53 protein-coding genes, 2 tRNA genes, 1 rRNA gene and 1 other RNA gene are annotated in these 50,997 nt (G+C 68.0%); 38 read left to right on the plus strand and 19 right to left on the minus strand.

Annotated features, from left to right (window positions below):
- The first annotated feature begins 62 nt into the window (after positions 1–62).
- From rrf to B0F77_RS32760, 3 genes are all read left to right on the plus strand, one after another.
- Positions 63–179 (plus strand): 5S ribosomal RNA (gene rrf / locus B0F77_RS32750).
- Between the two features lie 117 nt (positions 180–296).
- Complete coding sequence (locus B0F77_RS32755) at positions 297–1,112, plus strand: GNAT family N-acetyltransferase (RefSeq protein WP_211294167.1); 816 nt, start codon at positions 297–299, stop codon at positions 1,110–1,112.
- Entirely contained in the window at positions 1,100–1,921 is an 822-nt protein-coding gene (locus B0F77_RS32760; protein ID WP_086666897.1) for a GNAT family N-acetyltransferase, read from the plus strand. Before B0F77_RS32755 ends, B0F77_RS32760 begins: the two co-directional genes overlap by 13 nt.
- Here B0F77_RS32760 and B0F77_RS32765 read toward each other — a convergent pair.
- Positions 1,904–2,353, minus strand: coding sequence for an Lrp/AsnC family transcriptional regulator (locus B0F77_RS32765; protein ID WP_086666898.1), 450 nt, complete (start codon positions 2,351–2,353; stop codon positions 1,904–1,906). The genes B0F77_RS32760 and B0F77_RS32765 overlap by 18 nt on opposite strands.
- An 80-nt stretch (positions 2,354–2,433) precedes the next feature.
- On the opposite strand from B0F77_RS32765, the gene B0F77_RS32770 reads away from it, so the two are divergent.
- From B0F77_RS32770 to B0F77_RS32795, 6 genes are all read left to right on the plus strand, one after another.
- Positions 2,434–2,865, plus strand: coding sequence for a rhodanese-like domain-containing protein (locus tag B0F77_RS32770; protein WP_086666899.1), 432 nt, complete (start codon positions 2,434–2,436; stop codon positions 2,863–2,865).
- A 25-nt stretch (positions 2,866–2,890) separates the two neighbouring features.
- Positions 2,891–3,646 (plus strand): type 1 glutamine amidotransferase, encoded by a 756-nt coding sequence (locus tag B0F77_RS32775; RefSeq protein ID WP_086666900.1) that lies wholly within the window; start codon positions 2,891–2,893, stop codon positions 3,644–3,646.
- 86 nt (positions 3,647–3,732) lie between these two features.
- Positions 3,733–4,866 carry an inorganic phosphate transporter gene (locus B0F77_RS32780; protein ID WP_086666901.1) on the plus strand — a complete coding sequence of 378 codons (1,134 nt, stop codon included), beginning with the start codon at positions 3,733–3,735 and terminating at the stop codon, positions 4,864–4,866.
- The gene (locus B0F77_RS32785) at positions 4,863–5,048 is read left to right on the plus strand and encodes a hypothetical protein (protein ID WP_086666902.1); all 186 of its coding nucleotides are present in this window, start codon (positions 4,863–4,865) and stop codon (positions 5,046–5,048) included. Before B0F77_RS32780 ends, B0F77_RS32785 begins: the two co-directional genes overlap by 4 nt.
- Before the next feature lie 26 nt (positions 5,049–5,074).
- Complete coding sequence (locus B0F77_RS32790) at positions 5,075–7,975, plus strand: bifunctional [glutamine synthetase] adenylyltransferase/[glutamine synthetase]-adenylyl-L-tyrosine phosphorylase (protein WP_086666903.1); 2,901 nt, start codon at positions 5,075–5,077, stop codon at positions 7,973–7,975.
- Complete coding sequence (locus B0F77_RS32795; protein ID WP_169731015.1) at positions 7,972–8,904, plus strand: NADP-dependent oxidoreductase; 933 nt, start codon at positions 7,972–7,974, stop codon at positions 8,902–8,904. Before B0F77_RS32790 ends, B0F77_RS32795 begins: the two co-directional genes overlap by 4 nt.
- A 64-nt stretch (positions 8,905–8,968) precedes the next feature.
- Here the strand turns inward: B0F77_RS32795 and B0F77_RS32800 are convergent, their stop codons facing one another.
- A complete protein-coding gene (locus B0F77_RS32800; protein ID WP_086666904.1) occupies positions 8,969–9,202 on the minus strand; it encodes a hypothetical protein in 234 nt (77 codons plus the stop codon).
- Positions 9,203–9,388: 186 nt separating this feature from the next.
- Between B0F77_RS32800 and B0F77_RS32805 the strand changes: the two genes are divergently transcribed.
- Genes B0F77_RS32805 through B0F77_RS32810 form a run of 3 tightly spaced genes read left to right on the plus strand, consistent with a single transcriptional unit; the run spans position 9,389 to position 10,618 of the window.
- On the plus strand, positions 9,389–9,880 hold the full coding sequence (locus tag B0F77_RS32805) for a hypothetical protein (protein WP_143467007.1): 492 nt from the start codon (positions 9,389–9,391) through the stop codon (positions 9,878–9,880).
- A 56-nt stretch (positions 9,881–9,936) separates the two neighbouring features.
- Complete coding sequence (locus B0F77_RS48760; protein WP_169731016.1) at positions 9,937–10,098, plus strand: hypothetical protein; 162 nt, start codon at positions 9,937–9,939, stop codon at positions 10,096–10,098.
- A gap of 19 nt (positions 10,099–10,117) precedes the next feature.
- Positions 10,118–10,618, plus strand: coding sequence for a riboflavin biosynthesis intermediates N-glycosidase (locus tag B0F77_RS32810; protein ID WP_342746863.1), 501 nt, complete (start codon positions 10,118–10,120; stop codon positions 10,616–10,618).
- Here the strand turns inward: B0F77_RS32810 and B0F77_RS32815 are convergent.
- Positions 10,599–11,129 carry an NUDIX hydrolase gene (locus B0F77_RS32815; protein WP_086666907.1) on the minus strand — a complete coding sequence of 177 codons (531 nt, stop codon included), beginning with the start codon at positions 11,127–11,129 and terminating at the stop codon, positions 10,599–10,601. The genes B0F77_RS32810 and B0F77_RS32815 overlap by 20 nt on opposite strands.
- The gene (locus B0F77_RS32820) at positions 11,126–11,887 is read right to left on the minus strand and encodes an NUDIX hydrolase (protein WP_245848946.1); all 762 of its coding nucleotides are present in this window, start codon (positions 11,885–11,887) and stop codon (positions 11,126–11,128) included. The genes B0F77_RS32815 and B0F77_RS32820 overlap by 4 nt, the downstream gene beginning before the upstream one ends.
- Before the next feature lie 185 nt (positions 11,888–12,072).
- Between B0F77_RS32820 and B0F77_RS32825 the strand changes: the two genes are divergently transcribed.
- The 3 genes from B0F77_RS32825 to B0F77_RS32835 all read left to right on the plus strand — a co-directional run bounded on the left by B0F77_RS32825 (position 12,073) and on the right by B0F77_RS32835 (position 15,364).
- Positions 12,073–12,954, plus strand: a complete 882-nt coding sequence (locus B0F77_RS32825; protein WP_086666909.1) for a 5'-methylthioadenosine/S-adenosylhomocysteine nucleosidase — start codon at positions 12,073–12,075, stop codon at positions 12,952–12,954.
- Positions 12,951–14,906 carry a hypothetical protein gene (locus B0F77_RS32830; protein WP_086666910.1) on the plus strand — a complete coding sequence of 652 codons (1,956 nt, stop codon included), beginning with the start codon at positions 12,951–12,953 and terminating at the stop codon, positions 14,904–14,906. The genes B0F77_RS32825 and B0F77_RS32830 overlap by 4 nt, the downstream gene beginning before the upstream one ends.
- 188 nt (positions 14,907–15,094) lie before the next feature.
- A complete protein-coding gene (locus B0F77_RS32835) occupies positions 15,095–15,364 on the plus strand; it encodes a hypothetical protein (protein ID WP_143467008.1) in 270 nt (89 codons plus the stop codon).
- Positions 15,365–15,417: 53 nt separating this feature from the next.
- Here B0F77_RS32835 and glnA read toward each other — a convergent pair whose 3' ends face one another.
- Positions 15,418–16,842 carry a type I glutamate--ammonia ligase gene (gene glnA / locus B0F77_RS32840; protein WP_086666912.1) on the minus strand — a complete coding sequence of 475 codons (1,425 nt, stop codon included), beginning with the start codon at positions 16,840–16,842 and terminating at the stop codon, positions 15,418–15,420.
- A 169-nt stretch (positions 16,843–17,011) separates the two neighbouring features.
- Here glnA and B0F77_RS32845 point away from each other — a divergent pair, with 169 nt between their 5' ends.
- Positions 17,012–17,485, plus strand: a complete 474-nt coding sequence (locus B0F77_RS32845; protein WP_086666913.1) for an RDD family protein — start codon at positions 17,012–17,014, stop codon at positions 17,483–17,485.
- A 71-nt stretch (positions 17,486–17,556) separates the two neighbouring features.
- On the opposite strand, the gene B0F77_RS32850 is transcribed toward B0F77_RS32845, so the two are convergent.
- Positions 17,557–18,288: a DUF4191 domain-containing protein gene (locus B0F77_RS32850; protein WP_086666914.1), complete on the minus strand. Its 732-nt coding sequence runs from the start codon at positions 18,286–18,288 to the stop codon at positions 17,557–17,559.
- Positions 18,289–18,350: 62 nt separating this feature from the next.
- On the opposite strand from B0F77_RS32850, the gene B0F77_RS32855 reads away from it, so the two are divergent.
- From B0F77_RS32855 to B0F77_RS32870, 4 genes are all read left to right on the plus strand, one after another.
- Positions 18,351–20,420 (plus strand): ATP-dependent DNA helicase UvrD2, encoded by a 2,070-nt coding sequence (locus B0F77_RS32855; RefSeq protein WP_086666915.1) that lies wholly within the window; start codon positions 18,351–18,353, stop codon positions 20,418–20,420.
- A 142-nt stretch (positions 20,421–20,562) separates the two neighbouring features.
- Positions 20,563–20,820, plus strand: a complete 258-nt coding sequence (locus B0F77_RS32860; RefSeq protein ID WP_086666916.1) for a hypothetical protein — start codon at positions 20,563–20,565, stop codon at positions 20,818–20,820.
- 99 nt (positions 20,821–20,919) lie between these two features.
- Positions 20,920–21,243 carry a WhiB family transcriptional regulator gene (locus B0F77_RS32865; protein ID WP_086666917.1) on the plus strand — a complete coding sequence of 108 codons (324 nt, stop codon included), beginning with the start codon at positions 20,920–20,922 and terminating at the stop codon, positions 21,241–21,243.
- Positions 21,244–21,527: 284 nt separating this feature from the next.
- The gene (locus tag B0F77_RS32870; RefSeq protein WP_086666918.1) at positions 21,528–22,400 is read left to right on the plus strand and encodes a class I SAM-dependent methyltransferase; all 873 of its coding nucleotides are present in this window, start codon (positions 21,528–21,530) and stop codon (positions 22,398–22,400) included.
- Between the two features lie 667 nt (positions 22,401–23,067).
- Here B0F77_RS32870 and B0F77_RS32880 read toward each other — a convergent pair.
- The 4 genes from B0F77_RS32880 to B0F77_RS48770 all read right to left on the minus strand — a co-directional run bounded on the left by B0F77_RS32880 (position 23,068) and on the right by B0F77_RS48770 (position 26,004).
- Positions 23,068–23,610, minus strand: a complete 543-nt coding sequence (locus tag B0F77_RS32880; RefSeq protein WP_086666920.1) for a hypothetical protein — start codon at positions 23,608–23,610, stop codon at positions 23,068–23,070.
- Between the two features lie 86 nt (positions 23,611–23,696).
- A complete protein-coding gene (locus tag B0F77_RS32885) occupies positions 23,697–25,007 on the minus strand; it encodes an ABC1 kinase family protein (RefSeq protein ID WP_086666921.1) in 1,311 nt (436 codons plus the stop codon).
- Positions 25,004–25,804 (minus strand): hypothetical protein, encoded by an 801-nt coding sequence (locus tag B0F77_RS32890; protein WP_245848948.1) that lies wholly within the window; start codon positions 25,802–25,804, stop codon positions 25,004–25,006. The genes B0F77_RS32885 and B0F77_RS32890 overlap by 4 nt, the downstream gene beginning before the upstream one ends.
- A gap of 44 nt (positions 25,805–25,848) precedes the next feature.
- The gene (locus B0F77_RS48770; protein ID WP_166056119.1) at positions 25,849–26,004 is read right to left on the minus strand and encodes a DUF5679 domain-containing protein; all 156 of its coding nucleotides are present in this window, start codon (positions 26,002–26,004) and stop codon (positions 25,849–25,851) included.
- 195 nt (positions 26,005–26,199) lie between these two features.
- Here B0F77_RS48770 and B0F77_RS32900 point away from each other — a divergent pair, with 195 nt between their 5' ends.
- Complete coding sequence (locus B0F77_RS32900; protein WP_086666923.1) at positions 26,200–26,727, plus strand: M48 metallopeptidase family protein; 528 nt, start codon at positions 26,200–26,202, stop codon at positions 26,725–26,727.
- A 205-nt stretch (positions 26,728–26,932) separates the two neighbouring features.
- Here B0F77_RS32900 and B0F77_RS32905 read toward each other — a convergent pair whose 3' ends face one another.
- Positions 26,933–28,249, minus strand: coding sequence for a zinc-dependent metalloprotease (locus tag B0F77_RS32905; RefSeq protein ID WP_086666924.1), 1,317 nt, complete (start codon positions 28,247–28,249; stop codon positions 26,933–26,935).
- Between the two features lie 44 nt (positions 28,250–28,293).
- Between B0F77_RS32905 and B0F77_RS32910 the strand changes: the two genes are divergently transcribed.
- The gene (locus B0F77_RS32910; protein WP_245848949.1) at positions 28,294–29,373 is read left to right on the plus strand and encodes a YlbL family protein; all 1,080 of its coding nucleotides are present in this window, start codon (positions 28,294–28,296) and stop codon (positions 29,371–29,373) included.
- Positions 29,374–29,457: 84 nt separating this feature from the next.
- Here B0F77_RS32910 and B0F77_RS32915 read toward each other — a convergent pair whose 3' ends face one another.
- Complete coding sequence (locus tag B0F77_RS32915) at positions 29,458–29,997, minus strand: PPA1309 family protein (RefSeq protein WP_086666926.1); 540 nt, start codon at positions 29,995–29,997, stop codon at positions 29,458–29,460.
- Positions 29,998–30,091: 94 nt separating this feature from the next.
- On the opposite strand from B0F77_RS32915, the gene B0F77_RS32920 reads away from it, so the two are divergent.
- From B0F77_RS32920 to B0F77_RS32930, 3 genes are all read left to right on the plus strand, one after another.
- A complete protein-coding gene (locus tag B0F77_RS32920) occupies positions 30,092–33,091 on the plus strand; it encodes a UPF0182 family protein (RefSeq protein ID WP_086666927.1) in 3,000 nt (999 codons plus the stop codon).
- 53 nt (positions 33,092–33,144) lie between these two features.
- Positions 33,145–33,218: transfer RNA gene (locus B0F77_RS32925), tRNA-Met, on the plus strand.
- A gap of 244 nt (positions 33,219–33,462) precedes the next feature.
- Positions 33,463–33,536, plus strand: a tRNA-Met gene (locus B0F77_RS32930).
- Positions 33,537–33,600: 64 nt separating this feature from the next.
- Here the strand turns inward: B0F77_RS32930 and B0F77_RS32935 are convergent.
- Entirely contained in the window at positions 33,601–33,804 is a 204-nt protein-coding gene (locus B0F77_RS32935) for a hypothetical protein (protein ID WP_045311201.1), read from the minus strand.
- A 386-nt stretch (positions 33,805–34,190) separates the two neighbouring features.
- Between B0F77_RS32935 and B0F77_RS32940 the strand changes: the two genes are divergently transcribed.
- The 6 genes from B0F77_RS32940 (at position 34,191) to B0F77_RS32965 (ending at position 38,994) form a co-directional block, all read left to right on the plus strand.
- On the plus strand, positions 34,191–34,691 hold the full coding sequence (locus tag B0F77_RS32940) for a PadR family transcriptional regulator (protein ID WP_086666928.1): 501 nt from the start codon (positions 34,191–34,193) through the stop codon (positions 34,689–34,691).
- A 59-nt stretch (positions 34,692–34,750) separates the two neighbouring features.
- A complete protein-coding gene (gene prfB, locus B0F77_RS32945; protein WP_086666929.1) occupies positions 34,751–35,851 on the plus strand; it encodes a peptide chain release factor 2 in 1,101 nt (366 codons plus the stop codon).
- Positions 35,852–36,028: 177 nt separating this feature from the next.
- On the plus strand, positions 36,029–36,718 hold the full coding sequence (ftsE, locus tag B0F77_RS32950; RefSeq protein WP_086666930.1) for a cell division ATP-binding protein FtsE: 690 nt from the start codon (positions 36,029–36,031) through the stop codon (positions 36,716–36,718).
- Between the two features lie 39 nt (positions 36,719–36,757).
- A complete protein-coding gene (ftsX, locus tag B0F77_RS32955; protein WP_086666931.1) occupies positions 36,758–37,660 on the plus strand; it encodes a permease-like cell division protein FtsX in 903 nt (300 codons plus the stop codon).
- A gap of 30 nt (positions 37,661–37,690) precedes the next feature.
- Positions 37,691–38,167, plus strand: coding sequence for an SsrA-binding protein SmpB (gene smpB, locus B0F77_RS32960; RefSeq protein ID WP_086666932.1), 477 nt, complete (start codon positions 37,691–37,693; stop codon positions 38,165–38,167).
- Entirely contained in the window at positions 38,167–38,994 is an 828-nt protein-coding gene (locus tag B0F77_RS32965; RefSeq protein ID WP_086666933.1) for an amidohydrolase family protein, read from the plus strand. Before smpB ends, B0F77_RS32965 begins: the two co-directional genes overlap by 1 nt.
- On the opposite strand, the gene B0F77_RS32970 is transcribed toward B0F77_RS32965, so the two are convergent.
- Positions 38,979–39,620 (minus strand): response regulator transcription factor, encoded by a 642-nt coding sequence (locus B0F77_RS32970; protein ID WP_169731017.1) that lies wholly within the window; start codon positions 39,618–39,620, stop codon positions 38,979–38,981. The two genes, B0F77_RS32965 and B0F77_RS32970, sit on opposite strands and share 16 nt — an antisense overlap.
- Positions 39,608–40,849 (minus strand): sensor histidine kinase, encoded by a 1,242-nt coding sequence (locus B0F77_RS32975; RefSeq protein ID WP_425435755.1) that lies wholly within the window; start codon positions 40,847–40,849, stop codon positions 39,608–39,610. Before B0F77_RS32975 ends, B0F77_RS32970 begins: the two co-directional genes overlap by 13 nt.
- A 121-nt stretch (positions 40,850–40,970) precedes the next feature.
- Between B0F77_RS32975 and ssrA the strand changes: the two genes are divergently transcribed.
- The 3 genes from ssrA to B0F77_RS32990 all read left to right on the plus strand — a co-directional run bounded on the left by ssrA (position 40,971) and on the right by B0F77_RS32990 (position 43,377).
- Positions 40,971–41,349, plus strand: a transfer-messenger RNA (tmRNA) gene (gene ssrA / locus B0F77_RS32980).
- Positions 41,350–41,739: 390 nt separating this feature from the next.
- A complete protein-coding gene (locus B0F77_RS32985; RefSeq protein WP_086666934.1) occupies positions 41,740–42,696 on the plus strand; it encodes a GlxA family transcriptional regulator in 957 nt (318 codons plus the stop codon).
- A gap of 42 nt (positions 42,697–42,738) precedes the next feature.
- Positions 42,739–43,377, plus strand: coding sequence for an HD domain-containing protein (locus B0F77_RS32990; RefSeq protein ID WP_086666935.1), 639 nt, complete (start codon positions 42,739–42,741; stop codon positions 43,375–43,377).
- Here the strand turns inward: B0F77_RS32990 and B0F77_RS32995 are convergent.
- Complete coding sequence (locus tag B0F77_RS32995) at positions 43,352–44,275, minus strand: saccharopine dehydrogenase NADP-binding domain-containing protein (protein ID WP_086666945.1); 924 nt, start codon at positions 44,273–44,275, stop codon at positions 43,352–43,354. The two genes, B0F77_RS32990 and B0F77_RS32995, sit on opposite strands and share 26 nt — an antisense overlap.
- A 53-nt stretch (positions 44,276–44,328) precedes the next feature.
- Between B0F77_RS32995 and B0F77_RS33000 the strand changes: the two genes are divergently transcribed.
- Genes B0F77_RS33000 through menC form a run of 4 tightly spaced genes read left to right on the plus strand, consistent with a single transcriptional unit; the run spans position 44,329 to position 48,511 of the window.
- On the plus strand, positions 44,329–45,273 hold the full coding sequence (locus tag B0F77_RS33000) for a GlxA family transcriptional regulator (protein ID WP_086666936.1): 945 nt from the start codon (positions 44,329–44,331) through the stop codon (positions 45,271–45,273).
- 28 nt (positions 45,274–45,301) lie between these two features.
- Positions 45,302–46,711, plus strand: coding sequence for an amino acid permease (locus B0F77_RS33005; RefSeq protein WP_086666937.1), 1,410 nt, complete (start codon positions 45,302–45,304; stop codon positions 46,709–46,711).
- The gene (locus B0F77_RS33010; protein ID WP_086666946.1) at positions 46,689–47,408 is read left to right on the plus strand and encodes a hypothetical protein; all 720 of its coding nucleotides are present in this window, start codon (positions 46,689–46,691) and stop codon (positions 47,406–47,408) included. The genes B0F77_RS33005 and B0F77_RS33010 overlap by 23 nt, the downstream gene beginning before the upstream one ends.
- Positions 47,405–48,511 (plus strand): o-succinylbenzoate synthase, encoded by a 1,107-nt coding sequence (menC, locus tag B0F77_RS33015; RefSeq protein ID WP_086666938.1) that lies wholly within the window; start codon positions 47,405–47,407, stop codon positions 48,509–48,511. The genes B0F77_RS33010 and menC overlap by 4 nt, the downstream gene beginning before the upstream one ends.
- Here menC and B0F77_RS33020 read toward each other — a convergent pair.
- The 3 genes from B0F77_RS33020 to B0F77_RS33030 form a co-directional block, all read right to left on the minus strand.
- Positions 48,496–49,098: an HD domain-containing protein gene (locus B0F77_RS33020; RefSeq protein ID WP_086666939.1), complete on the minus strand. Its 603-nt coding sequence runs from the start codon at positions 49,096–49,098 to the stop codon at positions 48,496–48,498. The genes menC and B0F77_RS33020 overlap by 16 nt on opposite strands.
- Positions 49,095–50,177 carry a macrolide family glycosyltransferase gene (locus tag B0F77_RS33025; RefSeq protein ID WP_086666940.1) on the minus strand — a complete coding sequence of 361 codons (1,083 nt, stop codon included), beginning with the start codon at positions 50,175–50,177 and terminating at the stop codon, positions 49,095–49,097. Before B0F77_RS33025 ends, B0F77_RS33020 begins: the two co-directional genes overlap by 4 nt.
- A 58-nt stretch (positions 50,178–50,235) precedes the next feature.
- Positions 50,236–50,997, minus strand: a 762-nt coding sequence (locus tag B0F77_RS33030) for an ATP-dependent helicase C-terminal domain-containing protein (protein ID WP_281252570.1), incomplete at its 5' end; no start/stop codon positions are given.

A 50,997-nucleotide genomic window follows, 5' to 3' on the forward strand; every position in this document is an offset into this window, starting at 1 on the left:
ACTGTGCGGTTCTGGAAGAACCGAGCGGCATACCGATCGCCGCAGGTACAACTCCACAGAGTTTCGGTGGTTATAGCGTTGGGGAAACACCCGGTCCCATTCCGAACCCGGTAGTTAAGCCCTTCTGCGCCGATGGTACTGCACTGGTTACGGTGTGGGAGAGTAGGTCGCCGCCGGACAATCTTTCAGAAGACCCCTGAGGGTCGAGCACTTCGGTGCTCCCCTCAGGGGTCTTCTGCATGTCCGGCCAGATTTTCGCTTGCCCGCCCTGATCTGATGAACCCATGGACGCGGTCGTGCACGCAACTCTGGAGTCGTTCGACGCCGCCACCCACGATCGGCTCGCAGCCGATCCGGTGCGGAACACCATTGCCCTGACCTCACTCGACCGCCTCCGCCGGCTGCCGGGCGACGAGCAAAAGCCGATCCTGATCACCTTCCACGACAACGGCGAGGTGATCGGCTCCCTGATCCGCACCCCGCCCTGGCCGTTCCAGGCAGCCGATCTTCCACTCGAAGCGGTGAATCTCGCGGCGGAGATCGTCAAGGACATCGATCCGGATGCCCCAGGGGTCACGGGCCCGCGGGCGAAGTCGGAGGCGTTCGCCACAGCGACGGGCACGAACTTCACCGAGTCGCTGGCCACCAGGCTGTACCGCCTCGGCACCCTGGTTCCGCCTGCCGTCGAGGGGTCCGGCCGCCTGGCCACCGAGGACGACGTCGAACTCCTCGGCGCGTGGCGCAAGGCGTTCGTCCGGGAAGCGGTGCCGGAAGCGCCGGACCTGGGCTCGACCGACGCCATGCGCGACTCCCTGCGCCTCGGCAACGGCCACGTGCTCTGGGAGATCGACGGCACACCGGTCGCCTGGGCCGTGGGCAGCCTCCCGCAGGTCGGCATGACCCGCGTCGGTCCGGTCTACACCCCGCCCGAGCACCGCAAGCACGGCTACGGCGCCGCGGTCAGCGCGATGGTCAGCCAGTGGGCGTTGGACCAGGGTGCCACCGAGGTCCTGCTCTTCGCGGACCTGACCAACCCCGTCTCGAACTCGATCTACCAACGCATCGGCTACCAGCCACTCGACGACTGGGCGGAGTTCTGGTGGAAGCACTGACCCACGACAACCTCGAAGACTTCCTCGCGGTCGCCGGCGCCTACCTCGACGCCGACCCGGTGCACCACAGCGTGCATCTGACCACAGTGGACTCCGCCCGACGCGGGCTGCGGCAGCCGGCGGCGCTGATCTCCCTGCACGACAACGGAAGCCTGGTCGGCGCGGTCACCCGCATGCAGGACCGCCCGCTCCACGTCGCTGCCATGCCACCCGCCGCGGCACCGTTCGTGGCCGAGGTCCTGCGGGGGCAACCGATCGACGCCGTCACGGGCCCGGTGGACCGCGTGGAGACGTTCCGAACCGTGTGGCGCGAAGGCGGCCACGAGACCTACCGGCTCCGGCTCTATCACCTGGACGACCTCGTCGTCCCCGACGTACCGGGGGAGTCGCGGCTCGCCACCGCCGAGGACGACGACCTGATCTCCGAGTGGTGGACCCGGTTCGTCGCGGAGCTCGACGGACTCGAGCGCGACGAAGCGGAGAACGTGATGCGCGGCAGCCGGGCCATGCCGGCCGGTCACGTCATCTGGCTGGTCGACGGTGAACCGGTCTCGTGGGCGGGCAGCACCGAACCGGTCGCGGGGGTGTCGCGGGTCGGCCCGGTCTACACCCCGCCCGAACACCGCCGGAAGGGGTACGGAGCCGCGGCCACGGCGGCGGTCAGTCAGTGGGCGTACGGAGCGGGGACCGATCACGTCGTGCTGACGGCGGACCTGGCGAACCCGACGGCGAACTCCGTCTACCAGGGCATCGGGTTCCGGCACGTCTCGGACTGGTCCGAGTACAAGTGGTCAGCTGAAGAGCTCTGAGGACACCGGGCGGTTCCGGACGTGTGAGGAGAACACGAGCGAGGTGGTGGTGTCGCCGTAGCGCTGCATCACCTCGACGAGTTCCTCGAGCTCGACCATCGACCGGCAGACGACGCGCAGCAGCCAGCAGTCATCCCCGGTCACGTGGTCCGCATCGAGGATCTGCGGCAGCACCAGGACGTGCGACCGGAACCGAGGCGTGTCCAGCGACCGCACCCGCACGCGCACGATCGACTCGATCGGCAGGCCGAGCCGGGCGGGCGACACCACCGCGACGAAGCCGGTGATCACACCCAACGACTCCAGGCGCCGGACCCGTTCGGTCACCGCGGGCGCGGACAGCGACACCTCGCGGCCGAGCGCCGTGAACGACATGCGCCCGTCGGCCTGCAGCAGCGAGAGGATCTTCCAGTCCACGGCGTCGAGTTCCACCTGGAAATCATAAGCAGAACGCGTTGAACGCCTGGACTTCCGCATGTCCGAAGTGGATCGGTCCAAGCAGGATCAAAGGCATGACGAACGCACTGCGCTTCCCCGCCGCCGACCCGCACACCGCGGCCACCTTCTTCGCCGCCGAGCTCGCGTTCGAGGCGGATCCCGACGACGTGCACCGCGACCTCCAGGACGGCAACGTGCGGGGGTACGTCCTCGTGGAAACGCGTGCACCGGAGGCGTTCGCCCAGGCGCGGATTCCCGGTGCGATCAACCTGCCCTACCGCGACCTGCCCGAACAGCTCGACCTCGACCCTGACCTGGTCTACATCTGTTACTGCGAGAGCTTCCAGTGCAACGCCGCCACCAAGGGTGCGCTCGCACTCGCACAGCGGGGGTTCCGGGTGAAGCGGCTCTCCGGAGGCATCACGGCGTGGCGGGAGGCGGGCTACCCGGTCGAGTCGGATCAGCTGGTCGGAGCGGGTGTTTCTAAGGTCGCGTGTCATTGCTGAGTGAAGCCGACATAGGCTCACATGCGTGACCGCACCGCGTTTGCTCGTCCTGCAGCCCTCGCAGTCCGACCCGTTGGCCAAGCTCGGCGAGTGGCTGGAGGCTGACGGCATCGAGCTGCACCTCGTGTCGTTGAAGGACGAGCCGGCGCCGGAGAACCTGGACGGCTATCAGGGCGTGGTCTGCCTCGGCGGTGAGATGGGCGCGCTGGACGACCTCGACCACCCGTGGCTCGCCGACGCCCGTCGCCTGCTCTCGAGCGCAGTGGCGAAGAGGCTTCCCACGCTCGCGATCTGCCTCGGCGCGCAGTTGCTCGCGGCCGCGACCGGCGGCCAGGTGCGCAAGGGTCCACAAGGGCCGGAGGTCGGGGTGTTGCTGGTGGCGAAGCGGGACGCGGCCGGCACCGACCCGCTGTTCGCGGACCTGCCGTTCACGCCTGACGTGCTGCAGTTCCACAGTGACGAAGTGCACCTGCTGCCGCCCGGCGCGGAACACCTCGCGGCCTCTCCCAAATACCCGAATCAAGCCTTTCGGGTGGGAACGAGTGCTTACGGTCTCCAGTTCCACATCGAGACGACCCCGGAAATCGTCTTGAACTGGGCGGCGAAGGATCCTGAATCGGCTGCGTGCGCGCGGCCGCACCACTTCGACCAGGACTTCCTCGCGGAGGCCCATCGCGACTTCGAAGAGGTGTGGCAGCCGTTCGTCACCAGATTCGCCAAGCTGGTGCGGGGAGAACTGTCGCCCGCAGGAAGTTTGGGCACACAACTTCCGTTGGTGTGACGTTACTTTCGTAGGTTTTAAGACATCCTCCGTTGACGGTACCGTAATCTCCTGGACAGCTTGTTCGATCCAGCCGGAGGATCAGTGTGGATCCCGCACTTGTAGTGATCATCGTCGTTGTCACTGCTCTCATCTTCGACTTCACCAACGGGTTCCACGACACGGCCAACGCCATGGCCACCTCCATCGCCACCGGTGCCTTGAAGCCCCGTACGGCGGTCGCGTTGTCGGCGGTTCTCAACCTCGTTGGGGCGTTCCTCTCGGTCGAGGTGGCGAAGACCATCTCCGGCGGCATCGTCGACGACGCTCAGATCACGCCCGCGGTCATCTTCGGCGGGCTGGTCGGCGCGATCATGTGGAACCTGGTCACCTGGTACGCCGGGCTGCCGTCGAGCTCCTCGCACGCGTTGTTCGGTGGCCTGATCGGTGCCGCGTGGGTCGCGTCCGGTGTGGACGCCATCCACTTCGCCAAGGTCGTCGACAAGGTGCTGGTGCCCGCGGTCGTCGCGCCGCTGGTCGCCGGCCTGGTCGCGGCCCTCGCCACGATCGTCGTCTACCGGCTCAAGAAGGCGACGGACCCGCGCGTCTCGAACACCGGCTTCAAGGTCGGCCAGGTCGCGTCCGCCTCGCTGGTCTCCCTCGCGCACGGCACCAACGACGCGCAGAAGACCATGGGCATCATCACGCTGGCGCTGATCACGTCCGGTTCCCTCGCGCCCGGCTCGGCACCGCCCACCTGGGTGATCGTCAGCGCCGCTCTCGCGATCGCGCTCGGCACGTACCTCGGCGGCTGGCGCATCACGCACACGCTCGGCCGCGGCCTGACGACGATCGAGCCCGCCCAGGGCTTCGCGGCGCAGACCTCGACCGCCGCGGCGATCCTCGCGTCGTCGCACCTCGGCTTCGCGCTGTCCACCACGCACGTGGCGTCCGGCGGCATCATGGGCTCCGGCCTGGGCCGCGACCGCCACGGGGTCAAGTGGGGGACCATGGGCAAGATGGCCGCGGGCTGGCTGCTCACGCTGCCCGCCGCCGGCATCGTCGGTGCCATCGCGGGCAAGTGGGCGTCGACGGGCACCGGCGGGATCGTCGGGGTCGCCGTCGTCGGCGGCGCGGTGTCGCTCGGCATCTGGATCCTGTCGCGGCGTGAGCCGGTGAAGCCCGAGCACATCGTCGACGAGGTGGCCGCGCAGGCCGAGCTGCACAAGGTGGCGGCATGACGATCAAGTGGGAAGCGCTGCTCCAGGTCTTCGGTGCCACGCTGCTGGTGACGTTGCTGGTCGTCACGCTGTTCGTGTTCGGTATTCGTGCGTTGTCGAGCGACAAGAAGGTTCCCGCGTACGCGAGCTTCGCCGGGTGCGTCGCAGTCGTGCTCTACGGGCTCTCTCTGATCGTCTTCTGATGCTGTGAGGACTAGGTTGGCTCCTGATGAGCGAACCAGTCCGCCACTCTTCACCAGCAAGATTCGGGCTCACCGAGCCGCGCAGCGAGGAAGTGCTGCGCGGCCTCGGCCTGTGGGCTGACCGCCGCCCTGCCGACGGCTCCGACCCTGTGCTGTTCGCGCTGTCCCGTTGTCCGGATCCAGACCTCGCGTTGCGCGGATTGGAGCGGCTCCAAGCGGTCGCCGACTGGGCCGCGCTGTCGGCCGCGCTGCACGAGGACGTCATGGTGCGCGGCCGTCTGTTGGCCGTGCTGGGGTCGTCGACGGCGTTGTCGGACTACCTCGTCGCGAACCCGGACCGGTGGCGCTCGCTCACCGGCGAGGTCGACGTGTCGCTGGACCTGGCGGACGGCGACGTGTTGCGCACGGAGTACCGGGCGAAGCTGCTGGTCGTCGCAGCAAACGACCTGGCACACGTCGTTGAGTCCTCACTGCCGTTCGTCCCGTACGACATCGTGGCCGCGCAGCTGTCCGATCTCGCCGTGTCTGCTCTACGGGCGTCGTTGAAGCTCGCGTCGGAGCGCGTCAACAATGCGGACCGCTGCCAACTCGCCGTGATCGCGATGGGCAAGTGCGGTGCGAACGAGCTGAACTACGTGAGTGACGTCGACGTCGTGTTCGTCGCCGAGGGCGATCTGGGCGTGGCGACGCGGTTGGCCAGCACGATGATGCAGATCGCCGGCCAGTCGTGCTTCGAGGTCGACGCGGCCCTGCGGCCGGAGGGCAAGGCGGGGGCGCTGGTCCGCACGTTGGACGGGCACGCCTCCTACTACAAGAAGTGGGCGCGGACCTGGGAGTTCCAGGCGCTGCTGAAGGCGCGGCCGGTCGCGGGCGACGCCGAGCTGGGGCAGGCGTACCTCGACGTCGTGCGGCCGTACGTGTGGACGGCGGCCGAGCGCGAGAACTTCGTCGAGGACGTGCAGGCGATGCGCCGCCGCGTCGAGGATCACGTGCCGTCCGGGCTGGCCGACCGGGAGTTGAAGCTCGGTCGCGGTGGTCTGCGTGACGTCGAGTTCGCGGTGCAGCTGCTGCAGCTCGTGCACGGTCGTTCTGACGAAGAGCTGCGCATTCAGGCGACGACTTCCGCGTTGGCCGCGTTGGGCAGGGGTGGGTACGTCGGGCGCAACGACGCCGCGGACTTCGGGCGCTCTTACCGGTTCCTCCGCACGTTGGAGCACCGTCTGCAGTTGCAGCGTTTACTGCGCACGCACCTCTTCCCCGCAGACGACGACACCGCGGCGTTGCGCTGGCTAGCGCGTTCGGCCGGCCTGGCGGCGGACGGGCAGAAGTCGGAGAGCCTGGTGCTGCTCGCGGAGTTCCGCAAGCACGCCAACCAGGTCCGGCGGCTGCACGAGAAGCTCTTCTACCGGCCGCTGCTGCAGTCCGTGGCCGGCGTGTCGACGGAGGCGTTGCGGCTGACCACCAAGGAGGCCGTGGCCCGGCTCGCGGCGTTGGGCTACACCTCGTCCGACGGCGCGTTGCGGCACATCCAGGCGTTGACGCACGGTGTTTCACGGCGCGCCCGCATCCAGGGCGCGTTGCTGCCGGTGCTGCTGGACCTGTTCGCCGGAACGCCCGATCCGGACGGCGGGCTGCTGGCGTACCGGAAGGTGTCCGAGGCGCTCGCGGAAACCCCCTGGTACCTGCGGCTTCTGCGCGATGAGGGCGCTGTCGTCGAACGGCTCGCGGTGCTGCTCGGGACCTCGCGGTTCGTGCCGGAACTGCTGGTGCGGGCGCCGGAGGTGTTGCGGCTGCTGGCGGACACCGACGCGTTGGTCGGCCGTGATCCGCACTCCATCGGGAATCCTTTGCGCAGCGCAGTTTCCCGGTACGACGACCTGCCACGTGCGGTTGCCGCCGCACGGTCGTTGCGGCGGCACGAGATGTTGCGGGTCGCGGCCGCGGACCTGTTGGGGTTCATGCCGATAGAGACGGTGTGTGTCTCGCTGTCCGAGGTGTGGGGCGCGGTGCTGCAGAGCGCGTTGGACGCGGCGGTGCGCGCGGCCGGCGAACCCGTCGCGGCGCTCGCCGTGATCGGCATGGGCCGGCTCGGCGGCCACGAGCTCGGGTACGGCTCGGACGCGGACGTGATGTTCGTGTGCCGGCCGCTCGAGGGCGTGTCCGACGCCGAGGCGGCGAAGTGGGCGAGCGGCATCGTGGAGAACATCCGGCGGCTGCTCGGCGCGCCGTCGCAGGACCCGCCGCTGCAGGTCGACACGGATCTGCGGCCAGAGGGCAGGCAGGGGCCGCTGGTACGGACGCTGGACTCGTACCGCGCGTACTACCGGCAGTGGGCGGAGATCTGGGAGAAGCAGGCGCTGCTGCGGGCACGGTTCATCGCGGGCGATGCTTCCCTGGGCGCCGAGTTCGAGGCGTTGATCGAGCCGCTGCGGTATCCGGCCGAGGGGCTGGACGCGGCGTCGGTGCGGGAGATCCGGCGGATCAAGGCACGGGTGGACGCCGAACGGCTGCCGCGCGGTGCCGACCCGAGCACGCACACGAAGCTCGGCCGGGGTGGGCTCGCGGACGTCGAGTGGACCGTGCAGCTGTTGCAGCTGCAGCACTCCGGCACTGTTCCCGGCCTGCGCACACCGTCCACGATGGCCGCGATGGCGGCCGCGGTCGAGGCCGGCTTGCTGGCCGCCGCCGACGCCGCTGCCCTGACCGCGGCGTGGAACCTCGCGACGCACGCGCGCAACGCCGTGACGTTGGTGCGGGGGAAGGCTTCCGACCAGCTGCCGACGTCCGGTCGTGATCTTGTCGCCGTCGCCTCCGTCATGGGCTATCAGCCCAACGGCGATCCGGGCGTGTTCCTGGAGGAGTACCGCCGGACCACGCGCCGTGCACGTGCGGTAGCGGAGCGAGTGTTTTACGGTGAGAAGTTGTGAAAGCGATCGCGTTTACCCGGTTCGGCGATGCCGACGTCATGTCGTGGCAGGAGCTGCCCGATCCCCTGCTCGGACCAGACCAGGTCCTGGTGGAGGTCAAGGCGGCCGGGGTGAACCCGGTGGACTTCAAGATCAGAGCCGGCTACCTGCAGGGGCTGATGCCGCATCACCTGCCGTTGATCCCCGGCTGGGACGTCGCCGGCGTGGTGCGGGCGGTCGGCATCGGCGTGCAGGACTGGCAGCCGGGCGACGAGATCCTCGCCTACGCCCGCAAGGACCACGTGCAGTTCGGCACCTACGCCGAGCTCGTCGCGCTGCCGGACCGGATGATCGCGCGCAAACCGTCCACCGTGGACTTCGTGACGGCCGCCGCGCTGCCGCTGGCCGGGCTGACGGCGTTGCAGGCGTTGAAGGCCGTCGGCACCGGCGCCGGTGATGTCGTGCTGGTGCACGCCGCCGCGGGTGGTGTCGGGCATCTTCAGGTGCAGATCGCGCGTGAGCTCGGTGCCGCGCGGGTACTCGGTACGGCGTCGCCGCGAAACCACGACTTCGTGCGGTCACTCGGAGCCGAACCGGTCGCTTACGGCGACGCGCTGGTGGACGTGGTGGCCGAGCTGATCGGCGGTGACGGCCTGGTCGACGTGGTGGTCGACAACGTCGGTGGGCTCGCGTTCGACCAGTCGTTGCAGCTGGTGCGCGACCGGGCGCGGATGACGTCCATTGTGGACGGGCCGCGGGCGCTGGAGCACGGTGTGATCAACACCTGGGCGCGTCCCAACGCGGAACAGACGCAGTGGCTGGTGGATCGGGTGGCGGCCGGTGCGATACGAGTCGAGGTGCAGCAGACGTTCCCGCTGGCAGACGCGGTGAAGGCGCACAAGCTCCTCGAAGGCGGGCACGTGCGTGGAAAAGTCGTACTAACGGTCTGAAAGCTTCAGGTTTGTTTTCAGGTTTGGGGGCACTCCTGCCGGGGTGCCCCCATTTCTGGGCTGCTCAGTCTTCGTCCTGGTCGGGGTCGACAGCGGGAGCGCTGGTGTAAACCTCGACCACCCACTCCTCTTCCAACGCCTCGGCGTCGTCGGCGTCGGGAACGAGTCGGTTGTAGACGCGGACACCGAGGTCGAGCACGTCAGCGGCCTGAACCGCTTCGAGAGCCTCGGCCGCCGAGTCGACGATGTGGGTGGTGAGCAGCTGCGGAGCCGTGAATTCGGCGACTTCTTGGGACACGCGCGGACCCTAGCGCATTGACGTTTCACCCAATCGATATGAGACTAGGCGCGCCCAGCGGGGGAGCTGTGGGCAAGTCACGGGGGTCGAACAGAGGAAGTCATGCAGCATCGTCGGGTCACGCGCGGAGCAAAGACCGCGATCACCATCGCGGGTGTGGCTGCTGGGGTGCTCGCACTACTCGGTGTGATTCAGTTTGCACTCAGTGGCAGCAACTCCACCGCCCAGCCCAACACCACGGCGACGACGACTACGTCGAACGGCGTCCAGGCGCCCGATGCCGCACTGGAAACCACCGAGCCTTCCGCGGACGTGAAGGTGCAGACGGGTTCCTTCAAGCAGCAGCGCGGCATGCTGACGATAGAGGTCACACGCGTAGAAGCCGCAAACGGCCGTGTGAAGCTCTTCGTGACGGCCACGAACGCCTCCCAGGCCAGGATGACCCTCCCCGTGGACGGCATCGCGGTCCTGGACGATCTGAAGCGGACGTACACGGCGTCGAGCAGCAAGTGGGAAGGCTTGGTCACCCAGGGCACCACGACCCAGGGCACCGTCGTCCTCGACGAAAAGCTCGGCCAGGGTGTGAACTCGCTCACGCTGACGTTCTCGTCGATCTCCGGCCAGTTCGCCCCGACCGGCGCCGCGATCACCGTGACGGGCATCCCGATCCCGAAGTGATTCGGTCGCGCTGAGTGGGTACGCCTCGGGTGAGTTCAACCCTTTGGGAGGCACCTGTGGCTCAGCGTGGAAGTGATCAGCACGGCCCCGCCCGCGACGACGAGCTGAAGCGCGAGCTCGCGAACGAACTGCGCGCCGGCGGCCCAACGCGCGCACAGGCGTGGCGCGAGCCGGAGATGCCGGAACCGGACGAAAATCCGCCGGACGAACGCTCGTAGGCGACCTACTGTTGGTCGCGTGAAGTACTTGTTCTTCTGGGGACACCAGCCCGAACGTGACGGCAGCATCGGCAAGGGCTGCCTGTCGCAGTGGTGGCCGTGCTCGTTCGTCGTTGAGGGACAACAGTTCGCGTCGGCAGAGCACTACATGATGTGGCGCAAGGCCTTGCTGTTCGGTGATGCTTCTGTTGCCGCGCAGGTTCTTGCCGCCCGCACACCCGCCGAGGCGAAGGCGCTGGGGCGGGTCGTCTCCGGATTCGACGACTCCGCCTGGGTTTCTGCCCGCCTGGAGATCGTGGTGGAGGGCAACCTGGCGAAGTTCGGCCAGGATCCCGCCCTGCGTTCCTACCTGCTGGGCACGGGTTCCCGCGTGCTGGTCGAGGCCAGCCCGCAGGACCGCGTGTGGGGCATCGGCCTGGTGGCCACGGATCCGCGCGCCGCGGACTCGTCGACGTGGCTCGGCCTGAACCTGCTCGGCGAGGCCCTGATGGAGGTCCGCTCTAGGTTGTCCGCAGCGTGAGGTAGGTGGTGAGGGCCGCCAGCGTGATGCCGCAGGGGATCTGTCCTTTTCGGATCAACGCCGGGATCTCGTTGAGCGGCACCCACTCCACCCTGGCCGCCTCAGCCGGGTCGTGTTCACCGGTCTTCTCCGGGTCAGTGCCGACGAAGACGTGCGTGACGTGGCTGCTGATGCCGTTCAACGGGTTCATGGTGATCAACGGCTCGATTGTTGCGGGCCGGTACCCGGTCTCTTCCTCGGTCTCGCGGATCGCCGCCGTCTCGGCAGTTTCGCCCGCCTCCAGCCGCCCGGCCGGGATCTCCCAGCCCCACACGCCGGTGGTGAAGCGGTGGCGCCACATCAGCAGGACGTCGTCGTCCCGGACGACCACGACCCCTGTCGACGGGTAGGGCAACCGCAGCACGTGATGCTCGAACCGCTCGCCCTGAGGGATCTCGACCTCGTCGAGGTCGACGCTCATCCACTCCGAGTCGTACATCCTGCGGGTGCCGTGCACCGTCCATTCCGTCACGGTGAAGCACTATCACGTGCACCTCGCGCCTGTGCCATGCGTGGCGAGGAGTTAACGGTGGGGCGCAGCATCGCGGGGTGCATCGTGGCGGCAGGACCCGCTCGGAAAAGCGCGGCCGGCCGGCCACCCTGGCGGGTCGTCTGCTCCCCGGTCGGTGCGAGTACCCCATCCGCTCCAGTGATCTTGCGATGGAAGTTCCGCTGGTCGAGCGGTTCGTCCCAGACGATCTCGTAGACCCGCCGGAGCTCGGCCACGGTGAATTCGGGCGGGCAGAACCGGGTGGCGAGTGTTGTGTACTCGAGTTTGCTCCTGGCTCGTTCGACCGCGTCGGCAACTATTCGCTGATGGTCGAACGCCAGTTGTGTCGACGGGGCGAGTGCGATCTTGGTCGGCACCCATGAGGCGGCCCGTGCGTCGCCTCCCGCGTCCGGGGTCGGAAGATCGGGAACGAACGCCAGGTAGCAGACCGTCACGACTCTGCCCCTCGGGTCGCGGCCGGGTGCGCCGTAGGTTCGCAGTTGTTCCAGATGAACGCTACCGAGGTCGAGGCCGGTTTCCTCGGCGAGCTCTCGTTCGGCGGCAGCGTCCAGGGTTTCGTGGTCGTCGGCCAGGAAGCCCCCTGGCAGGGCCTGCAGCCCGCGCCACGGGTCAATCCCACGTTCGATCAGCAGGATCTGCAGCGCACCTTCGCGGACCGTGAGAACTGCGAGATCCACGGCGATGGCGACCGTCGGCACCTGCCATGTCCCGTCCGACACTGTCGATACTCCTCTCAGACTGGCTCTGACCTGCATAAACGTTTGGCGAGCGAGATTCGCTCGGCTAGAGCGTTGGTGTGAACTCAGTTTACGTCATATTGACGTAAACAGCCGTACGGCGCTAGCGTCCGTTGCGGCGCCGTTGTTCACCCTCATTCCGCGAACAGATCGTGTTGGAGCGAACGATGATCGTCATTTTGACTGCGCTCAACGTCGAGCAGGACGCTGTGCTCGAACACCTGGACAACATCGAAGTGCACAAGCAGGAAGACGGCACGATTTTCGACGTCGGCACGCTCGCGGGCCACTCGGACCACCGCATCGCGGTCGGCATCACCGGGCCTGGCACCACGACTGCGGCCGTCCTCACCGAACGGGCCAGGACCGAGTTCTCGCCGACCGCGATGATGTTCGTCGGGGTTGCGGGCGGCCTCAGGGACTGGCTCGCCATCGGTGATGTGGTGGTCGGAACGAAGATCTACTCGTATCAAGGGGGCCGCAGCGAAGACACAGGCTTCCGCGTCCGGCCACGCGCGTGGGAGATTTCGCACCGCATCGAGCAGACGGCGCGCCGCCTGCCCAGGAACAACAACTGGCACGACTTCCTGCCTGCGGAGGCCAAGCTCGATGCGCCGTCGGTCGAGTTCGGGCCGATCGCAGTGGGCGACGTCGTCCTGAACTCCACGACGTCAGCGATCGCATGCCGCATTCGCGAGTCGTACAACGATGCGATTGCTGTGGAGATGGAAGGTTCCGGATTCGCGCATGCCGCCGCGCTCAGTGATCAGCTTCCCGTCGCTGTCATCCGCGGGATCAGCGATCGCGCTGACGGTACCAAGGACCTGACCGACGGCGAGAACAGTCAGCACGTCGCGGCACGCAATGCGGCAGCATTCGCGGCTGCTTTGGCTGCAGCGCTGGAACCGCGCGCGAGCCGCACCCCTCAGGTGACCGAGCCTGTAGCGCCTGTGGTGCACAACCGCAATATCGCGCGTGACAACTCCCATGTGGACCAGCAGGTCGGCGTCAACCTCGGATCGATCAACTGGAACCGGGGCAAGAGGTGACCACCGATTCCGAGCGGCCCTCGGTGACGGTGGAGAACCAGAACCAGGCGACCGACTCGGCGCAGGTGGATCAACAGGTGGGCGTTCAGTTCCACGAGTCGGTCCTGCACGACACGAAGATCTACAACTACTCATCGGACGACCCTCCCGAGCGCAAGCACGAGGTCGCCGTACGCCTGCTTGAGGGTGGCAACCCCCGAGATGCCGAACGGCTCTTCCGCAGTTTGGTGATGAGTCGCGACATCACCACCGAACGCGCCTACTACTACGTCCTGTCAATCCTCAGCGAGCGCTCGTTCATCGAAATCACCGCGGAGCTGTCAGAGGAGGTCCACCGCGTCGGGAAGCTCTGCTCGTCGCTACCTGCGGACCGGTGGAGCGAGGCGTTCACCGTTGTAATCGATCTCCTCGCCCACGCGCATGCTGAGTTCACCGGCGGCACCACTGAAAATGAGGTGCGGGCCTACCACGCGCTCGACGGCGATCGGCAGACCGAGATCGACCTGCATCTGGATCTGATCCTCAGTGGAGCAGCGCAGGAAAAGCTGGCGAGTCAACGCAAGCGCACCGTTGCTGAGGAACGAATGAGCCGAGGCAGGGTGAAGAGGGCTTGGAAGTTCTTCGAGGCTCATCCACGGCAGCCTCGGAGGTACGAATCATTGCCGGCCCGCTCCGATCCAGGAGACTGGCGGTTCCTGCTCCTCGGCACCGCTGCGGTTGTGGTGGCTCTTGTGCTTGTTGTGCGTAGCGGTGTGTCGGCTGCCGCCGTCACCGGACTCGTGCTGTTCGCGGCGGGCGGGTACGTGGCGCTTCGATGCGCAATCACGCGCGAGACCCACCTCCTCCACGCGACGGCTGTTCAGGACGAGTTCGCCCTGGCGCCTGATGACATGCAAGAGCCAGCCGTCAAACTCGAGAACCTCGTCGACTACCGCTTCCGCAAGCACAGCCAAGGGAGCGACTGGCTCGGCTATTCGGCTGGATATCGGGACCACCTCAAACGCCGTTTGCGCGCGCAGTACTCCGATGTGGACATGCACCACGGCGAGGTGACCTGGTTGGTGGACTGGCACGTCGAACGAGTTGCCGCCGTGTGGCGCGCCGGCGAGCGCTACGACGACGTGCGGACGCCTAGCGGCTTGGGATTTGCTCTGCTCGGCAGGTGCGCCGGCGTCGCACTCGGCGCGTTCGGTGTTTTTATCCTGCTGCGTGAAGGTCACCTGGGAGCCCTGCTGCTGTTCGTCGCGTTCTGGGGACATCTGGGCGCTGCGCGGTTGCTCGCGCGACCCCGCGTGCGTGTGCTGATCGACCAGCGCGCCGACGACCTGTTCGCAAAAGAGCTGGTCGCGCACGAAGAACGAGTGGAGCTTCTGCGCGATCGTCCGAGCGATGCCGAGATGGCTCGCTGGATGGCTCTGGACAAGTTGTTCCTCAAAGACGAAGCCCTCCGCCGTGCTGATCTCAACGAGCGGGACCTCGTGACACACGTGGTGCTCACCGAGCGCGCGCCATTCGCACGTCGTGGACGTGTGACGAAAGGTCCGCATCGCTACGAGGCGTACAACGTGCAGATATTCCTGCTCACGCGATACGGCATGCGTTCGGTGCGGACTCGCCTCGACTTCGCCACCGGCACCACGAAGAACGAGAAACGCCAAATGTTCCCGTACGACGCGGTCGCATCGGCATCGATCGAGGAGACCGATGGTTCGAGCAACAGGGTGTTCGAACTGACACTGGTCAACGCGGTGAAGATCGCGGAGGTCAAGGAGAACCTTCGCAACGCGGCTGACGTCGAGGTGGACGGCATCGAGGACCTCGTCCTCGTCACTCAGACGTCCGGATTCGACAGTGCTCTGCGGGTGCTCGAGGCTGTCGCCACCGAAGGGCGTGACTGGATCGTCCGCGACGAGGAGCGCAAGTCGCGGTGGGCGCGGAACTGGAGCCAGTGAGCCGAGGGTCTTCGTCCGAGTGCGGCGGAGGCTGAAACCGGAGGCCCGGCGGAACGTTCGCCGGGCTCCTCATCGCGGAGGTGGTCCCAAATGACATGAAAATCGAAAAGCTCGAACGCGTGGCGTCGCGGACACGTGTAGAGGAAGCGTCTCGTGATGTGGCGCGAGTGATCTGGCAGGGAGAGGCGATGTTCAGCTACTCAGGACCAGCCCGGCTCGTCTACGGCGACGGCAGAACCGTCGAGCTGGACCGGGTGGACCTGATCGAGACGGTGACCGACGGCCTCTGGCAGTGGTCCGGCGCGGGAACCTCCTCGGAACCGCTCATCGACGGTGGTGCCCTGATGAGGCTGCCGACCGGGACCGAGGCCGGTGTCGTCGTGTCCGACGTCCGTGTCATCACCAACGCGCGCGGTGTGGCGTGCAGTGCGAGGTTGTTCGGCAGCTACACGGACTGAGGGCCGGGTGACTGTTTCCAGTCACCCGGCCCTCAGGTTCGTTCAGAGGTCGATCACACGTCGTAGTAGAGCGCGAACTCGTAGGGGTTCGGGCGCAGACGCAGCGGGTCGATCTCCTGCTCACGCTTGTACGAGATCCAGGTGTCGATCACGTCCGGGGTGAACACGCCGCCCTCGAGCAGGAACTCGTGGTCGGCCTCCAGGTTGTCCAGCACCGCGTCGAGGGTGGCCGGGACCTGCTTGACGTCGCGGGCCTCCTCGGGCGGGAGCTCGTAGAGGTCCTTGTCGATCGGGGCCGGCGGCTCGATCTTGTTCTTCACGCCGTCGAGGCCGGCCATGACCATCGCCGAGAAGGCGAGGTACGGGTTGCCGGACGAGTCGGGGCAGCGGAACTCGATGCGCTTGGCCTTCGGGTTGTTGCCCGTGATCGGGATGCGGACGCACGCCGAGCGGTTGCGCTGGGAGTAGACCAGCGAGACCGGGGCCTCGTAGCCGGGGACCAGGCGGTGGTAGGAGTTCACCGTCGGGTTGGTGAAGGCCAGCAGCGACGGCGCGTGGTGCAGGATGCCGCCGATGTAGTGGCGGGCGGTGTCGGACAGGCCCGCGTAGCCGCTCTCGTCGTGGAACAGCGGCGCGCCGTCCTTCCACAGCGACTGGTGGGTGTGCATGCCCGAGCCGTTGTCGCCGAAGAGGGGCTTCGGCATGAAGGTGACGGTCTTGCCGGCCTGCCACGCGGTGTTCTTGATGATGTACTTGAACAGCATCAGGTCGTCCGCGGCGTGCAGCAGCGTGTTGAAGCGGTAGTTGATCTCCGCCTGGCCCGCGGTGCCGACCTCGTGGTGGGCGCGCTCGACCGCGAAGCCGTTCGCCTCCATGTTGAGGACCATCTTGTCGCGGAGGTCCGCGTAGTGGTCGGTCGGCGTGACGGGGAAGTAGCCGCCCTTGTACTTCACCTTGTAGCCGAGGTTGCCGCCCTCTTCTTCGCGGCCCGTGTTCCACCAGCCCGACTCGGAGTCGATCTTGTGGAACGACCCGTTCGCGGTGGTGTCGAACTGGATCGAGTCGAAGATGTAGAACTCGGCCTCGGCACCGAAGTACGCGGTGTCGGCGATGCCCGAGTCGGTGATGTACTGCTCGGCCTTGCGCGCGATGTTGCGCGGGTCGCGGCTGTACGCCTCACGCGTGAACGGGTCGTGCACGAAGAAGTTGACGATCAGCGTCTTCTCGATGCGGAACGGGTCGAGACGCGCGGTGTACAGGTCGGGCAGCAGCAGCATGTCCGACTCGTGGATGGACTGGAAGCCGCGCACGGAGGAGCCGTCGAAGGCGAGACCCTCTTCGATCGCGTCGGCGTCGAACGCCTTCGCCGGCAGCGTGAAGTGCTGCATCACGCCGGGCAGGTCGCTGAACCGCACGTCGACGAACTTGACGCCCTCGTCGGAGATGAACTTCAGCACCTCGTCGGAATTTTTGAACACCCTCGTCGACTCCTTGACTATGGACAACGGCTGGTCATCGCGAGCGACCGTATGTCGGTGGTGTTGCCCGTCCGTCACTCGGATGTTTCGCCAGTGTTAACGGGGTGGTCCGAGGAGGCAAGACGACCTGCCGGTCCTCACCCGTTGAGCACGGCTTTACTCTGGTGGGGTGAGCAAGTGGACCGGTTCGTGGCTGTCAGGACCCGACTCCGTGCTCGAACCGGGCGAGGGTTCGAACGACGGCACGCAACAGCGCTGGCGTGGTGAGCGCCACGGCTTCCCCGAGACGGGGCCGGGCTCCATCGCCTCGATCGGCCGGCGCACGTTCGCCATCCTGGCCGACTTCCTGCTCGCGGCGGGCGTCGCCGCGCTGTTCACGCGGCCGGACCTGCCGAAGAACTGGAGCCTGCTGGCCTGGTTCGTCATCACCGTGATCGCCGTCGCGTTCTTCGGGTTCACGCCGGGGCACGCGCTGTTCGGGCTGCGGGTCGCGCGCATCGACGGCAAGGCGTTCGTGCACCTGCCCCGCGCGCTGCTGCGCACGATCCTGATCTTTCCGCTGATCCCGGCGCTGGTCTGGGACTCCGACGGCCGCTGCCTGCACGACAAGGCCGCCGGGACCGTCGTCATCAAGGTTCGCTAGAAACCCCTGAACACGAAGAGGCCCGCCGCACATCTCGTGCGGCGGGCCTCTTCACGTTCAGGGGCGGTGCGTCACCCGCGACGGCGCAGCGTGCGCTGGACGTTGCGCATCTTGGCGCCCGCCGGCATCGGGCCCTTGGGCAGTGCGGCGCCGCGGCTGGCCAGCGCGGAGAGGCGGGTCTCGAGCGTGTCGACCTGGGCGGCCGTGATGTTGCGCGGCAGCTTCATCAGCGTCGACTGCAGCTTCTTGAGCGGGACCTGCCCCTCTTCGGTGCCGATGATGAAGTCGTAGATCGGCGTCTCGCCGATGACGCGCGAGATGCGCTTCTTCTCCTGCGCGAGCAGCGGCTTCACCCGGTGCGGGGAGCCCTCGGCGACCAGGACCACGCCCGGACGGCCGAGCACGCGGTGCACGGCGTCGAGCTGCGTGGTGCCCGCGACGGCGGGGGTCACCCGCCAGCGGCCGCGCAGGTTCTCCAGCGCCCAGGCGCCGGCGCCCGGCTGGCCGTCGGCCTTGCGGAAGACGTTGCTCTGCACGCGGCGGCCGAAGATGATCACGGCCAGCAGCGCGCCGATCGCGACGCCCAGCGGCACGAACATCCAGACCGCGTTGAAGACCAGGCCCAGGACCACGGCGATCGCCGTGACACCGAGGACAGCCCCCAGCATCAGCGGAATCAGCGCCTTGTCCTCGCGGCGCTGCATCTTGAACGCCTCGAAGATCTGCTTGCGCCGTTCGCGGGATGCCGCGCGGCGAGCCTTCGCCGCTTCCTTGGCAGCCGCCTTGTCCTGCTTACCAGCCATGCTCACCAGGATACGGCGCGGTGGTATCGGTCTCGCATCGGCCGTCTGCGAGACTGCCGGGCATGGAGGCGTTGCTGGAGGGTCTTGATCCGGAACAGCGCGCAGCGGTCGAGGCGCCGCGCGGCCCGGTGTGCGTGCTCGCGGGCGCCGGTACCGGAAAAACGCGCACCATCACGCACCGCATCGCCTACCTGTGCCAACGCGGTCACGTCGCTCCGTCGCAGGTCCTCGCCGTCACGTTCACCAAGCGCGCTGCGGGGGAGATGCGCACCCGTTTGCGCTCTCTCGATGTGCACGGCGCACAGGCCGTGACGTTCCACGCCGCCGCCTCACGCCAGCTGCGCTACTTCTGGCCACGCGTCATCGGCGGTCCGCGCTGGGAACTGGTCGACCAGAAGATCCGCGTCGTCGCCCGCGCCGCGACCCGGCTGGGGCTGCCGACCGAACCCGACGCGCTGCGCGATCTCACCAGCGAGATCGAGTGGGCGAAGGCGTCGCTGCTCACGCCGGAGGACTACCCGGTCGCCGCCGCGCGCGCCGCACGGGACATCCCGGCGCCCGCCGACCAGATCATGAAGCTCTACACGACCTACGAGCAGCTCAAGAACGAGGCGCAGCTGCTCGACTTCGACGACCTGCTGCTCTACACGGCCGGGGCGCTGGAGGACAACGCGGAGGTCGCGCAGGAGTTCCGCGACCGCTACCGCTGCTTCGTGGTCGACGAGTACCAGGACGTGACGCCGCTGCAGCAGCGCGTGCTCGACTCGTGGCTCGGCGGCCGCGACGACCTGACCGTGGTCGGTGACGCGAACCAGACCATCTACTCGTTCGCCGGCGCCTCGCCGCAGCCGCTGCTCAACTTCCCGCGGCGGTTCCCCGAGGCGGTCGTCGTGCGGCTGGAGCGGGACTACCGGTCGACGCCCCAGGTCGTGGCGCTGGCCAACGACGTCATCAAGTGGGCGCGCGGACGCCCCGCCGGCTCGCGGCTGCAGCTCATCGGGCAGCGGCCGGAAGGCCCACTGCCGCGGTTCCACGAGTTCGACGACGAACCGGCCGAGGCGGACTCGGTCGCGCGGCGCATCAAGACGTTGCTCGACGAAGGCGTCGCGGCTTCCGAGATCGCGATCCTCTACCGCGTGAACGCGCAGTCAGAGGTGTACGAGCAGGCGCTCGCATCGCTCGGCATCCCGTACTTGGTGCGTGGAGGCGAGCGGTTCTTCGAACGCGCCGAGGTGCGCCAGGCGATGATCGCGTTGCGCACGGCCGGCGAGGTGGACGGGAGCCTGCCCGAGGTCGTCCGTTCGGTGCTGGGCCGGGTCGGGCTGACCGACGAACCGCCGACCGGTGGCTCCGCCCGTGAGCGCTGGGAGTCGTTGCTCGCCCTGGTCGAGCTCGCCGAGGAGTTCGCCGTCTCGTCGCCGGAAGCCGACCTGCCGCGGTTCTGCGCGGAGCTCGACATGCGTGCCGAGGCGCAGCACCCGCCGACCGTCGAGGGCGTGACGCTGGCGTCGCTGCACGCGTCGAAGGGCCTGGAGTGGGACGCCGTGTTCCTCGTCGGGCTGGTCGAGGGCACGATGCCGATCCAGTACGCCGACGGCGACGAGGCGAAGATCGAAGAAGAACGCCGCCTTCTATATGTAGGCGTGACGCGCGCGCGTGTACACCTCTGGCTGTCGTGGGCGTTGGCGCGCGCGGCCGGTGGCCGCAAGTACCGCCGCCGCTCGCGCTTCCTCTACAACCTCGTGCCCGAGAACCACCCGGCCGCACGGGTATCTGGCGGCGCGCAGCGACCTCCTCTGATGAAGAAGGAGAAACCGACCTGCCGGGTCTGCACGTCGCCGCTGGTCGACGCGCAAGCCGTCAAGCTCGGTCGTTGCAGGTCCTGCCCGTCCGATGTGGACGAGGAGTTGCTCGAGTCGTTGCGCCAGTGGCGTGCGGGGCGGGCGCGGGAGCTGAAGGTGCCCGCGTACGTGGTCTTCACCGACGCCACGCTGATGGCGATCGCGGAGCAGCGACCCACGGATTCGGCCGGACTTGTGGCGATCTCGGGCATCGGCGCCTCCAAGCTTGATAAGTTCGGCGACGACGTGTTGGGCCTGGTCCGAGCCGGTGTCGGGTACTCCGCCACCTGATCGGAACAAGTTTCGTTAAATAGGTTGCGAGCCCGTGGGACGGGGTCATAACCTGCTCATGCCGGGTCCGGAGGACCCGTCTGGGGAAGAAGAACTACTACTAGCTCTCGACAGCAGAGCTCTCTTGGAGGAGGTGGCAGTTGTGAAGCTCATCAACACTTCGCGCTCGCTCGGCCTCCCCGTGTCCGAGGGTCTTTGCGCGTCCGCAGCCGCCCAGGCGATGTGGCACAAGTCTGCCCTCAAGCCAGTGGCACTGCTGGGTCGCGAGCGCGGCACCGCTCTGCGCGGCACCGAACTGGGCAGCGAGCAGCCGATCGTGCTGCCGGTCATCGATGCCGTCCACAACTACACGAATGCGCTGTCCGCGCATCAAGTGAGAAGGCTCCTGCCGACCCCATAGAGGGGGTCGAAGGACCACCAGGCTCACGAAAGCCGCGGACTCGCACAGAGTCCGCGGCTTTCGTGTTTTTGCAGTACCCCACACAAGGAGAAAACCCTGATGTTGACCGCGACTGTCCCGCTTACCGGCGAGACACTTCCGGACCTCGCGGACGGGCTTGACCTGCCCTGCCGCACCCACAACCCCGACCTCTGGTTCGCGGACGTTCCGGCTGACCTCGAGAAGGCCAAGTCCTTCTGCGGGACCTGCCCGGTTCTGGCGGAGTGCCTCGCCGGCGCGATCGCCCGTCACGAGCCGTGGGGTGTCTGGGGTGGAGAGATCTTCGAGCGCGGTGTCGTGATCGCGCGGAAGCGGCCCCGTGGCCGTCCGCGCAAGGACGCGGCAGCAGTCGTCACCGCTGACAAGACGGAGGCGGCAGCGTGAACACCGTGACCAGCAACAGCGCGTTCCCCACCTACCTGAACGAGGGCCTGACTCCCATGTCTCTGAATGAAGAACTTGTGCGAATACGAATACAAGAAGCCCAGAGGTTCGCGGAAGAGCAACGCCTGGCGAACCGCCTCGCGGCAGCGCAACGTTGGCGCAGGTTGTCGCGATGGGCGGGACGCAGAGCGGCTCGCTTCGACCTCTGACAGTCTCGAGCTGAGGCCGTCATCCACGAGAAGGTGGATGGCGGCCTCGGCCGTTCCTCCGTACCGTTTGCGTTTGTGCCGCACCACACCCACGACGGTATCGACTGGTCCGCCCGCCTCCACGCGATGAGGCGCTACGGCTCGCTGCAGTCCGAGGCGTTGTCCGTGGTCGCCCGCAGACTCGTGTCACTGCTGCCCGACTCACCGGTCGTGATGGACGTCGGCTGCGGTGCCGGCTCCATGAGCGTCCCGCTGGTCACTGCCCTGCGCGAACACGGCGGCGGCGTACTCGTCCTGGTCGACGCCACACCGGAACTGCTGGACGCGGCCTGCACCGCGGCGCGCGCCGAGGCGGACGGCGCCGTGTCGATCAAACCCGTGCTGGCCGACCTCGCAGCCGAAGACCCGCTGTCGTTCGCCGGCCCGGTCGAGCTCATCTGGGGCTCCCGGGTGATCCACCACCTCCCTGACCAGCTGCGCGGTGTCCGTCGCCTGGTGTCGGCGCTCGCTCCCGGCGGCTGGCTGGCCCTGGCAGAAGGCGGATTGGAGACGCGGTTCCTGCCCTGGGACCTCGGCGTCGGCGAGCCCGGCCTGCAGGACCGCATGGCAGCGGCCCGCGCCGACTGGTTCGTGTCGATGCGCGAGAAGATGACCGGCTCCGTCCGCCTGCCGGTTGGCTGGAACGTAGCCCTGGCCGACGCGGGCCTCGGTGAGATCAGCGCCTTCAGCTTCCTGGTCGACCACCCGGCCCCGGCCAAGCACCTCGTCCGCGAGTGGGCGGTCGACCGCCTGACCTGGCTCGCCGAGATCACCGGGCCATACCTGCACCCCGCCGACCGCGACGCGTTGCGCCGGCTGCTCAACCCCTCCGACTCCGAGTACGTCGGCGCGCGGGAGGACGTGTTCCTGCTCGAGACGGACACCGTCCACCTGGGACGGCGCCGATGACGGCTGGGGCGGCGCCGATGGTGGCGTGCCACAGGTGTGGGCGGTCGCGTGCCTCCGTTTCCGACCTGGAGTTCTTGGCCTGGTCTGCTGAGCGGACCGGTGGGTCGATGCGGTGGTTGTGTCAGGTGTGCTCGAAGACCCATGTTCGGGACATCGAGGGCAAGCTGCCGGACGAGTACTGGCGCTGACGTTGCAGGTCGGGGCTCCGGGAGTGCTGAGCTCCTGGCCTGTTGTCGTTGCGATCGGTGCGGGTGGGCCGGCGTGGCTGACTGGCGTGGCTCGGTGGCTGGTTTGGGTGCTGCGAGGGTCGTGGGTTTGGTCGGGGTGGCTAGTGGTGTGACGCGGAACGTTGCCGCGAGGCGCCCTGCTGAGCGTGGATTACCTCGCCAACGTTCCGGGTCGCGCCACTAGGTCGACGGGGCGCGTCGACTGTCGGGCTGTTGCGCACCGGGTGGCCGGTGTGGCTCGGCGGTCGGCCGGGCTGTGGGCTTCGGCCAGGTCGGCGCGAGGTCGTGCGGCCTCATTTGGGCAGCGGGCCTGTCGCCGGGCAGCGGGCCTTCCCACCGGGCCGCGCCTGTCGGGCAGCGAGTTGATCAGCCTTGGACCGAGTTCTCCCTGAGTGGCGAGTTGGTCAGCCCCGTGGCGAGCCTGCCTGGCGGCGAAGTGCTCAGGTTGGGTAGAGGTGGCGTAAGGCCTGCCTGACCAGGGCAGTGCCGCGCCGGCTGCCCCGCTCCAACTCCTCGCGCAGGTCGCCCGGCGAGCTCAGCCGCGCGTCCACCACGGCGTCGAGGATCGCCACGACCGCGCGAGGATTTGGCTCTCGGCGGGCCAGGTCCAGGCAGGCCCTGGCCGGAGAAGCGAGTCTCAGGCCGTCGCGGGCCACCACGTCCGGGGGGCGGGTCGTGCGTTCCAGGAGAATCCACGGGTGGGCTCTTCGCATGTTCTTTCCGGCGAGTACGTGAATGTGCCGGGGGACCGGAAGCGCCGCGCCTTGCCGGACCAGTGCGTCCGCTCCGGTGATCACCGATTCAGGGCCGGCGAAGGAGAGGACGGCGCGCAGCCGGTCCAGGCGGGTCGGTGGTGACGGCTTTTGCAGAACAACGCCGGGAAGTACTCGTTGCCAGGGGCCGGAAGGCGCGCAGCAGCGCTGGATCTCCCGGGAAGACAGGCCGGATTCGAGCAGGTCAGCGGTGGTTGCGAGGTGTGCCATGTGGGATATCTTGGCGTGAGCCAAGGCCGGGCAAACGGGCTGAGCGCCAAGCTGTGGATAACTTGGCGCGGGTTCACTCGGACGAGTTAGTCGTCGAATCCCGGTTGCCAGCGGGCGACGATTTCGCGGGCCGTCACGTGGGCGTCCAGCTGGCAGAGAATGCCTGTTGCGCCCAAAGTCACGCGATGAATCAGCAGGTATTGCGGGGGCAGGTTCAGGGACCGGCCGGTTTGTGAGTCGGGGCTGCGCAGGTCGCCCACGCGTTCCGCCTGCGACTGCAGCCAGCGGCGGGTGAAGTGGAACGACTCGGTGCGCAGGGGCTCGACGAACGGGGCCAGGTAGCCGAGTACGTCCTCGCCGTGCAGGGACATGCCCTCGCGGATGAAGTTCTCGGTTCGCAGGAGTTCGACCAGGTCCGCGGATCGGCCGTCCAGGGCCAGCCTCGTCATCAGGCCGAGCGTCTTGGGCAGGCCGTCGGGCAGGCGGGCGACGGCGCCGAAGTCGAGTACGCGCAGGCGGCCGTCGTCGCCCAGCATGAAGTTGCCGGGGTGCGGGTCCGCGTGCAGCAGGCCGGAGCGCGACGGGGCCGAGAAGTGGAACTCGGCTAGCAGCTGGCCGGCCAGGTCACGCTCCTCGACCGAGCCGGAACGGATGATCTGCGACAGGCCGACGCCGGAGGTCCACTCGGTGACCATGACCTTGGGCGACGAGGCGACCACGCGAGGCACCAGCACGTGCGGGTCGTCCTCGAAGGCCTTCGCGAACGTGCGCTGGTTCGCGGCCTCGTCGCGGTAGTCGAGCTCCTCCAGGTACCGGTCGCGCAGCTCCTCCAGCAGTGGGCGCACGTCGGTGCCGGGCATGATCGCCTGCAGCAGCCGGCTGAACCGCAGCAGCTGCTTCAGGTCCGCGCGCAGGGCCTCGTCGGCGCCGGGGTACTGGACCTTCACCGCCACGTCGCGGCCGTCGTGCCACACCGCGCGGTGCACCTGGCCGATGGACGCGGAGGCGGCCGGCTCGTCGTCGAACGACTTGAAGCGCTTCACCCAGGACGCGCCGAGCTGTTCGGCGAGCACGCGGTGGGTGGTGCGGGCGGGCATCGGCGGGGCCGCGGTCTGCAGCTTGGTCAGCGCCTCGCGGTACGGGGCCGCCAGCTCGTCCGGGACGGCCGCCTCGAACACGCTCAACGCCTGGCCGAACTTCATCGCGCCGCCCTTGAGCTGGCCGAGCACCGCGAAGACCTGTTCCGCCGTCTTGGCCGTCACCTCGGCGTTGACCTCGTCGGCCGCGCGTCCGGTCAGTCGCTTCCCCCAGCCACCGACAACCCGGCCGGCCACCCCGAGCGGGAGGCTCGCCAGCTTGGCGGTGCGCTGCACGGCCTTGCGCGGAATCTCGGTCACTCGGCCATGTTATGTGCGGAGCACTGACAGTCCGGGTGCGGATACCAGCTGCGCCTCTCAGCGACACCCGCCGCCAGGTCGAGCTCGACTGTGGCGTTGAGCACGGCCGGTGGGGGCAGGTCGCGGCCGCGGATGTAGATCAACGACTCCAGGATCTGCGCCACCGCCAGCGCCGCCGTTCCGGACGCGAAGAGCACGTCGGTGGAGGCCGGGCGACCGGCGAGCTGGGTCGCGATGACGGGCCAGGCCGGGTCCTGGTCGGCGCGGTGCAGGTCCGCGCAGTTCAAACACGAGGAACGGCCGGGCAGCACCAACGGTCCGACGATGCCCACGCCCTCACGCACGCGCACGGCCAGATGCGGCGTCCGGAACGCCATCAGCGTGCTCACGAGGTTCGGATCTGGAACGAGCGTCGCCGCGAGCACCGTCAGATCCGCGTTGTGCGCGAGCTGAACGCTTGATTCAGCTAGAAGCGAAGTAATTGCGAGCGCAAGGTGACCGGCGCCGTGGACGGCGGCCGTCGCGCCCTTCACGGGGGAGCCGGTGTCGAGCAGACCGGCCTCTTCGAGCGAGTCGAGAACGGCGCTCAGCTGGCTCGGGTCCTCGCCGCGCACTTTCAGTCTTTCACCCAGTTCAGCGACGGTGTGGCGGCCGTCGAGGGCGAGGAGCTGATCGATCAGCGCTTCGGGCAGTGAGTCGATCACCACGGCGTGTTTCGGGTCGATGCCGACCTGCACGACGCCTTCGCCGCGGCGCACCACGGCAAGTCCTGCACGTACGCGAGGTCTCGTGTCCACAGGAGAAGACTGGCAGGGGGCGGAGCCCCCTGCCAGCGGAAACGTCAGACCTTGGCCTTGCCGAGGATCCGCGTCATCTTCGTGCCGCAGACAGGGCAGGTGCCCTTCGCCATGCGCCGGCCGTTGGTTTCCTCGACCTTGCCGTCGAAGTCGCGCTTCTCCCGACACTTGACGCAGTAGCCGTTGTAGGTCTCGGCCACAGCCCCTCCCTTGCAGTTGTGAGTGCGGACACACTCGGGGACCTTGGCGCGACGGTACCTCCGCGAGCGCGCGAAACCGCGCATGTCGTTTCCGCGCGTGTCCAGCCGCCGTTCGGTGGAACTTCACCCGCCGGGTGCGCGGCTGCCGCCGGTTGGGGGCGGAAAATTGTCAGTGCCGCCGTTTACGGTGACTCCATGGCCGAACCGCGGGTGGAGGTGCGGCGGAGCCCCCGGCGCCGCCGCATGGTCAGCGCGTACCGGGAGGGCGACACCGTCGTCGTCCTTCTGCCGGCACGGATGACCAAGGGGGAAGAGAAGCACTGGGTGGCGGAGATGTTGAGCCGCCTCCAGCGCAGTGAGACGCGCAGGAAATCCCCTGCGCGAACGTCGGACGAGGCGTTGATGGCGCGGTGTGCCGAGCTGTCGGCGCGCTACCTCGACTCGCTCGCCGACCCCGTCAGCGTGCGCTGGGTGCCGCCCATGCGCACGCGCTGGGCGTCGTGCACGCCGACCGAGGGCACCATCAGGGTGTCCGAGCGGCTGCGCGACGTGCCGCCGTGGGTGCTCGACTACGTGCTCGTGCACGAGTTGGCGCACCTGCTGGTGCCAGGGCACGGCAAGGACTTCTGGGAGTGGGTGCACCGCTACCCGAAGACCGAGCGCGCCATGGGCTACCTGGAAGGCCTCTCAGCCGCCGCAGGCTGGGGGATCACAGAAGACTGAGCGTCGGATGATGGGCGAGGTGTGCTCGCGGAGAGCGCTTCGCTCGGGGGCGAGGTGTGCTCGCGGAGAGCGCTCGCCGGTCCTCGCTCAGGTGTCTTCTGGGGGCCGAGCCCCCAGACCCCACGCCGGGGGCAAGCCCCCGGACCCCCGAATGCGACGCGCCCGGTGAGGAAAGTCCTCGCCGGGCGCGTCGTTCAGATACTGGTCAGCTCTCGTCGGGCTTGCCGTCCTCGGGCTTCTCGGGCTTGCCCTCGTCCTCGCGCATGGTGCGCTCCAGCTCGGCGATCGGGTCCTCGAGCGCGTTGCGGGTGTTGGTCAGGCGCTCGGCGAACTCCAGCGGGTCGTCCAGGTCCTCGGCGGTCGGGACGAGCTCGGCGTGCTCCCACACGCTGTCGCGCACCTCGACGCCGTGCTGGTCGCCGATGAGCTTCCACAGCGCGGAGGCGGCCCGCAGCTTGCGCGGGCGCAGTTCGAGGCCGACCAAGGTCGCGAAGGTCTGCTCGGCCGGGCCACCGGAGGCACGGCGGCGGCGCAGCGTCTCGCGCAGCGCCGGAGCACCGGGCAGGCGGTCGGACACGGCGGCGTCGACCACGACGTCCACCCAGCCCTCGACCAGGGCCAGCAGGGTCTCCAGGCGGTTCAGCGCCGCCTTCTGCTCCGGGGTGGTCTGCGGTTCGAGCAGGCCGGAGCTCATGGCCTCCTCGATGGAGGCAGGGTTCGACGGGTCGATCTGGCCGGCGAGCTGCTCCAGGGCGGAGGTGTCGACCTTGATGCCCTTGGCGAACTCCTCGACGGTGTCGAGCAGCCGCTGCCGCAGCCACGGCACGTGCGTGAAGAGGCGCTGGTGCGCGGCCTCGCGGGCGGCGAGGAACACCATCACCTCGGAGGCCGGGCGCTCCAGGCCCTCGGTGAACTTCTCGATGTTCGCGGGCAGCAGCGCCGCGGTGCCCTCGGGGCCGAGCGGCAGGCCGACGTCGGTCGAGGTGAGCACCTCGGAGCCGAGCTGCGCCAGGGCGTTGCCGAGCTGCGATCCGAACGCCATGCCGCCCATCTGACCGAGCATCGACAGCAGCGGACCGGCCGCCTGCTTCGCCTCGGCGGGCATCGCCTCGACCCACGCGCCGGACATGCGCTGCGCGACCGGGTCGCACAGGCGCTGCCAGGTGGGGATGGTGCGCTCGATCCAGTCGCGCGCGGTCCACGCCTGGGTCGTGCGGGTGCCGGCGGGCAGCGACGTGACCGGGTCGAGCCACATCTCGGCCAGGTGCACGGCGTCCGTCACGGCACTGGACTGGTCGGCGGCGAACCCGACGGTGGTCGTCGTCGAGGACAGCTGCTGGAACGCGATCTGCTTGGCGAGGTCGTAGTTGACCGGCCCGCTCGACGTCCCGGCGCTGCTCAGCATCGCGCCCAGCTGGCTGAGCATGTTGCCCAGCTGGCTGAAGTCGAACGGGTTGTCTCCCGGCTTCCCGCTCTTGTCGTCGGGGTCGTGCGGGCTGAACCCGAACGGCACGTCACTCATGCCTCTACCGTACGCGGATCCACATGGTCGTACGCTGTTCAGCCGTGAGTGAAACCGTCACGACCGCACCCCCACCCGCGCCCCCGCCGAGGGAGCGCGGACTGACCCGCCGGACGTGGACGCTGATCATCAGCTTCCTAGTGGTGGCGGCACTCGGACTGCTCGGCGGTTTCGCCAGAGTCCCGTACGTCGCGCTGGGCCCCGGCCCGACCTACGACGTGCTCGGCAAGGTCAAGGACACCGACGTCGTCTCGGTGGACGGCCAGGACACCTTCCCCACCAAGGGATCCCTGCGCATGACGACGGTCTCGCTCACCGACGACGTGTCGCTGTTCGGCGCGCTCGGCCTCTGGCTGTCCGGCCGCTACGCCCTCGCGCCGCGCGAGGAGTTCTTCAAGCCCGGCGAGTCGGAGGAGGAGGTGCAGCGCAACAACGAGCTGGCGTTCAGCGAGTCGCAGACCGCCGCCGAGGTCGCCGCGCTGCACTACCTGCAGTATCCGGGCATGGTGATCGCGAACCAGGTCACCAAGGGCAGCCCCGCGGACAACGTGATCCCGCTCGGCGCCCGCATCATCTCCGTCAACGGCAAGCAGGTGCAGAGCGCCGCCGACGTGAGCAGCGCGCTGGAGAACACCAAGCCCGGTGACCGCATCGAGGTGGCCTTCGAGAAGGACGGCACCTCGAAGTCGACCCAGCTCACCCTCGGCACTCGCGAGGACGGCCGCCCCGCGGGCTTCATCGGCATCTCGCCGGTGGACCGCGCCGACGTGCCGTTCAAGATCAAGATCAGCCTGTCCGACGTCGGTGGCCCGTCCGCCGGTCTGATCTTCGCGCTGGCGATCGTCGACAAGCTGACGCCGGGCGAGCTCAACGGCGGCAAGGCCATCGCGGGCACCGGCGAGATCACCGGCGACGGCACGGTGAAGCCCATCGGCGGCATCGCGTTCAAGATGGTCGCCGCGAAGGAGGCCGGCGCGACGGCGTTCCTCGTGCCCAAGGACAACTGCCAGGACGCGAAGCAGCAGGCGCCGGAGGGGCTCAAGCTGATCAAGGTCGAGAACCTCAAGGACGCGGTGTCCTCGCTGGAGGCGCTCAACTCGGGCAAGGAGACGCCCGCCTGCTGAGCTTGTCCGCTACCCGCGAACGCACGACATCACAACCCCGGCGCGATCAAGCGCCGGGGTTGTGCCAGCCTGGGGGTGTGCGGGTCAGGGGCGAAGCGTGGCGAGCAGGGCGTCGGTGAGGTTGGGCGCCAGCTCGGGGTGCTCGACGACCTCCTCTGGCACCTCGACCGTTCCGCGCAGCCGCAGCACGCAGGAGACAGAGCCGTCGCGCAGCACCGCCGCCACCAGGCGCGCCTCGCGGCGGGCCGGGTGTTCGGCCGCGAACCTGCGGGCCGCCTCGTCGTCCAGTTCGCCGTGCTGCAGTTCGGTCTCGGCCTCCGGCGGCAGGACCACGATCTCCTGGGCCAGGGCGCACCCGGTCACGGCCGGGGGCCACTCGATGCCCGCCAGCGCGTCACCCAGGTCGCCCGTCAGCTCGTCCTGGGCGATCGGGGTCAGCGGGGAGGCCTCCGGGTCCAGCTGGGCCCGCAGCTCCGGCTGCTGCTCGATCAGGTCTGAGGTGGCCACGAGGGCGAAGAGTTGCGGGGGCTGCTCCCAGCCGCCCGCCCCGACGAACTCCTCTACCTCGCGGGCGACCGTCGGGAGGATGACCGCTGGCGTTTCACTCGCTGACACGCGTGTCATCGTAAGACCGCCGACTTCACGGGAACCCAGGGCGTCGTCCGTAGAGTTGGACTAAACGTACGTATTGAAATTCCGCGATCCAGGAGCGTGCCTCGTGGCCACACGGCCTCCGGTCGGACTGCCGAAACTGTCCCGACGCAGCCGAATACTGCTCATCGTCGGTGTTGTGCTCCTGTTCGGTCTCATCACGGGATCGCGGCTGCTCGACACCTACGTGAACTGGCTGTGGTTCGGCGAGGTGAAATTCCGCGACGTCTACAGCACGGTGCTGCTCACCCGGCTGGGGCTGTTCGTGGCCGTCGGGGTCGTCGTCGGCGGCATCGTCGCGCTCAACCTCTACCTCGCCTACCGCGCCCGTCCGGTGTTCGTGCCGGTGTCCGGGCCCGACGACCCGGTGGCGCGCTACCGCACGGTCGTGATGCGGCGGATGCGGTTGTTCGCGATCGGCATCCCGGTGTTCGTCGGGTTGATCGCAGGCGCGTCGGCGCAGGCGGACTGGCAGCAGATCCAGCTCTTCCTCAACGCCGAGCCGTTCGGGGTGACCGACCCGCAGTTCGGGCACGACATCGGCTTCTACGCGTTCAAGCTGCCGTTCTACGAGTGGCTGCTGTCGTGGCTGTTCATCGTGACTGCGGTGTCGTTCATCGGCGCGGTGATCGCGCACTACCTCTTCGGCGGGATCCGGCTGGCCGGTCGCGGCGGTCAGCTCTCCGGGCCCGCGCGGCTGCACCTGGCGCTCGTCGCCGGCACGTTCGTGCTGCTGAAGGCCGTCGCGTACTTCTTCGACCGGTACGAGTTGTTGCTGCACGACAACGAGAAGTTCGTCGGCGCGAGCTACACCGACCTCAACGCGGTGCTGCCGGCCAAGCTGATCCTGCTGTGCATCGCGGTGTTCTGCGCGATCGCGTTCTTCGCGGGCGCGTTCATGCGCAACGTCCAGCTGCCAGCCATCGCGACCGTCCTGCTGGTGCTGTCGAGCGTGCTCGTCGGCGCGGCGTGGCCCGCGGTGCTGGAGCAGTTCTCGGTCAAGCCGAACGCCATCCAGAAGGAAGCCCAGTCGATCGAACGCAACATCGCGGCGACACGGCAGTCGTTCGGGCTCACCGAGGACAAGGTGCAGACAAAGCCCTACGAGGGCAAACAGAACATCACCAACGACCAGATCAAGACCAACGACGCGGCGACGCTGGGCAACATCCGCCTGCTCGACCCGGCGGTGCTCGGACGGACCTTCACGCAGTTCCAGCAGCTGCGGCCGTTCTACGGGTTCCCGAACAAGCTCGACGTCGACCGGTACACAGTGGACGGGAAGCTGCGCGACTACATCGTGGCGGTCCGCGAGCTGAAGCTCGACAGCCTGCCGCAGGGCCAGCGCGACTGGATCAACCAGCACCTCATCTACACGCACGGCAACGGCTTCGTCTACGCCGAGGCGAACAAGGTCAACGCGGTGGCCGACCAGACCAACGGCGGGTACCCGGAGTTCAAGACCGGTGAGGTCGCGCCGGACGGCACGATCCGCAACGCCGAGAACGGCATCAAGGTCGACCAGCCGCGCACCTACTACGGCGAGCTGTTCGGCATGAACGACTACTCGATCGTCGGTGGCCGGCCGCAGGGTTCGGCGGCCGAGTACGACACGGACGCCAAGTCCTACACCTACACCGGCTCCGGCGGTGTGCCGATCGGCAGCCTGTTCAACAAGCTGGCGTTCGCGGCCTACTACGGCGAGCGGAACATCCTCTTCAACCAGTCCATCGCGGACGAGTCGAAGATCATGATCAAGCGCGCGCCGCGGGACCGCGTGCAGGCCGTCGCGCCGTGGCTCACCGTCGACAGCGACCCGTACCCGGCCGTCGTGAACGGCCGCATCACGTGGATCGTCGACGGCTACACCACGCTGGACAACTACCCGTACGCGCAGCGCACCCCGCTGGGTGACGCGACGAACGACTCGCTCACCGCGGACGGCGTGGTGATCTCGCAGGCCAACAAGTCCGTCAACTACATCCGCAACTCGGTCAAGGCCACTGTGGACGCCTACGACGGCACGGTGAGCCTGTACGCGATGGACGAGAAGGACCCGGTCCTCAAGGCGTGGATGGGCGTCTTCCCGAACACGGTGAAGCCGAACAGCGAGATCTCGAACGAGCTGCGCCAGCACTTCCGCTACCCCGAGGACCTGTTCAAGGTGCAGCGGCAGATGCTGTCGAAGTACCACGTCTCGTCGCCGTCGGACTTCTACTCCGGTGTCGCCTACTGGGCGCCGGCCCAGGACCCGACGATCGACAACGTGACCTCGGCCGACGCCCAGCGCGACGCCGCGGCCAAGCGCAGGGACGCGCAGCCGCCGTTCTACGTGCTGGCCGGTGACCCGAGCGACGCCAGCAAGGTCCGGTTCCAGCTGACCAGCCCGCTGGTCCGGGAGAACCGGGAGTTCATGGCGGCGTACGTCACCGTGGGGTCCGACCCGGACAACTACGGGAAGATAAGCGTGCTGCAGCTGACGCAGGACGCCAAGGGCCCGCAGCAGATCCAGACGCAGTTCCTCACCTCGGACAACGTCAGTCGCGAGCTCAACCTGCTCGCACAGCAGAAGACGACGGTCGTCTACGGCAACCTGCTGACGCTCCCGGTGGGCGGTGCGCTGCTCTACGTCGAACCCGTGTACATCGAGCGCGCGTCCAACAACACGTCCTATCCGCAGCTGTCCAAGGTGCTGGTCTGGTACGGCGACCGGGTCGGGTACGCGTCGACGTTGAGCGAGGCGTTGGAACAGGTGCTCAGCGGCACGGGTGCGGTCGTGCCGCCGCCGAGCACCAACCCGCCGAACAACGGGAACTCGACGACGCCGACCACGCCGCCGTCGAACAGCACGTTGAGTCCTGAGCTGCAGAAGGCGGTCAACGACATCGACTCGGCGTTGGCGGACATCAAGAAGGCGCAGCAGAGCGGTGACTTCGCCGCGCTCGGCCAGGCGTACCAGCGCCTGGAGGACGCGTCGACCCGGTTCAAGCAGTACAACACCGGGGCCGCCGCACCGCCGCAGAGGGGCCAGTCGTCGGTTGTGCCGAGCCCCACACCGTCAGGCTGACCTCTCGATTTGCAATAAGCCGCTCCACCCGCGTAAGGTTCTATTCATACCGACGCGGGGTGGAGCAGCTCGGTAGCTCGCTGGGCTCATAACCCAGAGGTCGCAGGTTCAAATCCTGTCCCCGCTACAAAGTTGGAAGAGTCCTGTCTGCGGAGAACGCAGACAGGACTTTTTCGCATTGGTTTGGGGGCGGAGCCCCCAAACCCCACCCTGGGGGCAAGCCCTCAGACCCCCGTAGGTTGACCAGCAGGTGCGGTACCTGACGAACGCCGCGTGTGACCTGCGGAAACCGCGTTAGTGGGGGGTGGTGAAAAAGGGGTTTCGGGAGGGTGTAGAGTTCTCCTTACAACAGCAAGACAAGCTAGAAGCGGCGCGGGGTGGAGCAGCTCGGTAGCTCGCTGGGCTCATAACCCAGAGGTCGCAGGTTCAAATCCTGTCCCCGCTACTAGACAAGAAGGCCGGAGCCAACAGGCTCCGGCCTTCTTGTTATTCGCGATCAACGCGAACTTTCAGGTCATGTTCTCCGCCCAGTACTGGGCGCACAGCATGCTGGAGCAGATCCGGCCCTCGCCGTTGACCGTGCGGTGCTTGCGGATCTGTTTGCCGCAGACCATGCACTCGTCCTTGCCTGCCTGCTCAGGGATGCCGCCGGTCATCCACGCCACCGTGTGCGCCGCCACCTTCTTGTGGTCCAGCCACTTGATGTTCTTCATCGTCCCCGACCTCCGTGTCTCGCTCCGCCTGCCTGGCAATGATCATTTTCCCGGTTGTGCGGGCGTAGGAAAGAGATGTGCGCGGACATCACCAGGTCGTGCGACGAGGGCTCACGTCCGTCCATTCGGGTGGCTCCGGCCGGTGAGAGTCGTACCGCCGATCGAGTGAGATCGGGTGACTTTCGTTTCTGCGAAAGGGTTTTTCCATCCGGGATGGACACAGACGGTCAAGCGGCCAAACGCGTGAGGCTGAGAAACTGCCGCTTACTCAGCGAGACTTTTCGTTGCTCCGCATGGCCCATCAGACTAGCCCGGTGATCAGCCACTGTGGACAGAACGGCTGACCATTGTGGACAGCTTCCCCCAGACGTGGGAACGTTGTCGTTGTGTCAGACCTGAATGCGACCGCAGCCGCCCTGCTCGGGCTGCTGCACGACGGACCCAAGACCGGTGGCCAGTTGGTTGCGGAGGCAGGAGACCGCTTCGGCGCGTTCTTCAGCGTCACCCGCAGCCAGGTGTACCGCGAGCTGCCCGCGCTGGCTGACCAAGGCCTGCTGCGCCTCGGCAAGCAAGGACCGCGGTCGAGCCAGCAGTACGTGCTCACCGCGGCGGGCAAGAAGGCCTTCAAGAACTGGCTGCTGTCCGAGCCTGGCCCGGACCATCTCCGCAGCCCGCTCATCCTGCGCCTGGTGCACGCCGGCTCGCTGACCGCGAAGCAGCGCGAGTCCCTGATCACGACCGCGCGTTCGGCGTACGGTCAGGAGCAGGAGAGCGCGAAGAGCGCGGCCAAGACGGCGGAGGACCCCTACGCCAAGGCGGTGGCCGAGTTCGGCCTCGCTCATGCGAAGGCGGTTCTCAAGCTGCTCGACGCCATCCCGACCGCGTAAAGGGACTGCCAGCAAGCACCGGTCGCGAACTGCGACCGGTGCTGGCGTAATCTTTTTGCGTGAACCCGGACGTCGAAGCAGACATCAAGGACCTCTCCGCCACGCTGTCGAGCATCGAGGCGGTGATGGACCTCGATGGATTGCGCGCCGCGGTCGCGGACCTGGAAGAGCAGGCAGCCAAGCCCGACCTCTGGGACGACCAGGAGAAGGCGCAGAAGGTCACCAGCCAGCTCTCCCACAAGCAGGGTGAGCTGCGTCGCGTCACGAACCTGCGCGAGCGCTTGGACGACCTCCCGCTGCTCTACGAACTCGCAGAAGAGGCCGAGGACGCGGACGCGCAGGCCGACGCGGACAACGACCGCGCCAAGCTGCGCGAGGAGATCGCGAGCCTCGAGGTTCGCACGCTGCTGTCCGGCGAGTACGACGAGCGCAACGCGCTCATCACCATCCGCGCGGAGGCCGGCGGCGTCGACGCCGCGGACTTCGCCGAGATGCTGCTGCGCATGTACTCGCGCTGGGCCGAGCGCCACAACTACGGCGTCGAGGTCTTCGACACCTCCTACGCGGAGGAGGCGGGCATCAAGTCCGCGACCTTCCGCGTCTCCGCTCCGTACGCCTACGGCACGTTGAGCGTCGAGCAGGGCACGCACCGTCTCGTGCGCATTTCGCCGTTCGACAACCAGGGCCGCCGCCAGACGTCGTTCGCCGGCGTCGAGGTCGTGCCCGTCGTTGAGCAGACCGACCACGTCGAGATCGACGAGAAGGACCTGCGCGTCGACGTCTACCGCTCGTCCGGCCCCGGTGGCCAGGGCGTCAACACCACCGACTCGGCGGTGCGCCTCACGCACATTCCGACCGGCATCGTGGTGTCCTGCCAGAACGAGCGCTCGCAGCTGCAGAACAAGGCCACGGCCATGAACGTGCTGCAGGCCAAGCTGCTCGAGCGCCGCCGGCAGGAGGAGCAGGCCAAGATGGACGCGCTGAAGGACTCCGGCTCCAGCTGGGGCAACCAGATGCGCTCCTACGTGCTGCACCCGTACCAGATGGTCAAGGACCTGCGGACCGAGCACGAGGTCGGCAACCCGTCCGCGGTGCTGGACGGGGAGATCGACGACTTCCTCGAGGCCGGCATCCGGTGGCGCAAGCAGTCCCAGGGTTAGTCCGCGGCTGATCTGAGGTGAAGAGCACGTTCCGTCCGAACGAGGGCGGGACGTGCTCTTTTCGTGAACGGGATGTGCCTGGTCGGACACGGCGTGTCGAGGTCCGGACCGCCCTTCCGGGGCCGGAAGTTAACCGGAACGGGGGCTTTACCCCGGCCATGAGTAGACTCGCGCCTCGTGATTCGTCTCGAACACGTTTCCAAGGTCTACAAGACCTCCACGCGTCCTGCGCTCGACGACGTGTCCGTCGAGATGGAGAAGGGCGAGTTCGTCTTCCTGATCGGGCCCTCGGGGTCCGGCAAGTCGACGTTCCTGCGCCTGCTGCTGCGCGAAGAGGTGCCGACCAGGGGACGCGTCTACGTCTCCAACTTCGACGTCGCCAAGATGTCGCGGCGCAGGGTCCCCCGTCTGCGTCAGTCCATCGGCTGCGTGTTCCAGGACTTCCGTCTTCTGCCCACGAAGACGGTGGCGGAGAACGTCGCCTTCGCGCTCGAGGTCATCGGCAAGCCCCGCAACACCATCGTCAAGGTGGTGCCGGAGGTGCTGCAGCTGGTCGGCCTCGACGGCAAGGAGGACCGGTTCCCGACGGAGCTGTCCGGTGGTGAGCAGCAGCGCGTCGCGATCGCCCGTGCGTTCGTGAACCGGCCGCTGGTGCTGATCGCCGACGAGCCGACCGGAAACCTGGACCCCGACACGAGCCAGGACATCATGTTGCTGCTGGAGCGGATCAACCGCACCGGCACGACCGTCATCATGGCCACCCACGACCACGGCATCGTCGACTCGATGCGCCGTCGCGTCGTCGAGTTGGCGTACGGCAAGGTCGTCCGTGATGACGCACGCGGCGTTTACGGCGTTGGCCGTTAAGCGTCCCTAGTCCCCGAACCCCAAGGAACCCCGCCCCCGATGCGTACCAGCTTCGTGTTCAGCGAGGTCGTCACCGGACTTCGCCGGAACGTCACGATGACGATCGCGATGATCCTCACGACCGCCATCTCGCTCGGGCTGCTCGGCGGTGGCCTGCTCGTCGTCCGCATGGTCGACAAGATGCAGGCCAACTACGCGGGCAAGCTCGAGGTCTCCGTGCTGCTGACGAACGACGTCAGCGCCAACGACAAGGACTGCACCCAGCAGCCCTGTGCCGGTTTGCGTTCCCAGCTCGAGCAGACCTCCGGCGTCGAGACAGTGGTGTTCCAGAACCGCGACGAGGGCTTCGAGCGCTTCAAGAAGATCTTCGAAGCGCAGCCAGAGCTGCTCAAGCTCGCGCGGCCGGAGGCCATTCCGGCGACCTTCCGCGTCAAGCTGGAGGACCCGGACCGCACCGACGTCATCAAGCAGGCCTTCGAGGGCAAGCCGGGCGTCAAGGGAGTCGACGACCAGGGCAAGTTCCTGGAGCGGTTCTTCGAGGGCCTCAACGGTCTGCGCGACGTCGCCCTGATCCTCGCGCTCATCCAGGCGTTCGCCGCGTTGCTGCTGATCTCGAACACCATCCAGGTGTCGGCGTTCACCCGCCGCGTCGAGGTCGGCATCATGCGACTGGTCGGCGCGACCCGGTGGTACACGCAGCTGCCGTTCCTCATCGAGGCGGTCGTCGCGGGCATCATCGGCTCGGTCACCGCGGTCGCCGGCCTGGTGCTGTTCAAGGCGTTCTTCCTCGACCGGATCACCAGGAACCTCACCGAGTCGGGCATCATCCCGCCGATCGGGTACCTGGACATCCTCATAGTCTCGCCGTGGCTGTTCCTCGTCGCGATCGTCATCTCGGCCACGACGGGCTACGTGACACTCCGTCTCTACGTGCGGCTTTAACGATTGGCGTGACCACGTAAAGTTGTCGCCATGGTCAAGGAACGCGGGCAGAAGGTCATCGCGTCGAACCGCAAGGCTCGGCACGACTGGGCCATTCTCGACACCTACGAGGCGGGCATTCAGCTCGTCGGCACCGAGGTGAAGAGCCTGCGCATGGGACGGGCGTCCCTCGTGGACGCCTTCGCCCAGGTCGACGACGGCGAGATCTGGTTGCACGCGCTGCACATCCCGGAGTACGTCGCGGGGACGTGGACGAATCACGAGGTCCGGCGCAAGCGCAAGCTCCTGCTGCACAAGTCGGAGATCGAGCGGCTGATCGGCAAGACCAAGGAGTCCGGTCTGTCGCTCGTCCCGCTGCAGATGTACTTCAAGGACGGCTACGTCAAGGTCGAGATCGCCCTCGCGAAGGGCAAGAAGGCCTACGACAAGCGCCAGGACATCGCGAAGCGCGACGCCAACCGTGAGATCGCCAAGGCGCACGGACGGGCGTTGAAGGGCCGTTACTGATGGCGTTGGTGGACATCCACGTCCACTTCATGCCGCAGAACGTCCTCGACAAGGTCTGGGCGTACTTCGACCGCGTGCGCGCGTCCGGTGTCGACTGGTTCATCCAGTACCGGACTGACGAGAACGCCCGGCTCACCGCACTGCGGGAGCTGGGCGTTTCGGCGTTCGCACCGTTGCTCTACCCGCACAAGCCCGGCATGGCCGAGTGGCTGAACGAGTGGGTGGCCGACTTCGCGGCACGGGTGCCGGAGGCGGTGCCCACGGGCACGTTCCACGCGGAGCCCGGCGCCGAGGCGTACGTGCGCAAGGCGTTGGAGGCCGGTGCGCGGTGCTTCAAGTCGCACGTCCAGGTCGGTGGCTACGACCCGCGGGACGAACTGCTGGACGGTGTCTGGGGCCAGCTCGCCGAAGCCGGGGTGCCGGTGGTGACACACGTCGCCGAAGGGCCGGTGCCCGGGAACTTCACCGGGCTCGGCATCTTCGAGGAGGTGCTTCGGCGCCATCCACGGCTGACGGCGGTCATCGCGCACGCCGGCATGCCGGACTACTCGGGTGCGCTGGATCTCGTCGAGCGCTATCCGAACGTGCACATCGACACCACGATGGTGGGCGTTCCGTTCAGCGAGGGGATGTGGCCGCTGCCGGACGGCTGGACCCGGCGGATCGCCGGGCTGGCGGACCGGGTCGTGCTGGGCACCGACTTCCCGAACATCCCGTACCCGTACGAGGTGCAGCTCGACGCCATCCGGTCGTGGGGCCTGGACGCCGCCGCCGAGCAGGCGATCCTGCACGACAACGGCGCCCGTCTGCTTCAGCTGTCCAGGTAGGCGAGGACAGCGCGCACCCGGCGGTGCTCCGAGTTCGACGGTTCGAGGCCGAGCTTGGCGAAGATGTTGCCGACGTGCTTCTCCACCGCGCCGTCGGACACCACGAGCGAGCCGGCGATGGCCGTGTTGGACAGTCCTTGTGCCATCAGCCCGAGCACCTCGCGTTCGCGGGGCGTCAACGAGTCGACTGGGCTCTTCTTGCTGCGCACCATGAGCTGCGTGATCACCTCGTGGTCGATGCTCGTGCCGCCGTCGGCGACCCTTCGCACCGCGTCGACGAACTCCTTGACGTCGGCTACCCGTTCCTTGAGCAGATAGCCGACTCCGCTCGCACCGCTCGCGAGGAGCTCCACGGCGTAGCGCTCCTCGACGTACTGCGACAGCACCAGCACCGGCAGCCCCGGGTAGCGGCGGCGGCACTCGATGGCGGCCCGCAGGCCCTCGTCGGTGAACGTCGGCGGCATCCGCACGTCCACCACGCACAGGTCCGGCTTGTGCTCGGTCACGGCGTCCAGCAACCCGTCGCCGTTCTCCACTGCCGCAACGGTTTCGATGCCCTCGTCGGCGAGCAACCGCTGCACGCCCTCTCTCAGCAGCACCGAGTCCTCGGCGATCACCACACGCACGGCAACTCCGCTCGAATAACGGTCGGCCCACCAACGGGGCTGACGACGACAACGACACCGTCGATCGTGGCGGCCCGGTCGGCCAGGCCGGCGAGTCCGCCGCCCGGCTTCAGCTCGGCGCCGCCCTGACCGTTGTCGGTGACCTCTACCAGCACTCCCGTGTCGACCCGGTTGACCCGCACGGTCGCCTTGGTGCCGTTGGAGTGCTTGGTGATGTTCGTGAGTGCTTCGCCGACGGTGAAGTACGCGGCGCTCTCGACCGACGTCGGCGGCCGCGGGTCGACGTTGACGTCGAGGTCGACCTCGATCGGGACGCGTGCCGCCAGCGCACTCAGCGCCGCGTCGAGACCGCGGTCGCCGAGCACGGACGGGTAGATGCCCCGCGCCAGGTCGCGCAGTTCCTTGATGGCGAGCTTCGCGTCCGCGTGCGCCTCGGCGATCAGCACGGCCGCGCCCTCCGGGTCGGTGTCCATTTTGGACTTCGCGCGGCCCAGCCCCATCGCCACCGCGACGAGCCGCTGCTGCGCGCCGTCGTGCAGGTCGCGTTCGATGCGCCGGCGTTCCGCCTCGGCCGCCTCGACCCCGCGGGCCCGGCTCGACTGCAACCGCTCCGCCTCGATCGCCAGCGCGTCCGCCCGCGTCGGCCCGAGCATCGCGCGGGCGAACCTGCCGTGCACCACGCCGAGCCACCTGGTGCCGATGACCGCGAACGGGATCAACGCCAGACCGATCAGCGCGACGGGCAGCGCCGACACGAACGAGTTGATGGTCCAGAACTCGCCCACGATCACCGCGAACGGCGCGTCGTCGATCCAGAACGGCACGGCGGCGAACGCCGCCGCGACGGACCACATCGCGATGACAGAAGCGAATTCCAGGGCCCCCACCGGCAGCAGGAGCAACAGATAACCGAAGTCTCGCCAGGTCGCCGGATCGGTGAACTGGGCCTTCCAGCGCTGCCACAGCGTGCCGCCGGCCGGCTTCTCGCGGTACGGCCTGGGGATGTCCGTGCGCAACGCCGTCCTGACCCACGCCCGCTCGATCGTCGCTCCGCCGCGCACCACGTTCATCGCGAGCCACAGGATCGGCAGACCGACCCAGAGGACCGATGTCGCGAGCCCCACGACGGTCAGCACGACGGAGAGGGTGAACCAGAAGATGCCGGTCACCAGGTTGGTCAGCAGGTAGAACCCGGCTGCGAGCGCGTTCGGTTTCCTCATGCCGTCCATCGTGTCGTTCCCGCTGGTCAGGGACCATCTGGCCAGCTAGCCGGTCAGAGGTGGGGACAGCCCTACCTGCCTCGGGAAGAACTGGCTGGCCCCAGTCGTTATGCTATGCGTACCACTACAAGGGGGTGAACGGTTTCGACTGTGGACGTTGATTCAGGGGAAGCGTGCCGGTGCAGGCGAGAGACCACCGTTAAGCGTCATCGCAAACCAATAAGCGCCACGTCTAACGACACGCGCACCGCTTACGCTCTTGCTGGCTGACAGCAAGTAGCGGCGGTTGTCGGCCTAGGAGTGCCTTCGGCCTAGTTCCCGGCATCAGCTAGAGGGCTTACCAGCAGTCTCGGCCACGGGGCCTGCTCGGGACACTCACAGTGGCTGGGCCCGTCACACCTGCTCGTTCGCGTGACTGGTGGGGTCAAGTAGAGACATAGCGGACTGCGCACGGAGAAGCCCTGATGAGCCGCCATAGGACCCGGGTTCGATTCCCGGCACCTCCACTCGGCCGAAGGCTGCTCAGCAGCCTTCGGCCGCTTTCGTCAGCTCGTTCCGGGTGTTTTCTAGGGGCCCAGCCCCCAGACCCCAGCAAAGTCCCGTCAGGCCATCCGCCTGGCTGGCGATGGCGTGTGCAAGTACCACCAACCCAACATCAACAAGCACTTTGCTACTACCAACTGGCCTCGTCGATCCAGCCGCCACACCACGCCCGGCTCAGCCATGTTCGACAACTGGCGAACATGTTGGGTGTAGTTGGCGGCGATTTGATCAAGAGTTGGTAGTACTTGCAGACGCCCACCAGCAGAGACGACTTTGCCTGGGGCTTCGCCCCCGACCCCCTAGCCCGTCTCGTTGCTTCGCAACTTGGCGGGTTTCCTTTCTGGCATGCTGTCGGGGTGGCCCGGAAGATCGTCTTCCTCCTGTTCGACGGGATGAAGATGCTGGACGTCACGGGGCCCGCGGAGGTGTTCTCCGAGGCCAACATCGTCGGCGCGGACTACGCCATCAGCTACGTCTCGGCGTCCGGTGCACCGGTCATGACCTCCATCGGCGTCCGACTACCGGTCGACGGCACCCCGGACGGCGTGAACGCGGACACGGTCGTCGTGTCGGGCGGTGATGCGCTGGTCGAGCGAGGTGTGCCGGCGGACCTGGTGGCCGCCATCCAAAGCTTGCGGAACACCAGACGTCTCGTCTCGATCTGCACGGGCTCGTTCGCGCTGGCTGCCGCCGGGGTGTTGAGCGGGCGGCGGGCCACCACGCACTGGCGGGTCGCCGACCGGCTCGCCCGCGCTTACCCGGACGTCCAGGTCGAGGCTGATTCGCTGTTCGTTGAGGACCGGGGCGTGTTCACGTCCGCCGGGGTGTCGGCGGGGATGGACCTGGCGCTGGCGTTGGTCGAGCAGGATTACGGGCCTGACCTGGCGCGGGAGGTCGCGCGCCGGTTGGTGATGTTCATGCAGCGGCCCGGCGGGCAGTCGCAGTTCTCGGCGCCGTTGGAGGTCAGGCCGGCGCGCACGCCTGCGTTGCGCGAGGTGGTGGACCTGGTGTCGGCGCAGCCCGCGCTGGATCACAGCGCGCGGACGATGGCGGCACGGGTGGGCGTGAGTGCGCGGCACCTGGCGCGGTTGTTCGCGACCGAGTTGGACACGACGCCCGCGCGGTACGTCGAACAGGTGAGGCTGGACCACGCCAAGGCGCTGTTGGACGCGGGGCACGGCGTTGCGCAGGTGGCTCGGGAGGCCGGGTTCGGGAGTTCCGAGACGATGCGGCGGGTGTTCGTGGCGCGACTCGGGGCCTCGCCGAGCGAGTATCGGGCCCGCATGTCCACATCTGTGGGCAGGCGGTCCTGATTGACGGTGGGCGCGCGCTGCCGCCGAGCCGACGATGAAGTCATGGCAGAGGTCATCGCGGGGGTGGAGATCCCCGACACCGAACTGGTGCGGTCGGCGACGGAACTGGTCCGGAAGGTCACCGACGACACGTTGTTCCACCATTCACGACGGGTGTTCCTGTGGGGGTCGTTGAAGGCGGCCGCGCGGGGGCTGGAGGTCGATCCGGAACTGGCCTACGTGGGCGGCCTCTTCCACGACCTGGGGCTGACGCGGTACTACGCGTCGAAGGACCTGCGGTTCGAGATCGACGGTGCGGAGGCCGCGCGCACGTTCCTGCTGGAGCACGGACGGTCAGAGGAGGACGCGCGCAACGTGTGGCTGGCGATCGCGTTGCACACCACGCCGGAGGTGCCGATGCACCTGACGCCCGAGGTGGTCGTGGTGGCGTTGGGCGTGAAGACCGATGTGCTCGGGATCGGGCTCGACGAGCTCACCGAGCAGCAGCGGGCGGAGGTGGTGGCCGCGCATCCCCGGCCCGACTTCAAGAACCGGATCCTCAAAGCGTTCTACGACGGCATGGCCCACCGCCCGGACACCACCTACGGGACAATGAACGACGACGTGCTCGCGCACTTCGACCCGGCCTTCCGGCGGAAGGACTTCGTGGAGATCATCAGGAAGAGCGCCTGGCCGGAATGACGTCAGACAGCGCGTCCAGGAAGTCCTGAGCGTCGAACATCGCTCCCGCGGAAGCCACGCCGGTGACGTTGAAACGGCCGGTGAGCAGTCGTTCCACGGCTTCCACGGCCAGTGGTGCGGTCACGGCGTAGATGTCGCGGCCGGTGACGGTCATCCGGCGTTCGTCCGAGCCGCGCCGGACGACGACGTCCACCTCGAACGTTTCCGCCTCCTGCCGTTCCGCGCCGCTGTGCAGGCCGTCGGACGCGCTCACCGACATGTAGGTGGTGACCGCCGGGATCGCCAGGTGGCTCGGCACGGTCACGACGTCGGCCATCGTGAACTCGGCGACGACCTCGCGCGGGCCGGACGGGAAGTCCCAGGTCACGGTGGTCGGGGTGCCGTCGTGGTACTCCAGCGCGCCGTCGCGGAACCGGACGCTGCGGCCGGCTCGGCGGTCGCGGGAGACCTGGCCCGCGGTGAGCGTGCCGGGGCTCGGCTGCCAGCCGCTCAGGCCGTAGGCGACGTGGGCGGAGTCGGCGTCGGTCCAGTCGCCCATGACGGCGGTGACCATCAGGTCGCCGAGGCCGCCGAAGAACGCCATCGCGGGCACCACCGGGATCGACGCGCCGCGGGTGACCGTGTCGGCGTTCGCCTCGATCTCGGCCGCCACGTCGACGTACGGGATGCCCGCGCGTTCGGCCGCGGCGATCAGCGGGAGGGCGGTGACCGCGAACGGACCGGCCGCGTTGATCACCGCGTCCGCGCCCTCCAGCGCCCGGTCGAGGGCGGCCGAGTCGTCCGCCGTTGCCTGAGCGCGGCCGAACGGAAGTGCGGAGAGGCCGCGCTTTTCCAGTTCTGCCAACACGAAGCGCCCCGTGAGTCCGGAAGCGCCGTACACCGCGATCTTGTGTCCCATGTAGACCATCCAAGCCGCGCACCGGAAAACGAGCTAGTGTCTGGAACGACACGATGCGTACAGTTTCGGACATGCTTGCGTTCGCTGTGACCGACGGGATGCTGCACTTCGAGCTGACCGCCACCTACGAGATCTTCACCGCCCCTCAGCTCGACTACCGAGTCGAGATCTGCGGCAACGGACCGGTGCGCGTCGGCAGGTTCACGCTGGAGCCGGATCTGCCTCTTGACCAGCTCAAACGCGCCGACACGGTGATCGTGCCCGCGATCGCGGACGTGGACGAACCGATCGACTTGGAGCTCGTCCAAGCGGTCCGGGCGGCGCACGACGAGGGCGCGCGGATCGTCTCGCTGTGCACGGGCGCGTTCGTGCTCGCGGAGGCCGGGCTGCTCGACGGGCTCCGGGCGACCACGCACTGGGCGCACACCGACGTGCTGGCCGAACGGTATCCGCGCGTCGAGGTCGACCCGGACGTGCTGTACATCGACAACGGCCAGGTGATGACGAGCGCGGGCAAGGCGGCGGCGATCGACCTGAGCCTGCACCTGATCCGCAGCGACCACGGCTCCGGCACGGCCAACACCGCGGCGCGCCGGCTCGTCGTGCCGCCGCACCGGGACGGCGGGCAGGCGCAGTTCGTGCTGGCGCCGGTGCCGTCCGGCGAAGGGCACCCGCTCACCGAACTGTTCGAGTGGGTCTCGGCGCGGTTCGACCAGACGATCACCGTCGAGGACCTGGCGCGTCAGGCGAACATGAGCTCGCGCCACCTCGCCCGGCTCTTCCGGGCGGTCACCGGCACCACACCGTTGCAGTGGCTGCACACCCAGCGGATCCGGCGCGCCCAGGAGTTGCTGGAGATGACGGACGACAGCGTCGACCAGATCGCCGAGGCGTCCGGCATGGGCACGGCCACGACGTTGCGCCGGCACTTCCACCGAACCGTTGGTGTGCCACCGGACACATACCGGCGCACGTTCCGCCCGGTTGGTGGCCGATAGGTCCGAGCTCGGGGTTTATGTTGGCCCGATGAGCAACGAACAGCGCATCGGGGCGCGGGTGTTGCGGCGCAAGCCGATCGACCAGCTGACTCACCCTGGCAGCGAACTCAAGCGCACCATGGGGGTCGGCCACCTCACGATGATCAGCATCGGTGCCACGCTGGGCACCGGCATCTTCGTCGTGCTGGGGCAGGCGGTGCCGCTCGCCGGTCCCGCGATCGTGGTGTCGTTCGTCCTCGCCGGCATCACCGCGCTGTTCTCCGCGTTGTCGTACGCCGAACTCGCGGGCCTCATCCCGGCGTCCGGTTCCTCGTACTCCTACACCTACGCCACGCTCGGCGAGATCGTCGCGTGGGTGTGCGGCTGGTGTCTTGTGCTGGAGTACGGCGTGTCGGTCGCGGCGGTCGCGGTCGGGTGGGGGCAGTACGTCAACGAGTTGCTGCACCTGGTGACAGGACTGCGGATTCCGGACGTGCTGAGTCAGCCGCCTGGTGCCGGCGGGATCGTCAACGTCCCGGCCGTGCTGGTCGTGGTCATCTCGATGCTGGTGCTGCTGGGCGGTTCCAAGGGCAGTGCGCGCACCAACACGATCCTGGTGTGGGTCAAGGTCGGCGCGCTGCTGATGTTCTGCGCGGTCGCGTTCACCGCGTTCAAGGCGGGCAACCTGCAGCCGCTGTTCCCGCTCGGCCTGGCCGGCATGAGCGCAGGCGCGGCCACGTTGTTCTTCTCCTACATCGGGTTCGACGCCGCGTCGACCGCCGGTGAGGAGGCCAAGAACCCGCAGCGCGACCTGCCGCGCGCGATCATCCTGTCGCTGGTCGTGATCACCGCGCTGTACTGCGCGGTCGCACTGGCCGCTGTCGGCGCCATGCCGTGGCAGTCGTTCGAGGGCACGGAAGCCGCGTTGAGCCGGGTGCTGACCGACAACGTCAGCGGGGCGATCTGGCCGATCCTGCTGTCGATCGGCGCGGTGGTGGCCACGACCTCGGTCGTGCTGACCGTCCTCTACGGACAGACACGCATCCTGTACGCCATGTCCCGCGACGGGTTGGTGCCGTCGATCTTCGCGCGGCTCAGCCGCAACGGCGTGCCGTTCGTGAACACGGTCGTCGTCGGGTTGTTCATCGCTGTGCTCGCCGCGTTGGTGCCGTTGGGGTCGCTGGCCGACGCCACCAGCATCGGCACGCTCTTCGCGTTCGCGCTGGTCAACGTCGCGGTGATCATCCTTCGGCGCACCGAACCGGACCGCCGGCGCAGCTTCCGGGTACCGTTCTCGCCGGTCACGCCGTTGCTGGGGCTGGCCTTCTGCGTCTACATGATGTTCAGCCTCGGGCTCGACACGTGGATCGCGTTCCTCGCGTGGATGGTCCTCGGGTTCGTCATCTACTTCGGTTACAGCGTCAGGAAGGCACGCCTTGCGGTTCCGAGTGATCAGTGACGTGCCGGGCATCGCCCGCGTCGCGGCCTACTACGCCGGGGTGTGGGAGACGACCGAGGACGTGCTGTCCACCGAGACGTTGCACTGCATCCGGCACGCGGGCGGCGCGACCATCGGGGCGTTCGACGGCGACGAGCTGATCGGTGCCACGACCGGGCTCTTCTGCCCGGACGGGTCGGTGTACTCGATGATCGCGGCCGCGCGGTCCGGCGTCGGACACCCGTTGAAGCTCGCGCAGAAGGACTGGGCGGTCGGGCTCGGTGCCAGGTCGATGCGATGGACCTACGATCCGCTGGTGTCGCGCAACGCCCGGTTCAACCTGGTGAAGCTCGGCGCGGTCGTCACCGAGTACACAGTGGACTTCTACGGGCCGATGCGCGACGGCGTGAACGACGGCGACGAGAGCGATCGTCTGACCGTGCAATGGGATCTCACCGGTGCTCGTGAACCGCACGAGTCCGTGCCTTCAGGCGAGGTCGTTTCGGTGGCACCGGACGGGGAACCGTTGGCGCGCACGGACGGCGAACGGATCTGGTGCCGGGTGCCGCGCGACGTCGTGCAGGTGCGCAAGGAGTCCGCCGCGCTGGCTCGGCAGTGGCGGGAAGCCGTGCGCGGTGTGTTCGTCGACGCTTTCGGTCAGGGTTACGTGGCCACGTCGATGTCCCGCGAGGGCTGGTACGAGTTGGAGCGCCGATGAAGATCGAGCGGGTTGAGCTGCTGCACGTCGCGATTCCGCTGGTGTCGCCGTTCCGCACGTCGTTCGGGACGATGACGACCAAGGACACGTTCCTGCTGCGGGTCGTCACGGGCGCCGCCGAGGGCTGGTCGGAGTTCGCGGCCGACCCCGAACCGTTGTACTGCTCGGAGTTCGTCGGAGCGGCCGAACTGGTGCTGGAGCAGCATCTCGTGCCACGGGTGACGCCCGAGATCACGGCCGCGGAGGTCGCCGGCCGGACCGAGGCGATCAAGGGCCACAAGCTCGCGAAGGCCGCACTGGAAACCGCGATCCTGGACGCCGAACTGCGGTCGTACGGGATGTCGATCGGGACTTTTCTGGGCGCCACGGCCACGAAGGTGCCCGCCGGCGTCTCGGTCGGGATCAAGAACTCGATCCCCGCACTGATCGCGGACGTCGAGGGCTATCTCGCCGAGGGGTACGCCCGGATCAAGCTCAAGATCGAACCAGGCTGGGACGTCGAACCGGTGCGGGCGGTGCGCGAACGGTTCGGCTCCGACGTGTTGCTGCAGGTCGACGCGAACACCGCGTACACGCTGGCCGACGCCGAACACCTGCGCCGGCTCGACGAGTTCGACCTGCTGCTGGTGGAACAGCCGCTGGAGGAGGACGACATCCGCGGCCACGCGCTGCTCGCGCAACGGATCCGCACGCCGATCTGCCTCGACGAGTCGATCACCTCGGCCAGGGACGCGGCGACCGCGATCGCGCTGGACGCGTGCCGGGTGATCAACGTCAAACCGGCGCGGGTCGGCGGTTACCTGGAGGCGCGCAGGATCCACGACGTCGCGGTGGCGCACGGGATTCCGGTGTGGTGCGGCGGGATGCTGGAGACCGGCATCGGGCGCGGGCCGAACCTGGCGCTGGCAGCGCTGTCCGGATTCGTGCTGCCGGGCGACGTGTCGGCGTCACGCCGTTACTTCGCCGAGGACGTCACCGAGCCGTTCGAACTGCAGGACGGCTTCATGGCAGTGCCGACCGGCCCTGGCATCGGGGTCGACCCGATCCCGGAGACGTTGCGGCGCTTCACCACCTCCACGAAGGTGCTCTACGCCAACGACTGAAGCTCGCGGGCGAGGTTGACCCGCGCGGCGGCGTCCCACATCTGCCGCGCGGGTTCGCTCACGTACAGGTCCTCGCGGTCGAGCAGGGTTTTGAGCACGCGGGTGCGGCCCGCTCGCCACGTTTCGTCGTCGTACTGCGCGTACTCCTGGCGCACGGCCTGGCTGTAGCGCTCGTAGTGCTCCGGTTCCGAGCCGAGGATCGCGAGGTCGGCGTCGAGCAGCACGTGCGCGAGCGGGTCGTCGGACGAGTGCGTGATCGTGGCCAGCACCAACGACTCCACCCGTGCGATGTGCTCTTCTTCCAGCCCGTGCAGGCGTTCGCGCGCCCATGCGGCCGACGCGCGTTCGTCTTCACCGGGTTTGCCGTCGTAGATCACGTCGTGCGCGCAGGCGGCCAACGCGAGGATCGCGCGTTCCTCGGTCGTGAACGCGAACGCGTCGGCCAGTGCGGACGAGTCGCGCACGACCGACATCACGTGGAAGGTGTTGTGGTACGAGCGATGTGGTTCGGCGTAGCGCTCCATCAGGTCGCCCGCGTCCGGTGCGCCTCCGAGCGTGCGGACCGCGTCGTCCCAGATCCGTTTCACCGCGCCAGTTCCTCCTCGACCACGTCCGCCGCGAGCGCGCTGCCGCCCGCCTGGTGAATCATCCGCCGCATGTCCTTCACCCGTGCGGAAATCGCGGAATCGGACGCCAGCTGACTCACCAACGAGCGCACGCCCTCCTCGGTCACGTTGTCGAGCACCACGCCGAGCCCGAGCTCCTCGACGCGCTGGCCGTTGAGCCGCTGGTCGGCCATGTGCGGCACGACGATCATGGGAACCCCGTGGTGCAGCGCCTCCATCACGCCGGCCATCCCGCCGCGCGTGACGAACACGCTGGCGTGCTGCAGGACCGCGAGCTGCGGTACCTCGTCGTGCGTCTCGACGTTCGCCGCCGGGCGGCGGACCCTGCCCCTGGTGACGAGGCGCCACGGCATGCCGCGCGCCGCGTCGGAGCACACCTGCGCGCAGGTCGTCGCCAGCACCACCGGCCGGTCGTCCCGCGGCGCCCAGGTGCCCTGGAACGCCCGCTCGGTCAGGCACGGGCCGGTGAAGGCGAACCGCTCGTCGAACGTGTCGCCCGCGGGCTGGAACTCCCTGGCGAACAGCGCGATCCTGCGCCGCGCGCCCGCGACGAACTCCGGCAGCGAGCTGCCGACGAAGCTGTGCACCCTGGTGAAGAACCTGATCGCCTCCGGGTCGAACGTGCGGGCGGGCACCACGGCGGCGCCCAGCGACCAGTGCGCGTTGCTGGTCAGGAAGCTCTCCAGCAACAGGTTCGGCACGTCCAGCCGACGCGCGATCACGCCACCTGTCCACGCCGCGATGTCCCACAGCACGATGTCCGGCGGATCGTCCCGGAACGCCGCCTCCAGCTGCGGCAACGCCGATTCGGCCTCGACCAGGGCGAGTTGCGCGGCGACGTAGAGCGACTCCGGCAGTTCGGGGGGAAGCGTCGTCTCGTATCGGATCGCGTTCGCGCCGCACTCGCTGACGGCCGCGGTGAACCGGGCGGGGACCGGGCAGCTCACGCGGTGGCCGCGGCGCACGAGCTCGGCGATCATCCCGAGCGCGGGGAGGACGTGCCCGCGCTCGGGCATGAGGAAGATCGCGATGTGCGCCATAGCTGAGATTAACGTTGTTCGATTCCTAATGGTTCAAACGTGTTTGTCGTGATTCTGTTCAGGATTCTTTGTTCTGCCTTTTGTCGTAGGGCCGCTCTGGCCAGTGGTGCTTGGGATAGCGGCCCTTCAACTCACTGCGCACGCGCAGGTAGCCGTTGCGCCAGAAGTACCTGAGATCGCTGGTCACGGCGGTGGGACGGCCTGCGGGGGAGAGCAGGTGCACGACCACCGGGACTCCCGCGATCTGCGGCGTGTCGGCCCACTTCATGGCGTCCTGGATGCGGACGTGGAGGGCGGGCTGGTCCTGCGTGTAGTCGACCTTGCCCTGGCCGATGCGTTCCGGCGCGAGCTGGTCGAACTCCGCCGCCTCCGGCCACGGCAGCAGGCTCCGCAGCAGCGTCACCGTGTCGATCTTGGCCAGGTCGGAGCGCTTCTTGGCCTTGCCGAGGTCGATCGCGCGGATCAGGTTCTCGTCGTCGACGCTCGGCCAGTCGCGGGTCCGGTGCAGGAACGCCATGCGTTCGCGCAGCCGTTTGGCGGCGTCGGTCCACTTGAGCAGGCCCAGGCCTTCGGCTTCGAGGCCGAGGCGGAGTGCCTGCTGCGACTTGGCGAGGTCGTTGAGCGGGCGTTCGTCGAGGGTGATCGCGCCCAGCTTGCGGACCTCGTTCGCGACGACGTCACCGGTCCACCGGATGTCGTCCTCGGTGTGCACGAGGGCTTTCGCGGCGGTGACGGCGAGTTCCTCGTCGGCCGGGGCGGCGAGACGGACGCGGCCGTGCTTGCTGCCCGGTTCGCGGTCGGCGATCGCGATCGCCAGCCA

This window comes from Lentzea kentuckyensis (assembly GCF_002150765.1).
In the GTDB taxonomy this organism is placed as follows: Bacteria; Actinomycetota; Actinomycetes; order Mycobacteriales; family Pseudonocardiaceae; genus Lentzea; species Lentzea kentuckyensis.

Bases quoted from the DNA above. Each gene is read 5' to 3' on its own strand.
- B0F77_RS32865 (WP_086666917.1), top strand. From the start codon at position 20,920: ATGTTGACCGCGACTGTCCCGCTTACCGGCGAGACACTTCCGGACCTC.
- B0F77_RS32975 (WP_425435755.1), bottom strand. From the start codon at position 40,849: ATGGACGGCATGAGGAAACCGAACGCGCTCGCAGCCGGGTTCTACCTG.
- B0F77_RS32790 (WP_086666903.1), top strand. From the start codon at position 5,075: ATGAGCGAACCAGTCCGCCACTCTTCACCAGCAAGATTCGGGCTCACC.
- B0F77_RS32900 (WP_086666923.1), top strand. From the start codon at position 26,200: ATGGCCGAACCGCGGGTGGAGGTGCGGCGGAGCCCCCGGCGCCGCCGC.
- ftsX (WP_086666931.1), top strand. From the start codon at position 36,758: ATGCGTACCAGCTTCGTGTTCAGCGAGGTCGTCACCGGACTTCGCCGG.
- smpB (WP_086666932.1), top strand. From the start codon at position 37,691: ATGGTCAAGGAACGCGGGCAGAAGGTCATCGCGTCGAACCGCAAGGCT.
- B0F77_RS32825 (WP_086666909.1), top strand. From the start codon at position 12,073: ATGATCGTCATTTTGACTGCGCTCAACGTCGAGCAGGACGCTGTGCTC.
- B0F77_RS32905 (WP_086666924.1), bottom strand. From the start codon at position 28,249: ATGAGTGACGTGCCGTTCGGGTTCAGCCCGCACGACCCCGACGACAAG.
- B0F77_RS32965 (WP_086666933.1), top strand. From the start codon at position 38,167: ATGGCGTTGGTGGACATCCACGTCCACTTCATGCCGCAGAACGTCCTC.
- B0F77_RS32785 (WP_086666902.1), top strand. From the start codon at position 4,863: ATGACGATCAAGTGGGAAGCGCTGCTCCAGGTCTTCGGTGCCACGCTG.
- B0F77_RS32995 (WP_086666945.1), bottom strand. From the start codon at position 44,275: ATGGGACACAAGATCGCGGTGTACGGCGCTTCCGGACTCACGGGGCGC.
- B0F77_RS32855 (WP_086666915.1), top strand. From the start codon at position 18,351: ATGGAGGCGTTGCTGGAGGGTCTTGATCCGGAACAGCGCGCAGCGGTC.
- B0F77_RS32935 (WP_045311201.1), bottom strand. From the start codon at position 33,804: ATGAAGAACATCAAGTGGCTGGACCACAAGAAGGTGGCGGCGCACACG.
- B0F77_RS32990 (WP_086666935.1), top strand. From the start codon at position 42,739: ATGGCAGAGGTCATCGCGGGGGTGGAGATCCCCGACACCGAACTGGTG.
- B0F77_RS32770 (WP_086666899.1), top strand. From the start codon at position 2,434: ATGACGAACGCACTGCGCTTCCCCGCCGCCGACCCGCACACCGCGGCC.
- B0F77_RS32850 (WP_086666914.1), bottom strand. From the start codon at position 18,288: ATGGCTGGTAAGCAGGACAAGGCGGCTGCCAAGGAAGCGGCGAAGGCT.
- menC (WP_086666938.1), top strand. From the start codon at position 47,405: ATGAAGATCGAGCGGGTTGAGCTGCTGCACGTCGCGATTCCGCTGGTG.
- B0F77_RS33000 (WP_086666936.1), top strand. From the start codon at position 44,329: ATGCGTACAGTTTCGGACATGCTTGCGTTCGCTGTGACCGACGGGATG.
- B0F77_RS33025 (WP_086666940.1), bottom strand. From the start codon at position 50,177: ATGGCGCACATCGCGATCTTCCTCATGCCCGAGCGCGGGCACGTCCTC.
- B0F77_RS32835 (WP_143467008.1), top strand. From the start codon at position 15,095: ATGTTCAGCTACTCAGGACCAGCCCGGCTCGTCTACGGCGACGGCAGA.
- B0F77_RS32880 (WP_086666920.1), bottom strand. From the start codon at position 23,610: ATGGCACACCTCGCAACCACCGCTGACCTGCTCGAATCCGGCCTGTCT.
- B0F77_RS33005 (WP_086666937.1), top strand. From the start codon at position 45,302: ATGAGCAACGAACAGCGCATCGGGGCGCGGGTGTTGCGGCGCAAGCCG.
- B0F77_RS32915 (WP_086666926.1), bottom strand. From the start codon at position 29,997: ATGACACGCGTGTCAGCGAGTGAAACGCCAGCGGTCATCCTCCCGACG.